Here is a 56,780-nt window from a genome sequence, read left to right on the forward strand (position 1 = left end):
GCACCTCGGTCTCGCGCTGGGACAGGCGCGGCCGGCCGGGGTCGTCGTCGGCGACGAGCGCCCCGGACAGCGACGGAGGGGTGTAGGGCTCGCCCCGCGCGGCCGCCCGGATGGCGGGTACCAGGTGCTCGGGTCCCTCACGCTTGGTCAGGTAGGCGAGCGCGCCAAGATCCACGCATTTGATCGCGGTCGCATCGTCGGTGTGCTGGGAATACACGATCACGCGCCTGCCGCTGTCGACCAGCCTGCGAAGCTCGCCGAAGTCCGGTCTGCGCGGCACCAGCTCCAAATCGAAGATCACCACGTCGGCGGCGGCGCCGGGTCCGGTCCAGACATCAGCGAGCCGGTCCCCCGCATCGATGAGATCGATCGGCGGCACGGCTTCGGAGCACCAGAAGCGCACGCCTGCGGTGATGGCCGCGTGATCGTCCACGATCACCGCGGTGATCAGCTCGTCCGCTGCCATCGGGCCTCCACCCAGACTGTGTGGTCGTTGTTCAACGCCTCGACCCGTACGCCGGGTGTGGCCGGGCTCGGCATGTTCATCTCACCGCAGTCCGCGACCACGCTGACCGACACCAGGTCCGCACTACCCATGACGGTGACCCGTGCTCGGGAGGCGGCGGTGGCGAGGACGATGAGCACCGCCTCGGTGAGATCGCGCCGAACGGCCACGGGAGGCGTGGGCCACTGGCCTCGTGCGTCCAGCTCCACCACGACGCCCTTGCGGTCCGCCACGTCGATGCAGTGGCGAAGCTCGTGCAACAGGGGGTTCGCAACAGTGTCGGCCTCGGCGAACAGCCTCCGCATACGGGCCGCCTCGATGGCGCACCGCCGCTGGACCATCGGGTCCTCGGGGCGCAGCGAGCCGTCCGCGAGCCCCTCCAGCAGCGGGATCGTGGTCGCCGACAGCTCGGCCAACCGCTGCTGCCTGCGACCGTGGGACTCCGCTGCGACGGTCTCAGCGACACGCACCTGCTCGATCTCCCTGCGGGAGTCCGCCGCCGCCGCGCTGAGACCGCGCAGGACGGTCGCCACCACGGCCAAGCACAGGGGGAAGCCGAACACGGTCACCGAGCCGGTGGCGAACCGAGCCATATCCGCCCGGCTGGGGTCATCGAGCAGGAGCAGGTGGAGCAGGGCGGTGAGCTCGTGGGCCAGCAGGAACGACGCGGAGGTCCGCAGTGGGCGATCGAGCAGTACGACGATGCCCACCCAGTTGGCGGCGCCGAAGATCCAGTCGACGCCGGTCGAGGTGCGCCCTTCCGGCAGGGTCACGTACGACAGTGCGGACGCGCAGAGCACGATGGCGATGGCGGGCCCGCGCAACCGGCTCCACGAACGCCCTCGGACGAGCAACGTGGCCTCACCGGCGAGCACGGCTCCCAGCGCCGCGAAGGCGGTCAGCTGAGTGAGCGGTGACGGGTAGGTGTCCATGTAGCGCAGTAGGTTGGGCAGTCCGACCCCGAGCACGATTGCCATGGCGACGAGCAGCGTCGCGATCCGCAGGCCGTGCCTCAACTGCGCGCGCGTCACCTCTTCGACGGGGTCACTCATGGCCGGCATGCCACTCCAGGCGTACGAGGGTGCCCTCGCCCTCGGCAGAGGTGATCGTGGCCGTGCCACCGACGCGGCTCATCCTGCCGCGCACGGACTCGCGTATGCCGCGCCGGGTGGCCGGCACGTCCGCCGGCGAGAATCCCTTCCCCCGATCAGCGATGTCGAGCCGCAGCGTCCTCTCGCTCCCGTGCAGCCGGATGGTCGCGCACGTCGTGCCCGCGTGGCGACGTACGTTGGTGAGGGTTTCCCGTGTCGCGTCGGCGATCGCCCTGGCGACGTCGAACGGAAGCCGCAGCTGCGCGGGGGCGTCGAACTCCACGGTCAGATGCGTGGCGTCGAGGTCGGCGCGCAGCAGGTCGACGAGGTCCGCGTACGGCGGTGCCTGCCTGCTGTCGGAGCGCAGCCAGTCCAGATCGCGGCGCGCCTGCGGTGCCAGCCAGTCCGCGTCCGAACGCACCTGCCCGATGCCGACCATCAGCAGGGTCGTCGCCGCCGTGTCGTGTAACGCGTTGGCGAGCTCGCGTTCCTCCGCACGGGCCGCCGCGGCCACCAGCGACTCGCCGCGCGCTCGCACGGCCTCGGCCGCCATTCGGTCGGCCCGTTCCGCGGCGCGCTTGACCAGCACCCAAGCCGCTCTGGACAGCGCGGCCGCCGGGATCGCCCACGCTGTCCCTCTGATCAGGGCCTCGTCGATGTCCGCCGCTCCCGCCGCGAAGAGGAGAACCACCGCCCCGCCCCCGGCCGCCAGCCCCGCCACCGCGCCCGGCAGTGGCGGAGTGTGCCACTGGCACGTCACACAGGCGAACGTGACCAGAAGCCGCAGCCACCCGGTGTTCCTGTCCTCGACGGCGCCGGTCCAGAAGACGCTCGCGAACAGTCCGAGCAGGACGACCACGTCGAAGGCGACCGGCACGCTCCCCCGGCCCGTGCGCAGCCACCACGCGTATCCGCAGGTCCAGGCGGCTGCGGCACCGACCACGTACGCCGTGGTCGTCAGGTGCTCGGGAGAGGCCCGGGACAGGGCGATCACGCAGATCGGAACGAGCGTCGCCAGGCGCACGGCGGCCGCGTATCGGCGGCCGAAGCGCACCAGCAGCCGCACTGCTTCCTCAGCCAACCATCACCTCTCGGCACACCCGCTCATGATCTCGCCGTGACGCAGCCTAGCGAGTCGCCCTGTCCATCCGAGGACGACGGTGATCGCCGCGATCGACGCTCGATGTCCGACTGCACGTGCCCGTCGAGGACGTCGTTCACCATCCGCACCGAGGAAGCCCGCGCGCCATCCGCGTCCTCTTACGACGGCGTCAGGGACCCGTACCGCGACCGACGTGTAGCGGTCAGCCCTCCGGCGAGGCTGCTCACCGCGCAGATCAGCACCAGCCCGACATACTGCGGCAGAGAGTAGGCGAACCACGGCTTACCGGTTACGGCCTCGCCGAGCGCGGTGAGCGAAGCGGCGGCGATGCCCGTCCCCAGCAGCGTTCCGACACACGTCACGATCATCGTCTCCCAGCACACTGCTCTGGCGAGCTGCCGCGGCGTGGTCCCGACGGTCCGCAGCAGCCGGATCTCCTCTGCCCGCTCGCCCATCGTCATGGCCGTCGCGTTGAGCACCGAGATCACGGTGTAGACCACCGTCGAGCCCACCAACAGCGGGGCCACCCACGCCGACGGCCCGGTACGGATGACGCCCGCCGCCACGTCGGTGGTCGCCACGGAGAACAAGAAGGTGCACGCCAGCGCCACGGTCAACATCACCGGAGAGGCCGCCGCCATCGCCCGCCGCGGCTGGGTGACCAAGGAAGACCTGGCCAGCATTCCGGCTCCCGGATCAAGCCACGCCACCACGGCCCCGAGCAGCCACCCCATCCCGCGCAACACGACAGGACCCAACGCGGACGCGCCCACGCAGAGCGCCATCGTCGCCCCCAGCGCCGTCGGCGCCGCAACCGACGCCTTCACCTGCTGCGGCACCAGGAACAACAGCACGCCCCCGCCCGCCAGCGCCGCCACTCCGACGACCGCCCTGGACCAAGGCAGCAGCCGCCGCTGTGCCGCGCTTTCCCGCAACACCTCCAGCGGTCCCACACCGACCGCCTTGCGCGTCGCGACCCGGGCCGCCAGCAGCGTCGCCGCCACCCCCACCACCGAAGCCAGGACGAACGGCCCTGTCGTGGCCTCCACCGGGACACCCTCAGGCGCCAATCCGGTCATCCGCATGGACGCCGCCATCAAAGCTGCGTACGGCACGGCCAGCAGGCAGCCCACCACGCTCGCCAGCACCGCCACCACCAGCGCCTCCGCCATGATGAGCCGGCTCACCTGCCGCGGTGTCATGCCGACGGACCGCAGCAGCCCCCATGTCCTGCGCTGCCGCAACACGTGCAGGCTGAGCGTGCCCGCGACCACGAAGACGGCCACGAACCCTGACACCACGGCCGACAGCACCAGCAGCCCCATGACGTCGTTCAACTCATCGCGCGCGCTCGCGGCCACGACCACGAGCCCGCTCCCGCCGACCAGCGTCACAGCGAAGATCACCGCCGCGAACGAAGCGGCGAAGCCCATCCGATTGAACCGGACGTTGTTCCAGGCCAGCACGAGTGTCACCGGAGGCCGCCCAGCCGCAGGCCGATCTGCTCCGCCGAGGGCCTGTCCAGGACATCGTCGATCCGCCCATCGGTCAGGACCAGCACGCTGTCCGCGCGGGCCGCCGCCTCCGGATCGTGCGTGACCATCACCACCGTCTGGCCGAACGCGTCGACCGCCTCCCGCAGCAACGCCAGCACCTCGTGCCCGGTGCGGCGGTCCAGCGCCCCCGTCGGCTCGTCGGCGAACAGTACCTCCGGCCTGCTCAGCAGGGCGCGGGCGATCGCCACCCGCTGCTGCTGGCCACCGGACAACTGCGCCGGGCGATGCCCTTCCCGCCCAGCCAGGCCGACCCGGTTCAGCAACTCGTGCACGCGTGCGGGTTCGGGCCGCCGCCTGGCCAGCCTGCTGGGCAGGATCACGTTCTGCCACGCGGTCAGCGACGGCACCAGGTTGAACGCCTGGAAGACGATGCCGATCCGATCGCGGCGCAGCACCGCCAACTCCTTCTCGCCCAGGCGGGTGATGTCCTGTCCGGCGACGAGAACCGCGCCCGAATCCGGCCGGTCCAGCCCCGACGCGCACTGCAGCAGTGTGCTCTTGCCCGACCCCGAGGGACCCATCACGGCGGTGAAACTGCCGCGGGTGAAGCCGACGCTGACCTGCCGGAGCGCCGCCACCTCGGTAGCACCATTCCCGTACGTCCTGGTCACTCCCTCAAGGAGAACCGCGTGATCAACCATGATCGGCAGCCTTCCGGAGAATGTGCGCCAACGCCCATCGGGCATCTCCCTGACCGACCCCTTGGACCCGCCGCTCGCCCCCTGACCCTCGACCCTGAGAACGCGATGCCGACAGCAGATTCGGTGATCGCCAGCTTCAGTCGGGCCGTCTCAAGAACAGCCCTCGGTCGTGCCGTCGGCGACGCCGCGCCTGCATTCGCGCAGGCGCGGTAGCCGTTGCGGGGGTTGGTCCGCTCGCTGCTGCGCCGGCCGTAGTCGGCCCCGCACAGGGTGTCGGCCTCGGCCGACATCAACGCCTCAGCCATGGTCTTCACCATGAACCGTTGCTTGCCTCGATCTGCCGCGCCAGCCCTCCACCGCGAGGCGCCAGGACGGGGCCAAGAAGGCAGCAGGCGAGCGATGGCAGGACAACGACCTGGCCTTCGCGTCCAAGGTCGGCACCGAACTCGACTTCCACAACGTCCGCGGCGCGTTCCGAGCCGTCCTCAAGAAAGCCGGCCTCAACCCTCAGCAATGGACACCACGTGAGATGCGCCACAGCTTCGTCTCACTGCTCACCGACTCCGGCATGCCCATCGAGGCATCTCACACCTGATCGGCCACCCCAACACCACCGTCTACCGCAAGCTGCTTCGTCCCGTCCTTCCGAACGGTCCGAAGCCATGGACCGGCTCTCCCCCAGATCAGTAATGTGTCGACGATCATCATGTACCTCGCCCGGTTGAAGGTGCCCTTTGAAGCGCAGCAGTGCATACGGCCTCGTAGTCCTGGGATGGATCATTCTTCTGTCCATCGGACTCGCAGCCTGGTTCGGGCCTGACAACGCCATCAACATACCCGCCGCGATCACAATCGTCGGCGTAGGACTGGGATGCTTTCTGACGGCCATCATCGTAGCGATCAACGAGCGCTGGCCCCGCTGATCGAAACACTTGGCCACTCAGTTGGTCACCCAGCAACGCAGGAGGCCGCCTCCCACAACCGGGCGGCGGCCACTGACCTGGGTGGGGTGTTCACAAGTCGTCCTGACCTGCGGCAAGGGTGACGCGGCGGAGATCGTTCCCGCGCACACAGCCCTCCGGCGTACCCGGTCAGGCTGCCGTCCGCGCCCACCACGCGATGGCATGGTGCCACCACGGAGACGGGTTGCTGCCGCACGCTACGCGACCGTCTGGGCGAGCGACACGTCGCCCAGGTGCCGCGCGAGGTCCCCGTACGTAGCTGGTCTGGAGTGTTCTCGAGTACGGCTGAGCTGTGTATCCAGAGGGGCAAAGAAGATCGCTTCCCGGCTGGTTCGAGATCGTTTCCCAATCTCTCGGACTTCAGGCGAGGTCGAGAATCGGGATCAGTCGCTTTCGGCGGCCTGAGGGCCGAGGCGGTGTGAGACGTAGCGGTGGATCTGGTCGATATAGCGGTCGAACACGCCGGCGAACTGCTCCGGGACGTCATGAGACCGGCGGATGAGCTCGGCATCGTCCGCCTCGACCATCTCCTCGGCCTGCGTACTTGTCATGCCTGCTGTTTCCCGATGGGCCGTATCGAGTTCACGCTCGACGAAAGACAGGCAACCATGCGATGCAAGGGAGCATATGGCGCTACCCGCGAGCCGGACCCAAGACCGCGCCGTGGCCGTCGGCGCTGGTCGAGGGGGCCCGGGGTTCTTGAGTGCTCCGGGCCGCGCAGTCTTCCGAACTGAATGCCCGTGGTGATCAGCCTCACCACGGGCATTCGCACCGAGGAAGCCCCCGAGCTGCGCTGGGATCACACCACCGCCTGGACACCGAACCTCAGAACATCGCCGTGAGCGGGACGATCAGGGTCGCATTCCTCGTGCCGGTGACCGGCGTCGGCATCACCCTCCATGGCCCGGGCGGCGCGGACGTCCCTCTCTCGGCCGCCCCTGTTGAAGAGGGCGAGGGATACGTGGCCGCCCCGCTGAAGCCGCTCACCCCGGCGACGACCTACCACCTCACGGTCAGGGGCGCGACGGACCGGAACGGCAATGTCATGAACGACCCCACCACCGAGCTCAGGACCGCCCCGTGAACTGGTCCTCGGTCGTCGATCACTACATGGGCATCGGGGACGACATCCTGCTGCTCGACTTCTTCTGCTACACCGTCACACTTCCCGAACGCGGCGTGCTGACCGTCGAGGACGCGGTCCGGCGTCTTGGTCGCGGCCCCGCCGGACTGCACGCCCCGCCCTACCCGTACCTGGTGGACCAGGACCACGACCTGACCCTCGTCCAGATGGGGGCTGGTGTAGCCACCATCGATCACGGCTGCCTCGGCGTGGGCCCGGCGGTCTCAGGCCGACTGGCCGGACCGGGGCTGCGGCACTGGTACGCGGCCTGGGACATCGACGGCAACACCTTTCTGGCCAGCCGACAACCGCAGGGCGGCGGCTATTGGTCTCATCCGGCCGGCGACGACGACGGCGATCACGGAACGCTCACGCCGTACAGTGCCAGTGTTCGCCTGACCTACCTTCACCACCCGGCCAAGTCTCCGGCACTTCGGAATGGCTGGCTTCGATCTCCTGGCGCTTCTCTGGGGCAGCGACGAAGCTTCCCGTCCCAGGCTCAGTACGAATGGGACCGTCCGTCCGCAGAGCCCGCATGACCTTCTGGCCGGTGGCGTCGGCGATGCGGCTGAATGCGCGGGCCTGCGCTGGGATGCCGTCGACCTGCTCACCGCGTGCCGGGAGGCCTTCCCGGCCAAAGAAGAGGCGGTCACCTACGTCGCCCAGCACGCAGGCGAAGGGCTACGGTTCCACGACTTGAGGCATCGCTAAGCCACCTGGCTCGTCTCCGAAGGCGTCCCGGTCAACGACGTCGCCGGTTTGATCGGCCACGAACACATCTCCACAACGCTCAACCGCTACCGCCCGCATCCCGAGACCACAGCAACAGAGCTCGTGCCGTGTCCGCTGACTCCAGCCCCAGACCCCTCAGTGGAGACGCCACCCTCTGGTCTCGATAACCGACAACTCCTGCCCATGCCGACCGGCCTTCTGATCTTGTGGAGTGTTCACGAGAGCCGATCACCTCGCGGAACAGGCGAGTCTGAAGATCGCTTCCCACGTGAACGTTGATCGTTTCCCAGCGCCGTGTGCGACATCACCGCCAACGCCGGCGCCACAGTGGGTGCGTCAGGTCCAGGTCGCCGAATCCGGGTCGATGCCTCGATCGCGGGCGTTGGCGTCGATGATGTCACGGAGCCAGATGGTCAGGCCTGGCTCGATTGCGTCGTAGTAGGCCGTGAAGCCAGGGTCGGCGGCGGACTTCCTTCCCAGGCAAACATGCATCGAAAGGGTGCAGTCGAAGTACGCGTCCATGGAGGCCCTATGTCGTTCCGCCAGGGCGTTGGCTTCGGCGCTGCCTGGCCTGACGCCGGCGCGCTTGGCTGCTGCCAGGTCGTGCTCGAGCGTTGTGATGTTGTCGGCGATCTGCTGCCAGTCCTCGGGGGCCATGCCCGCGGCGCGCTCGGCGTACTGCGCCCATTGAGCTGTGTCGCCCCACCGGTCACGTGCGCCCGCGGCCAGTGACGGCTTCCAGCGCTGCCCGAAGATCGCGACTTGTTCCTCCGCGGAGAGCAGGATGCCGGTGCGCGCTGCTTCGATCATGCGATCGACCGCGTCGACCATTGCCTGCAGGCGAGAGATGCGATCGAGGAGTTGGGCGCGCTGTTGTCTCAGCGGCACGGTCACATCGACCGTCGGAGCATCGAGAAGTTCACCGATGTCATCGAGCGACAGGCCGAGCTCGCGGTAGATGAGCACCCGGTGGATGCGTGCGACGTCGGCCGCGGAGTAGAGCCGGTAACCGCCGGTGGTTCGCCCGGACGGGCGGACGAGCCCGATCGCGTCCCAATGATGGAGGGTGCGGACGGTGACTTCCACGTGCGATGCCGCGGCCCCGACAGTCAGCCCGCCGGGTCCCGTGGCATCGTCAATCGCCGTGTCGGTCACCCTGTCGAGTCTGACACGCGCGTCTGACATGCGCGCTTTCACCCTTGGGGAAGCGTGAAGCCGTTTGCTTCGAGGTAGCGTGCCTCGGCGCTGTCGAGGTCGAGGGGACGGGCCGCAGTCATGATCACGCGAGCGTTCTCCGGCGTGATGACCTCCAGTTCTACGGTGTTCCACGGAGTCTGTCGCGGTCCCGTCGTGCATCCCGGCACCAGTGTGGTGCACGCCTGCGCGATCTCGTCGACCTGGCTCAGCACGCAACTGAAGCCGATGTTCACCGTCGAAGGGGCCGGCAGGGCGCCGGTCGGGACGAGCAGAGCGTCTTGGAACGCCCACCGTCGAAGGTGCGTGACCTGGCCCGGGACCGTGAACAGGTCGATGAAACCGAGCCCGCGGGTCCAGAAATCCACAGACGCGGCCAGGTCCGGCGTCGGCACGGTGACGAACGTCGGCATGCCGTAGATGCCCCGGTATATCTCAGGTGGCGTCGCGTCGGGCCCGGGCGGAGGGACGGGGCTGATATCAAATGCCTCGTAGTAGTCGGTCATGCGTTCATCGTGGTGCCTGACGCAACGTAAGGGTCAAATCCGGATCAGCACGTGTACCAAGGGTGTTCACCAGCTGGGATGACCTGGCAAGACAGGGCCCGCCTTAAGATCGCTCCCCGACTGCCGGATGATCGTTTCCCACATAAGAGGTGATCACTCACAGCCGGCCGTGTTCTCCCGCACGTCGACCCTCGCCCGACCCGCAGGTGGAGATCGTCTACGGCGACGCGGCGGCATTGGTCCGCGACCTGAAGAGCCGGGACGGCGCGGACATCTGACTCTGCGGCGGCGGGCAAGCTCGCCTCCCAGCTCATCGACGAGATCGACGAAGGTCATCAAGCGTTACCCGGTGGTCATCGGCTCCGGCCTGCCGGTTTCAACCGCCCCTGCCAACCGACCCACTTCACCCTCACCGCGACCAGGTCGTTCGACAGCCGCGCCATGATCACGATCCACGCCAAGCGGAACCGGTGAAAGGCAGATCCATGACACTCATCCCGGGTGCCGACGCCCGCCGTTCCGAAACCCCAACCGGCGTCATGACCACGCCGACCTCCCCACGCAGGGCGGCGCCACGCTGGAACTCCATCTCACCGCGAACGACACCCTGGTCCTGCGTGCCAACGTGACCCGCCAGGTGCCCGCATGCCCGGACGGGTTCACCGCCATCGTCACGGCCCAGCCGGAGCCCGGGCCTCCGCTCATTGGCAATACGAGCAAGGTGATCCCCTCTGGATCGCTTGACCACTCGCGTACGATGTACGGTACGGTGTACGGAGATTGTTGAGAGAGGGGGACGGTGGACGGGAATCAGCTCGCCATCGAGGCGATCGACGTGCGCAAGCGCTATGCGGGCGCGGCGGAGCCGGCCGGGTTGCACGGGTTCGACCTTCGGGTCGAGGCCGGTACGGTATGCGGCCTCCTGGGGCCCAACGGCGCGGGGAAGACCACGGCGGTCCGCATCCTCGCCACGCTGCTCAGATTCGACTCGGGTGAGGCGAGGGTGGCCGGATACGACGTGCGGCGGCAGGCCGGGCAGGTACGGAGCAGCATCGGCCTGGTCGGGCAGTACGCGGCCGTCGACGAGATCATGACGGGGCGGCAGAACCTGGAGATGGTCGGACGGCTGCACCACCTGGGCGCGACGCGAGCCCGGCAACGCGCCGACGAACTGCTCGAACGTTTCTCGCTCGCGGACACCGGAGGCAAGCCTGTGGGGAAGTACTCCGGCGGCATGCGCAGGCGGCTCGACCTGGCCGCGAGCCTGATCGTCTCACCGGCGGTGCTCTTCGTCGACGAGCCCACGACCGGCCTGGACCCGCGGGCGCGGCGGGAGGTCTGGGATGCGATCCGCGACCTCGTGGACGGCGGCACGACCGTTCTGCTCACCACCCAGTATCTCGAGGAGGCCGACCAACTAGCCGACCGTGTCTCGATGCTGGCGACAGGGCGGGTCGTCGCGGAGGGTACGCCGGAGGAACTCAAATCGGCGATCGGCGGTGACCGCATCGACATCGTCGTCTCCGACGAGGCGATGCTCTCCCGGACACTGGAGGCGATGCGACCGCTCAGCGAGGATGCGACGCGGGTCGAGGTGGACGCCGGGAGGCTCCGGCTGAGCCTGCCGGTGACCGAGCGGACGAAGGCGCTCATGCGGGTCGCGACGGCGTTGGGCGAGGCTGGTGTCGAACCGGTCGACGTGACGTTGCGCCGCCCCACCTTGGACGAGGTCTTCCTGCGCCTGACCGGCGCGGCGCCACACGCCGTACGAGACGAGGTGACGGCATGACGGCGCTCAGGTGGTGGGTGACCGACGCGTGGACGATCACACGACGGGACGTGACGCACTGGACGCGGCAGCCGGGAGCGGTGGTGCTCGGCTGGGCCTTCCCGATCATGATTCTGCTCATGTTCGCCGGTCTTTTCGGCGGCGCCATCACCGTGCCCGATGGCCGCTACGTCGACTTCCTGGTGCCCGGCCTCCTCGCCATGACGATGGCCTTCGGCCTGGAGACGACGGTGCTGGCCGTCGCCACCGACGCGGCCAGGGGCATCACCGACCGGTTCCGATCGATGCCGATGAGCGCATCGGCGGTGGTGCTGGGCCGATGCCTCGCCGACATGATGAACGCGGTGATCGGGCTCGCCTTCCTGATCGGGGCGGGTCTGGCCATGGGCTGGCGCTGGCAGCACGGAGCCGAGAACGCCCTGGCCGCCATCGGCCTGCTCCTGCTCCTGCGCTTCGCGCTGTTGTGGGTCGGCATCTTCCTCGGACTCACGGTGAAGGGGCCCGAGTCGGTGGTTGCGGTACAGATCCTGGTCTGGCCGGTTGGTTTCCTGTCCAGCGCCTTCATCGACCCGGCGACCATGCCGTCCTGGCTGGGGACCGTCGCGGAGTGGAACCCCCTGACCGCGACCGCCTCCGCGGCCCGCGATCTGTTCGGCGGCCCGGGCTGGGGCGGCGCCTCGTTCGCGGCCCAGCACGCGGCCGAGGCGGCGATCGTGTGGCCCCTGCTGTTGACCGCCGTCTTTCTACCCCTTTCGATCCGCGCCTATCGGGGGCTCGGCAGATGACCACTGCCACCCCACGACAACAAGGAGGAATACCCATGTATCAGCCGTCCGCCGAGGAACTGAAGAGCATCGAGGCGTGGTTCGCCGAGTACGACGCGCTGGCCGACCGCGGCGCGATCGAGGAACTGGCGGACCTGGCGGTCTTCCCGATGAACCTGGCCACCGACGTGCCCGGCGGCCACGCCGCGGTGCGGCAGTGGACGCGGGAGGAGTACATCGAGGCGATGAAGGAGGCCATGGGCGGAGGTACGGCAGGCCTCGATCTCGAGTCGACGCGCACCCCCCGCTTCATCAGCGAGAACCTCGTCGTCGTCGAGACCGAGGCCACGATGACCATCGAGGGTCAGCGGCAACGCATGCACTACGCCGACCTGCTGGTACGCACGGAGGACGGGTGGGCGTTCCAGACGATGGTGCAGGGCGGCTGGGGCCACGGCTGGCCGGCCGCCAAGCGCGGTTAGAGCCGGTGTTCCGCGCTCGTAGGCCGAACCTGGCGAGCGCGGAACCACCGTGATTCAGGCAAGGGAACGGCTGAGCGCGGGAGCGATGGCGGCGTACCGCTCAGGCTCCTCCGCCTCGCCCGTCGACACGTAACCCGAGAGAAGACGATCCCGAGGCCGTGCCCGACGCCTGGCAGCGAGCGGCCCACCCAGCGGCCAAACCCCGCGCCCTGCCCCCGCCCCCCCGGACCACAAGACCGTCGAACTGCCGAAGATCTGCCACCACACACCATCACCCTGCACAAAAGGCGACCTCGACCACCTCGACAAGTTCCGCCAGGACCTGGCCGGCCGGTTCAAGGTCCAGGCAGGGGTGATCAGACGGGATCTCGTGAACTGTCACCAGATCGCTAATCCCCGACCGCCTGGCGCTCCTCGAGGGTAGTGACGAAGCTGCCCATGCCTGGCTCAGTACGGATCAAGCCGTCAGCTCGCAGAGCGCGCATGACCTTCTGGCCGGTGGCGTTGGCGATGCCGAACTCCTCGATGAGGGCCACCAGGGAGGGGATGCGCTCGCCCGGCTTGTACTCACCGGTGCGGATGCGCTCCGCGATGATCGCGTGCACTTGCCGCCACCTGGGCTGATTCGCCTTCAACTCCACCACCTCAGCACCATAGGAAGCTGTTGCGTGCCATGGCGATGGACGGCGCGCTATAGCGCGCTATAGCCTTCCCTGCTTAACATGCGGACATGACTCCCCGCGAGACGTTCTCAACTGCCCTTGACCGGTGCCTCAGTCCGCATGTGGCCATGCCGCAGAGTAGCCATGTGCGCCTGGAGTGGTATCCCTCGGGCCTCCGCCTTCATCGGACGAGGGTGATCGCCTGGACGTGTCACTGCCGCGCCACGGTGTACGAGTTGTGCAGCGGCGGCGGCCAAGCCTTCGTCCGTCGCATCCTCCAGCTCGAAGATGGCCATGAGATCCAAGAGACCGCTCCCTCGCCCCTGAAGGAAGATTGGGCGCTCTGGATGGCCTTGCTGTCAGAGGCCGCCCGGTAGACGGCGTAGCGGCATGAGGTAGCGCCACCACGCGCACACATCTACGATCTTCCCAAATACGTATACAAGCGTCCCCAGCATGGCGGCATCTACCTCTCCATATATTTAGGCCACTTTCGCGCTATGGCTCCCACGGAGGCTTACTAATGAAGATATGCTTAACGTTGATTTTGGCCGCCACCGTAGCGATTATTCCCGGGTGTGGAAATTACGATGACACCGCCTTTCGTAAAGCACTGGATGAGTGCTACAAGAAAGACGCACTCGACAGCAAGCAGTTGGCAGGAGAAGTAGGGCCGCTTCTGGCACCCGATGTTCGGTTAACGCTTGGAGAGAGCAGCGCCTGCGACTCTGAACCAGAGGGAGGCGCGTCGATAGCGTACGATCTGGACTCTAACGTTCCCCCCAACAAGGTGCTGGAAAAATTCCATTCCGCCGGTTGGGCTGATTTGCCACTACCCAGCGATACCTGCGGCGCATGCGTCGCACGGGTAGGCAAGAAGGTTGGTAGCCGAAGCATTGAGGCAATGGTGCAAGAATTCAACGATGGCACCCTTATGCTTGAGGCCATGTTTTACAATTAACAGTTGCCGCGGCATGAGGCGAGACAGGTAGAGCCATCGGACAAGTGCCCCATAGCCGCCAGCACGCCTCCTCTGATCACCTCGTACGCCGTCGACCCACCGCGATGCGGCAGCGGACCGGGGACGGAGTGTCAAGCTCGACTTCGCGTGTACGCTCGCCGGTCGCCGTTCCTCGATCATTCGATGCCAACGGTCAGAGCCGAGCTTGATACGGAGGAGCCGGTCTGCTGGGCTTGCCTGGGTCGACGGTGTGCGAGGTGATCAGCCCTCAACCCCCCACCGACCTCAGCTCGCGCACGATGATCACCTCGGTGCCGGAGGCCCCCGCCGGAGGCGCTTTTGCAAGGTCCAGTGGGGATTATTCAGGACCCCGAACGTGGGCTACGGGCGTGCGATTGCCCCCAGGTCGCCTCTTCCTCCCACTAGTTCGGCTATGCCTCGGGCGCCCTTGTGCACCGCTTGAGGGGGCAAGCAACGGTAACACGTCGTGCGAGGTTGGCTCTGGCCCTGTTCAGCTTCGGGGCTGCAGTTGCGTCCGTTGTGGCGGCGGCTTGATGCCGTAGGGAAGGTTTGAACCACCCTTTGCCCAGGGCGTTGTCGGGTCTCGCTTGATGGTTGACACGCTTCCCGGGGGTGGCACACGTTGGGCGCGCGACAGCATGGACTGACCGGGGAACTCGGTGCTCGCGTTTAACACCACGCGATCAGCGAGCGGCTCGTCGTATGTGATGACGCCTTGTCCGGACTATCCCTTGTCGAAGCATTTGTGGGCGCTTCGGACTCCGCGCGCCTGGCGATCACGGAGCATCTCGTTCCCGTTACCGAAAACGATCTTTACTTTTAGTTATGCCTTATGTGACGATCAACCGGTTTGCCACATGCGTTCGAAAGGTTGTGAGTGAACACACGCCGATCAGCGTCCGGCTTATCCGGCCGGACGCGCCGCCGCGCTGCCCTCATCGCGGCTTTAACGCTGCCGCTCTCGCTCGTGAGCGCACCCGCGATGGCCCAGAACCCCACACCATCCCCCACCCCGACCTCCGCATCGACGCGACCATCAGGCGATCCCTCGGACCGAACCCTCAAGGCCGCATGGGGTAAGGCTGCCAAGTCCGGTAAGCCTGTCGAGGTCCCCGCCCGGTTCACCGAGACCATGAAGGTCTGGGCCGAGCCCGACGGCAAGAACCTCAGAGCCGAGTTGCACACCCGGCCCGTGCAGCTGAAGAACAAAGTCAGCGGCGCATGGGAGCCCATCGACACCCGCATCGTGACTCGCGACGGCAAGCTGCAGGCCACGCGGGTCAAAACTGCACTGACCTTCGGCGGGCGCGGAACGACGAGCCTGGTATCGGCGGCCGACGAAGAAGGCAAGATCGGCTTGAGCGTGAGCCGGGCGCTGCCGGAGCCGAAGATCTCCGGCAGCACGATCACCTACCCCGACGCCATCGCACCGGGGACCGACCTGGTCGTGCTGGCCCTGGCCGACGGGTTCGTCTCCCAGGTGGTCTTCCGGCGCAAGCCGGACGGCCCGGTGACGGTACGGCTGCCGCTCACGCTGCCCAAGGGCACCACCTTCGGCAAGAGCGCCGAGGGGCTGCCGCAGCTCAAGGACACCAAGGGCCAGCCGAAAGCGGCGCCGATCGTGCTGACCGCGACGGACGCCAAGGTGGAAGCCTCCCCCGAGGAAGGCAAGAGCTCCCCGGTCACCGCCCAGGTGGAGACCTCCGGCAAGTCCTCGGAGCTGGTGTTCACCCCGGATGAGAAGTTCCTGGCCGACCCGGCGGTGACCTATCCGGTGACGATCGCGGCCGCCTCGGAATGGTTCGGCGGCGGTATCCCCACCGACGCCTGGGTCAACAAGAACAACCCCAGCGCGAACAACGCCACGGCCGGCTACCTGCGCGCCGGCACCACCCAGACCAGCGCCAAGGCGGCCTGACTCCAAGTCCTCGCACGCAACACGGCCTGCTACGGGTCCGCGTCGGCGTCCTCGACACCGGAAGCCCGTGGGTGCTCGACTTCACCCCCGTGCCGCACTGGCTGAACACCGGGGCCACCCAGTCCGGCAAGTCCACGCTCGTCAACGCCCTGATCACCGGCCTCGCCTCCCAACCGGTCACGCTGGTCGGCTTCGACCTCAAGGGCGGCGTCGAACTGACCCCGTACAGCAAGCGACTGACCGCCCTCGCCACCGAACGCGCCGAGTGCGGCCACCTCCTCAACGACCTGATGACCGAGGTCAAACGCCGTATGGCGCTCTGCCGGGACCACAAGGTCCGCAACATCTGGAGGCTGCCCGAAACCCTGCGACCCGTCCCGGTCGTGGTCCTGGTCGACGAGGTCGCCGAACTGTTCCTGATGGCCCACAAGGGCGAGAAGGACGAGGTCGCGCAGACCGCGACGCAACTCCTCCGGCTCGCCCAACTCGGCCGGGCCTTCGGGGTCTACCTGTTCGTCTGCGGTCAGCGGGTCGGCTCGGACCTCGGCCCCGGCGTCACCGCGCTGCGCTCCCAGCTCTCCGGCCGCGTCTGCCACCGCGTGAACGACCCCGAGACCGCGAACATGACCCTCGGCGACGCCGACCCGGCCGCCCTGGTCGCTTCCCGGCAGATCCCAGCGAACATGCCCGGCACCGCCATCGTGATCGGCGAGGACGGCCGCTGGTACCGCGCCCCCTCGGTGTACGTCACCGAGGAACAGGCCGAACACGCCGCCGAGACGTACGCGGACCTGACGCCGACCTGGGCCGAAGTGACCACCACCGTCGAACCGGTCACCCACGACGAACTCAACGCCCTGCTCCCCGAGTCGGCACCCGCCTGACCCACACCACCAACGGCCTGGCCCGAGCCCCATCCGGCCACGTCCCTACCCGACCCATGCCTGGACCCGGAAGGAGGCCCGCGCCATGACCAGAGCCCGGGCCGGCCACATCCGCGCCACGCTGCTGAACTCCGCGCCCGTCGTGGTCCTGGCCGTCATCGCCGCCGTGGGCTCGTTCACGCACATCGCCGAACTGGCCGCCGAACACGTGCGAACAGGCACATCATCCCGGCCCTGGGCGCCCGCAAACTGGTCGATCTCACGGCGGACGACGTGGACCGCTGGCTCGCCGACAAGGCAAAGGAGCTAAGCACCCGCACTCTCCGTGAGCTGCGCTCGATCCTCGTCCGCTCGATCTCCCGCGCCCAAGCCCGAGACAAGGTGAAGCGCAGCGTGGTCCTGCTCTGCGAGATCCCGAAGGGCAAGGAAGGCCGGCCCTCCAAGTCACTCACCCTGGACCAGGCCGAAGCCATCCGCAAGGCATCCGAGGGCACCGCCCTGCACGCGTACATCGTCCTGTCGCTGCTCCTCGGCGCGCGGACGGAGGAACACATGATCACCCCATAACCTCCTCCCGATCCAAGGATGATCATTGAAGCGTGTACGAGGAGCCCGCCGCGGCGGAGTTCGTGGGTTCGTCCGGCTGGCTGTTCCTCATCCTGGGCGCCGCCTTGGGAATCCTCGGCGGAGCATGGGACGGCGCGGCATCAGCAGTGATCGCGCTGGTGGGTATAGGGCTGGGATGCCTCGTCACAGCCGTCGTGCTGGCGCTTGAGGACTTTCACCGGCACTGATCAGAGCCCGTAGTCACTCGGTTAGTCACCCAGCAACGCAGATGGCCGCTACCAACCTCTTGGTAACGGCCATCGACCTGGGTGGGGTGTTCACGAGTGGCCCTGACCTACGGACGAGTCAGGGAATCGTTGATCGCTTCCCAGGATGAAGATGATCGTTTCCCAACCAGCCCTGCATTCAAGGCATGGGTGGGTGCCAGGAGGGGTCGCTGATGCGCGAGTGCCGCGCCTGGAGCCAATCGGTGGCGATGTCGGTTTCGGTGATCCGCCCGATCAGCGCCAAGGTGGAGCTGACGCCCTCGTCCGCCCCCACGGGGTCGACGTCGTCATCGGCGATCTGGAAGCGCAGCCCCTCCATCAGGTGGTCGAGCGCATGTGGATCATCGCCGAACCACCGATCAGGCCAGTTGGGCTCGAAGGAGACGATCATGCGCCCGTCGCGGGCGTACTTGAAGTATTCCCTGCCGTGGATGTTCATGCTGAAGCTGAGAGCCTGACGGCCACCCTGGGTGACGGACAGCAGAGACGCGTCATCGTCGAAGAGCGCCGGCACGATGCCAATCCAGCCGTTGACCTCGGCCACCCAGCGGGAGCCGTCGTCGAGGTGGTGGTCGAGGATCTCGCTCAGGTAGCAGGGGGTGCGGGTGGCGAGGTCCAGGTGGAAGGCCGGGGCGAGGGTGTCGAGGTCCGCGCCCTTGATCCACAGGGCGTTGAATCCCAGCATCCACAGGTCGTCCTCATCGAGTCCCTCGGTGAAGATCGTCGAGACCAGAAGGTCGTACAGGTAGGTCCGTGACTGCATGGCCGCCTCTCGGAGAGAGGGGGCATCCCGCAAGATGCCCCCTTCGGGGTCTTCGCAAATAGGGCTTGCCTGGGGTGCAAGAGGGATTGAGGAGATCACTTCCCGAGGAGAGGATGATCACTTCCCGCCTGCACAACCCGGGCGCTGGCCGTTCAGGGATCAGCGGATCGCGTCGGGCATGCGGACCGTCACGTAGGGATGCGGCTGCTTCAGCCACTCGCCGGTCAGCCGCGCCCCGGTGGTGCGGTCGATGGCCGCGAGGAAGGCAGCCCTCCAGTCGTAGTCGGCGCGGCCGTCCAGGTCGTCCTCATCCTCGTCCTCATCGAGATCCTCGGGCGCGGGCTCGGCGAAGAAGTCCGTCATCGCCTGCAGCTCCGCGATTGCTCCGGGACCCCGCAGAGCCGCACCTGCGGCTGGTGCGGCCGACCCGTCCCCCACACCGGGCGCGGCCGGCCCCCGACCTACTGCAGCAAGGCTCACCGCAACCGCGCGTGGGAAGTGCGCACCGCCGAGCGCCGCCTGCAGCGCGACATCGCCACCGCGGCCGCCACGCGCAGGCGGGGCCCGCGCCGGCCTGCGTGACCCGCTACAGGCGGCGACAGTTTCCGGGGCGCTTCGGGCGGTCGTCGGTCCAGCCTGTCACGGACGTCCAGACCTCGGACGCCGCGATCTCACCTTTGGACAGGCCCACGGTGCTCTCTCCCGCCTTCGTGACCTTGGCCAGGATCTCGCCGGTCGACGGGTTCAGGATGGTCGTGTGGTCCTCGGTCACCTCGTCGTCCTCGCCGAACTCCCTGAAGGACTTTATGTCCTTGTTGAAGTCCACGGCGAGGCCGCCGCGGCCCAGCGGGTCTTTGGCCGGCCCCCGGACGCTGGTCGTCGGCAGGTCGGCGAGCAGGCGAAGGACGGCGGCCCGGGCCGCCGGCCTGATGGGCATCGCCAGCAGGAAATGAGAATCGGCGATGGCTTCCTCCAGTTCCTGCCCTGTCTTGGCCTCGCGGGACTCCCAGCGGGCACGCAGCCACTCCCGCAGCCCCTTGTCATCGGCAGGCAGCGCCGAAATCTCGGCCAGCGTGTACCCGCCAAGCGGGTGTGCGCCGGGCCCGTGATCCGGCGTGACCTCGTGGGTGTACTGGCAGTCCCTGGTCTCGGCACGTATCGGCAGCTTCACGCAGTCGGCCTCCTTCGTGCCGGGTGCGCACACACGCTGAACCGTGACGGGTGATCCGGCGGCCTGCCAGGCGCGCTCGTCGGCCGGAGTTGCAGGGCGCAGGACCGTTTCCCCGTTCTGTGTCTGTACAGGGTCCTTGGAATCGCGTGGCAGCCAAAGCTCTGTCCTCGACGACACCCACGCGTTGAAGGTTCGTCCACCGGCTTGTACCCGTATCAGATGGTCGTTCACCAGCGACCTGCGCCAGTACGCGCCGCGGTCGTCCGGCAACCGTGCGACCTGGGCGGCCAGCCGGCGCAGTGCCTCGTTCCCGTCAGAGGGCGCAAGCACGGAAGGAGACGGGGGGGTGGGGACGGCGATCTCCTTGGAGACGAGCGCGACCACGGCGAGGATGACGGCGACCGCCGCGGCTGCCAACACCGGCAGCCCTCGAAGGCCCCGACGCGGGCGGACCGCGACAGGCCCCAGGCTCTCCGGCGACACCAGTTCCGCACCTGCGGTGAAAGCGTCGCGGAGTCGATCTTCAACGTTTCGGGTCATCGCTCCTCCTGCAGTTGGGTGGCGAGCACTTTCAGCGCCCGGGATGTCGTCGATTTGACCGTTCCGCGGCTGACCCCCATCACCTGGGCGATTTCCGCTTCTGACAGGTCCAGGTAGAAACGCAGCACCAGCGCCTCGCGCTGGCGTCGTGGCAGAGCCCGGACGGCTAGGAACACCTGTCGGCGGGTCTCCCCCAGCAACGCCGCCGCCTCCGCCGACCAGAAAGGAATCTCGCGGTGACCGCGAAACCGCCCGATGATCGCCCTGCGCCGCAGGACCATCCGGCACCCATTGACCACGGCCTTGCGCAGGTACGGCAGCACCTCCCCTCGGTCGGACAGCTTGCTCCACCTGCGAAACACCGCGGCGAACGTGTCTTGGACCACGTCCTCGGCGCTCTCCTGGTCACCCACCAACAGGAACGCCAACCGCACAAGAGCAAGCCGGTGGGCGCGGAATAACTCGGTCACGACTATGTCGGCCGACCCCTCGGCGCCCGGAGAACCGGGCGGGGCGTGGATGATCTCGGAGTTCATGTCTTCTACATGCACAAGCCCCCGAGGAGGTTGCGTCACGCCGACGCCTTCCTTTTGCGCCTGACCCTCGGCACCGCCCTGCTGGGGTTCCTGTAGTACTCGAGGAATTTCGCTGGGCTGTTCACGAGCGCGGCTGAACTGGAGTGGAGGAGCCGCTTGGAAGGTCGCTTCCCGGATCAGGAGTGATCGTTTCCCGTGAGCACGCTCAGATGATGTTCGATCGCCTCGCGCATGGCATCGTGTTGTGGGCCAAGAGCGAATTGCTGGTCGCTCCACCGGTCGTGCGGGTACAGCCATACCGGGTAACCGACGAGGTGGGCGGGCTCCCATTCGTAGCGCGGCCAGACATGTGCGTGGAGAAAGGCGTCGGTGTTTCCAAGGATTTCGAGGTTCACGCGCCGAAACGCCGGGTCCAGGCTGCGGCAGGCCTGTTCAACCGCCTCGCCGAGGTGATCCATGCTGGACAGGAAGGCCAATCGCTTGGTGCGAGGCAGGTCCGATAGCCGCTGCACGTTGGGGTCGTCTGCCAGCAGGACGGAGTAACCCGGCAGGAACTGGGTGTCGCCGATCACCGCGAAGCTCGCGTCGAGTCGTTTCATCACCGTGGGGTTACGGCCCTGCAGGGCACTGCCGATCCTGTCGGCTCGCCAATCGTTCAGCATGGTTGCTGACCTTATTGTTTCCGGGTCGCCGATCTACAGGTCCCGTCCGGGATCGCCGCTGTCCAGCACATGGCCACATTGAGCCAGGGGCTGGCTGAGGCCCTGAAGGGATCTTGCAGTCTTTGGGGTCAGCGATGCCATGTCGCCTACAGTGTGGAGTTGCAGCTATGCGTTGAGTGATGGCGGCGGTTCAGGACTGTCACGAGGGAGGCGATGGTGACGTCGCTGCTGATGAAGCTGGACAGGGCCGAGGAGTCCGCACGGCAGGAATACGTCGAGCTGTCCGGGCAGATGGAGGAGCTGCAGGAGCGGTTGGCCGTGGCGGAGCGTCGCCTGGAGCGACTGTCCATCGCGCGTGAGGAGCTGACCGCGCTGGAGGCGGCCGACGAGCTGGCGGAGGCGGGGCGCGGCGAAGCTTCCGATGACGATCATGCTGGCGCGGGCCATAGCGATCCGGGGGTTGCCGGGCATGGGGAGGTTCCCCAGGAGCGTCCGATTCTGCGGGGGTTGCGCAAGGACGCGGTGGTGTTGCTGGCTAGCTCTGATGAGCCGTTGCGGGCGCGGGAGGTGGTGCGGGCGCTGGGTCAGCAGGATGTCCGCGGTCAGGTGGAGGGGATGCGCGCGCGGCGCAAGCGGCTGGTGGTCGATGGCTGGCTGGTCGAGCGTGAGCAGGGCTTGTTCGCGATCGCCTCCGGGGTGAACGGGTTCGCCGGCGAAGGAGGCGCCGCCACGAGCTGAGCAGGGCTTGCCGATCTGGTGACCGGATCAAAAGAGTGATGCCGCCGAGTAGCAGCTCGACGGCACCGGGTTGCGTGAGCGCCCAACAGACCTAACTCCTTGAAGGCTCGCGCTTTCCGAGCGTAGCGCGATAGGTGATCGCTTGGAGGCTCTCGAGCCAAATGGCGGCTGCTTCTGCCCGGATGTCCGGGTTTTCGGGGTGGCGGAGAGGAGGCTCGACCATGCCGTCGATATCATCACGGCGTCCAGCTCGAGGTTCGGCGTCGTCATCGGGAGGCCGGGGTGCCCTCCGGCCACAGCCTGGCAGCGAGAGCGGTCTCCAGCAGGGCGATGGTGGCCACGTCCGGCCACGAACGCCCGGCAAGCAGGTCGGAGATGGACTGGCGGTTGACGCCGGAGGCGGCCGCCAGGCCGCGCAGGCTCAGGCGGCGTTCGGTCAGGATGCCGGCCAGGGTGGCGGCGATCGACTGGACGCCCGCCACCCAGGTGGCGGCCCCGCTCAGCGCCGAAGAGAAGACTCGGCCGGGTGGGAGTCGGGCCCCACCCGGCCGAACTCCGTCAGCCGACGGCGTACGTCCGACGACGTACGCACGAGTGATCGACTGGGTCACTGCCGCGCCCGACGAATCGGACACCGTCGCCCGCAGTGACACGAACCCGGCCTGGTCCGGGTTCGGCAGCACGGCCGTCCACCGCGTACCGACGCGCACGACCGGCACCTGCCGCCAGCCGGCGCCGGTGGACATCTCCAGCCGCATCGACGTGACCGACGCCTTCGCGGCGCCGGGATTGCGCTCCACCCACAGCGGCACGCGGGTCTTGCTGCCGGGCTTGGCGCGGTTGTGGTCGTCCAGCCCTTCGGGCGCGTACCGGACCGCCATGAGCGGCAGCGGCTGCTCCTTCGCCGTGGTCTTCGACCGGAACCGCCACACCGACTCCGTGCCGGTGGTGAGCGTCGAGTACGGGACCTCACGCTGCACGGACGCCGTCAGCGTGTAGTCGGCGCCTCCGGCGGGCAATTCGGCCTGGAGCCCGCACCCTTTCTGATCGTTGAGCCGGCAGTTCGCGATGTTACCCGTGGCGAGAGGGCTGCCGTTCCTGGCGAGCGTGACGGTGCCGGTGGCAGCGCTGTCCATACCCGTACGATCCGGGCCTCCGGTGGCGAGCATCCCCACCCCGGAGAAGGTCAGCCGATCCCCGGTACGGCTGCCGCCGGGCAGCAGGAACGACGGTCCGGTCACCGCCGCGTTCCACACCTCACTGCTCTCGCCCGGCCGCGCGACCTTACCGCCGTCGAAGGAGCGCGAGGTGCCGACCTCGATCCCGCTCTCGTAGGTCAGGCCGGGGGTCCGGTAGTAGACCACCGTGCCGGGCAGCGCGATCTCACCGACCGGCGACATCAGCGACCGACCCGGACGATCGGAGAACTGAAGCCCGGTGAGCGGCCTGCCCGTGGCCGCCACCCCCGAGGCCCGGTAGGTCACGGTGACCTTCGCGAGGTCGCGCCGCCTGACCTCGTGGGTGAGGTCCTCGGGGATGCCGTCGGTATGCCGGTCGTGGACGTCATAGACGAAGGGGCTGGGCGAGACGTCCTTGCTCACCCACGTCGTGCCCAGCGTGTACGTCAGGCCGGGGTTGCGGCTCGGGATGGCGTGAACAGCGCTGACGTCGTCGCCCGCGAACACCCAGGAACTCCAGGCGCCATGCTCCAGGCCCAGGGAGTAGCCGGGCTTGAGCCGGGCGTTCGGGTCGTCGAGCGTGACCTTGGCCGCTCGGCCCTTGCGGGCGTCCACCGTGAGCCGGCGGTCACTGTCCACCTTGACGGGCAGGTCGGCCAGCGTTTGGACGAAGGCGCCGTCGACGACCTCCTCGAGGAAGGCGTACAGATTCCAGTCGCCCTTCGGCAGCCGGATCGTGGCCACGCCCTGACGGAAGGCCAGCGTGTGGATCTCGCTCGTCTCGGCGTCGTAGAATTCCGCGATTATGGGGGTGGTCCGCTGCCCCTGCTTGTCGAGCAGTTCGATGGTGACGTCGTACGACTCCGGTTCGACGTACGCGCCGGCCGGCGTGCGGACGACCGTGTCACCCGACGTGGCGCTGATCACACCCGGGTGGTCGCCGGGGGCCTTGCCGGTGGCATCGATGGTGAGCGTGACCGTGGCCTCGCCCTTGGCCGGCACCGTGACCTGGGCGGCCGACGGATTGAGCACCTCGCTCTGCGTGGTCAGGTCCAGGGTGATCGGCGCGTCGGACGCGTTGGCATAGGTGATGGTTCTGGTCGCCGTCCGGGCGTCGTCGTCCCACGGGAAGGTCGCCCACAGCTCGCCCGTGGCGGTGACCTGCTGCTTCAGCCCGCGTTCGAGGTCGATAAGGCCGGTGCCCTGCTGGTAGGGGGTCGCGCCGTCGGCGGGCTTGGCGCTGCCGACCAGGGCGGCTTTGAGCCGCGCGCCCGTCCAGTCCGGGTGGCGCTGGGCCACGATGGCCGCCGCGCCCACGACGTGCGGCGCGGCCATCGAGGTGCCGCTCATGATCTGGTGGCCGCCGCTCGGTGCGGCGGCCATGATGGCGACGCCCGGAGCGGTCACGTCCGGCTTGATCGCGTGATCGCCGACGCGCGGCCCAATGCTGGAGAAGGGGGCCAGGACGCCCTGCTTGTCCACCGCGCCCACGGTGAGCGCCGCCTCGGCGCTGCCGGGGGTGCTCACCCTTCCGCTGGGGCCGTCGTTGCCCGCCGCCACGACGAACAGCGTCCCGGTACGCTCCGACAGCGTGTTCACCGCCTGCTCCAGCGGGTCGAGCTCCGGTCCGTCGACGTAGCCGAAGCTCATGTTGACGGCCCTGGCCTTGACCTCCATGGCGGCCCACTCCATGCCGGCGAGGATGGCCGAGTCCGTCGGGCCATTGGCGCCGCCCACCTTGCCGATCGCGAGGTTCGCCTCCGGCGCCACGCCGCGGTAGGTCTTGCCCCTGCCCGCGACGGTCGAGGCGACATGGGTACCGTGGCCGATGGGGTCGCTGATGTCGGGGTCGTCGCTGAAGTTCCGCGCGTGGACCACCGCGTCCTTCAGGTCCGGGTGGTCGGCGTCGTAGCCGGAGTCGAGCACCGCGACGGTGACGCCCTTGCCGGTGAGGCCCTGCTGCCAGGCTTGGGGCGCGCCGATCTGTCGCACGCTCTCGGCCAGCGAGTACGACTTGCGGCCGTCCAGCCAGAGCTTGGTCCCGCCCGCGAGGGTGCGTACGGAGGTCAGGTTCCGCCAGGTCGCGGCCGCCTCCGCCTTCGGCAGGCGGGTGGCGCTCATGCCGAGGGCAGACAGGTTCCGGGTCGCCCGTAGGCCGGTAGAGCCCTGGGAGATGACGGGGATGTCGGACCTGTCGGCGTCGCCGTAGCCCCATTCGAGGAGCTGGGTGACGTCGAACAGGCGCCGGTCGAGTGCGCCCTCGGCGATCAGGGGCGCGGCGTCGGACGGGATCACGTACAGGTGGCCGTCGCGTACCTGGCTCGCGAAGTTCACCTGCCTGCCGGGTCCCGGCTCAATGCGGTGACGCGCACCGGTGACCAGCACGCGATCACCGGTGATCAGGGTGACGCCGTTCTCCTCGGCGGACCGTTCGGCTGCCGCCGAGGCCGGCGTGGCGATGACCGCTCCCGCCAGGAGAGTGGCGACGAGCACCGTTCTTAACATCATATAAGTACTTGTCCGCCAAAGGCGGATGCCTTACAGATCTTCGGCGGGCCGGCCCGTTCGACCTGTCATCAATGAAGCTGCCACGAAGTGCATCGGATGGTCGCTAGGAGCTGTTTAGAGTTCGGATCATGTGGTTGAGGTGAGGAGTCTTAACCACAGGATCGAGCCCCGGAGGTAGAGCCCGGCCTCGTAGCTTTCCGGGGCCTTGTCGTAGCGGGTCGCCAGGCCACGCCAGGCCTTGATCTTCTGGAAGCAGCGTTCGATGGTGTTGCGCTGCCGGTAGCGCTCGGGATTGAAGGCGGCAGGCCGCCCACCGGCTGAGCCCTTCTTCTTCCGGTTGGCCTGCTGGTCGCTCTTCTCCGGGATGACCGCGCCGATCCTGCGGCGGCGCAGATAGGCACGGTTAGCCTTGGAGGAATAGGCCTTGTCCGCGGCCACCGCCGTCGGGCGGGTCCGTGGCCGGCCCACCGGTCCGGCCACGCGGATCTTGTCCAGGACAGTGGTGAATCGCGGGCAGTCGCCGGCTTGGCCGGGCGTGAGCACGAAGACCAGCGGCAGCCCGGCGGCATCGACCGCGGCATGGATCTTGCTGCTCAGCCCGCCCCGGGATCGGCCGAGCTCGGCAGCCTTCGCCCGCGCCTTGCGGCGTCGCCGAACGGCGGCGCGCTCGTGCGGCGGCGACGCGCCGGCCTCGGGTGTGGCCTCGGGCGCATCACCCGCAGCACCGGCGGCTGCTCCGGCAGCGGAGCCCCCTTTTCCTCGGTCAGCGCCTGCTCCAACGCATCCAGGGTCTCCCCGGCGACCGCCAGCCCGGCCGACTCCTGATGCGCCCGCACGATCGTAGAGTCCACGCTGACCAGCTCCAGCCCGACCTGTCCACGCGATGCGGCCTCGGCGATCAATGCGTCCATCAGCCCTTGGAACACCCCGGCCTTGGCCCAGCCGTTGAACCGGGAGTAGACCGTGGACCACGGCCCGTACCGTTCCGGCACGTCACGCCAGCCGGATCCGGTGCGAAACCGCCACAAGATCCCATTGAACTGATCACGCACCCGCCGCGGCAGCGGCCCGGTAGCCGCCACCGGCAGATGCGGCTCGATCAAAGCCCACTCGGCATCGGTCACATCGAAGCGCGCCACATCCGAGTTCTACCAGTCACGACCAGCCCAGCACCGACCCCACCAAGATCCGAATCCCAAACAGCTCCTAGTGCTGTGACCGGAAACGATCATCGGGTTGGGTAACAGGCTTCAGGCTGCGGGAGCCAGAGGCCGACCTCCCCAGCGGATGCCCTTCTCGCTTCGGATGCGGGCGCGTTCGCGGCGTTGAGCGGCCAGCACGTCGGGGTGACGGGCGTGGGCGTTGCGCCAGCGCAGGTAGGCGTGCAGGGCCCGGGTCTGGACAGTGTGATTCGGGTGGTTGGAGTTGGCCAAGGTGAACTGGCGCAACGGTCCAAAATGAGCCTCGATCGGGTTGGCCCAGGACGCATACGTCGGGGTGAACAGCAGCCTGACCTTGTGCTTGTCCGCCCAGGCGCGGATGCGCCGGTTCTTGTGCGCCGACAGGTTGTCCATGATCACGTAGATCGGGGCGCCGTCCGGGCGGGCGGCGCGGATGGACTTCAAGGCTGACCAGGTGGGTTCGCTGCCCTTGCGCCGGTGGTTGATGCCCCACAGCAGGTCATCGCCGACGGAGTAGCAGCCGTGGAAGTACCTCACGCCGTGAGTGCGGTGATAGGTGGCCGGCAATCGGTCCGGCGCGCCGGCAGGTGCCCAGCCCGGGGAGTGCAGGGCAGCGCCCACGGCGCCCTGCTCATCGACGGCTCCCTGGCCTGCCCCCTGATGCCCGCCCGGCTCGCGCAGGCCACCACCGGCCTGGACGACGCCGCCATCCGCACACCAACGAAAGAACTCACCGCGCTGATCGCCGCGCGAGAGCCGTACTTGCTGCGTCTCAAACAGAACGCAAACGCAGACGGCGCGATCCGCTTGCAGTGCCCGGCAGCAGGAACCTCTCCGTCGGTCACCTGCCCCCGCTTCGTGCGCCTCCACCAGCGCGGGCCCCGCCGGTCCACCGCGGTCGACCTGACCGACGCCCGGCAGCGAGCCGCCCACGTCTCGGCCAAACCTCGTGTCCTGTCCCCGACTCCCGACCACAAGACCAGCGAGCTGCCGAAGATCTGCCACCAGCAGACCATCACCCTGCACCCCGGCGACCTCGGCTACCTCGACAAGTTCCGCCAGGACCTGCCTTATCTCAGCCCCTCGTGGCGAGGGACGTACTCCTCTGCCCGTGCCATGACGGAGGGGTTGAACGGCCGTCTCAAGGGCCACGACCTCGACCTGGGTGATCCGAAGAACCGGCTCGCCCACGGCCGCGTCGCCCAGATCCTGCTCGCCGCACTCATGGTCACCGTCACCAACGAACTCATCCTGCTCGCCTGGCGGCAAGCCCACGACCACCGCGAGCCTCCAACCGAGGACACCTACGCATCCACTGCACAAGATCCAGATCTGGACCCGCCGGCAGCATTCGGAAGACCGCCACCGGGCGCCTGATCCGCTGGGTTGACAACCGGACAGCACTACTCCGACCGACCGGTCCCGCACGCCCGGCCGCCAGCCCTCCACGCGCTCCCAGCGGCTCAACGCCACCAGCGCCCCTCGCTTTGAAGGCCACACGAGCCAGAACCGGCCCGCCCAACGATCCGAACACCTCGGAAAACGCGAAATCCCGTCCGATTCAGATGATCGAACGGGATCCCGTCAACCTCAGTCCAGCCGTTTCAAGAACAGCCCCAGGGCGCGTATTGGGCGTGATCAATCTGCTGATTCGTCCTCGTGGTGGGGCCTGGACCGGTAGATCTTGTTGCGTGACGCGAGTGCAACTGACGGACGCGGAGTGGGAGCTCATCGGGCCGTATCTGCCGATCGGCGAGTACGGCCCGTATCCCGAGCGGTTACAGCAGCAGTTCGAGGATGTGATCTGGCGGTTCAGGACCGGCGGGCAGTGGCGGGAGATGCCGCGGGAGTTCGGTGCCTGGTCGACCGTCCACAACCGCTTCCGGCAATGGCGTGACGCCGGCGTCTTCGAGGCCTTGCTGGAGGGCCTGATCGCGGAAGCGGCGAAGCGGGGTGATGTGGACCTGTCCCTGGTCAGCGTCGACTCCACCACCGCGCGTGCTCACCACGACGCGGCCGGGATGCACCTGGCCGCGGACGTCCTCGGCGCGCTGGAGAAGGCCGCTGCCGAGGCGGACAAGGCAAGGTCAAAAGGGGCGGTCTCGAAGAACAAAGCGGACAGGACGCCGAGATCGATCCCGAGCGGGAGGAACGACGACGCGTCCGGCGCCGGCGAAAACTCCGGCTGACGGCCGCCCTGCTGGGGCGCTCCAGGGACGGGCAGACCAGCAAAGTTCACCTGGCCGCCGATCGCAAGTGCCGCCCGCTGGCGTTCGTGCTGTCCGCAGGCCAAGCCGCCGACAGCCCGCAGTTCATCCCCGTGCTGGGCAAGATACGGGTTCGCGTGCCCGTCGGCCGCCCCCTTCCTCGATCACCTGATGCCAACAGAGCCAGCCGGGCTTGCGCCGGAGGAGCCGGTCTGCTGGGCTCGCCTGGGGCGGCGGTGGGCGAGGTGATCAAGGCCCCAGCCACCACTGAGGCGATCACCTCGGGGCCGGAATCCCCGCCGGAGGTGGCTCTGCATCATGCGGTTGCTGTACGCACCCGCTGTGCGGCAGCGCTTCCGTGTCATCGGGTCCGCTGACGTTTTACTGACTCCGCTTGGCCTCTCAGCGGCCAGTATGACCATCGGAGAACGCCGCCCTCTTACGGTACCGACTGCGGCCAGCCGGAAGTTGTCGGCCCCGTACGCCATGATCGGCTTCAAAGGTTCCATACGTCTCCTCAAGGAGTTTCATGGTCGTCAACAATGGAACCGACTGGTCCGGTATCGACTGGGATGGCTGGAAGAACCTCAATCTGATCCGCGCCCGGCTCGACGCGGGCGCCGACCCCAACACGGGCGTGTACATCTATGAACGACCGCTGCACGCCGCCGCCGAATGGGGTTCACCTGAGGTGGTCGCTGAACTGTCCCGGCGAGTCGACGACGTCGATGCTGAACACGAAGGCCGTACCGCCCTCTGGGAAGCCATCTTCAACAACCGCCCCGACAACGCCCGCGCTCTGGCCGCCGCCGGAGCGGACCCGTGGCGGCCGATGATGAACGGCTGGTCCCCCGGACGCCTCAGCCTGGCCACTCCAACCCCTGACCTGTTCACTCTTCCTCCCGGCGAGGCCGGCCTGTCTGCCGCCGAGACCGCCGCCGCCTCCACGGCCAGGCATCTGATCACCACTTTGGGCCGCTTGGAGGATGACGGCTTCAGCGTCGCCTGTGTGGCCGACATCACCGCCGCCGAGGCGGCGCAGCGGCTGGAGGCTACACCGGCCGATGACGACGACATCGAAGAGATCATGGATGACCCATTCTCGGACTTCGACGACAGCTTGTCCCTCATCGGCATCACGGACGTGCCGGGCGGATGCGTCGTCTTCCAGCCGTGGGGATACAACGCGTCCACCCCCGGCGTCATAAAGCGATTGTCGGTCGGCTCTGTCTGCTACGCCATGTTCGCCAACCCCAAGAGCGGCAACCAAGGAGCCGTCGCCCGTGACGGCGTCATCGAGAAATGGGACACCCATCCCGGCGGAGGCGCCGTATCCGACAACGACCCCACGGAGGACATCCTCACCACCTACCTCTACCACTACCAAGCAGTGGCCTACTGCTTCGCTGGTGCGGGCCTGCAGCCAACCGACGCCCGCTCGATCACAGATCAACCCGACGTCTGGCTCAGACTGCCCGAGCAGGACTGGTGGAGCTAACCAGCAGCGCGACGAGGGCCCGGCTCCGTGTTCTGGAATCGGGCCTTTCGCACCTACTGGTCGGGTGTTCTCGAGTGCCTCTGACCTTGAGCGAACCGACCAGTTGAAGATCGCTTCCCGACCGCGCGCTGATCGTTTCCCACCACCCACCCGACGACATCGCCGCCAGCTATGTCGACGAGACATGATCACGAAGCCCGGGCATCTGGGCACGACGAAGGTGTCGCAGAAACAGCGACGCTAACTGTGGCGCGTCACCGCCAGGGTGCGTAGGACGCAGAACTCGTTGCCCTCGGGGTCGGCCATGACCACCCAGCTTCGGTCTGGGCCTTGGCCCACATCCGTCTTGGTGGCGCCGAGGCCGAGCAGCCTGGTCACCTCGTCGTCGGTGCTGCCGTCGATCGGGCTGACGTCGAGGTGGAGCCGGTTCTTCACCGTCTTGCCTTCGGGCACCTGGATGAACAGCAAGGTGGGCGGCATCTGGCGGGTCAGGACCTGCTCGACGGTCGGCTCCCAGGAGCCGATCTCGACCTTGCCCTCGTTCCGGTCGATCACTTTGAAGTCCAGGACCTCGCACCAGAAGGCCGCGAGTCTCTGCGGATCGTGGCAGTCGACGGCCAGCTCGGTGAGTCTACTTGTCATGTCTCTCCCTATGTCTCAAGGCGTTCCGAACCATGCGGCAAGTGCCTCACGCAGCGAGGGCGAGGCGCTGTCCGCGGATTCGTCGAGGCCGGCGGCCCAGGCGACGTGGCCGTCCGGGCGGATCAGCAGTGCGTCCGCCGGTCGGTCGTCGGTCTTGGCGGTGTGGACGTCGAGGAGATGCCGCCAGTCCCGGGCGGTCTGGCGGAGCTCTGGGCGGTCGGCCAGGTCGAGCAGGACGGGCCGGGCGGTGTGCATGAGCTCGGCGACGCTGGTGATGCCTTGGCCGGTGTGCAGGGTGAGGTCGGGGGCGAAGGTGCCGGCCAGCGGATGATGGCCGGCGCCGGGCATCGGGTAGCGGATGTCGGTGCCGGCGACGAGGGCTCCCATGCGGCGCAGCGGTTGCTCGTCGGCGAGCAGTTCGGTGAAAACCTCCCGGAGCGCTTCGGCGGCCGCGTCGTGCCCACGTCGCAGGGCCACCTGGGCGCGGGTGTGCAGCATGGTGCGGGCGCCGGCGTGGTGGCGTTCGGTGTGGTAGGTGTCCAGCAGGCCGGCCGGAGCCGTGCCGTGGAGGTCGGCGGCCAGTTTCCAGGCCAGGTTGACCGCGTCCAGCATGCCGGCGTTGAGCGCCACTCCGGTGGCGGGGAACAGGTGCGCCGCGTCACCGGCCAGCAAAATCCGCCCCTCGCGGTAGCGATCGGCCTGGCGGGCCTTGAAGGTGAAGCGCGACAGCCGGGTCGATCCGGCCAGGGGCAGGTGGGCGCCGAGCACGCGGTGGATGCTGTCCTGCAGTTCGGTCAGGGTCATCGGGACGTCGTCGTCGTATTCGGTGGTCTCGTCCTCGATGGTGTAGAGGGAGACGGACTGGGTGCCGGGTGAGGAGCCGACGCCGAGCAGGCCCTGGTCGGTGCGGGTGAATCCGGCGCGGATGGTGCCGAAGCCGGGGACGTCGAGATCGCCGTTGCCGAGAACGGTGACCGTGTCGGGCAGGGTGACCTGGGCCAGCCGGTTGACCTCGGGATAGGTGGTGCCGGGGAACGGGATGCCGGCCCAGTCGCGGATGCGGCTGCGCGCGCCGTCGCACCCCACGAGATAGGGGGCGCTCACCTGGTCAGGGCCGTTCGGGCCGCGCACGTCAACGGTGACCGCGGCGTCGTCCTGGTTCACCGCGGTCACTTCGTGTCCGCGGCGGAGGTCGACGCCGAGTTCGCCGGTGCGTTCGTCGAGCAGCCGCTCCAGCAGTTGCTGCGGCAGCGGCAGGGCGTGCATCGGGGGATCCGGCAGGCGGGTGAAGTCCAGGTGCACCCCGCCGAACGGGAACCGGGGAGCGGGCATCGGGCCGGTGCAGGCCGCTTCGAAACGTTGCAGCAAGCCTCGGTAGCGCAGCAGCTCCAGGATCTGCCCACCCAGGCCGCCGGCCTTGGGGGTGTCGCGGGGCCGCGGCTGCCGTTCCAGCACCAGCGGCCGCACTCCGGCCAGGCGCAGTTCGGCGGCCAGCATGAGACCGGTCGGGCCGGCCCCCACGATGATCACGTCGGCATTCCCCGCCGGCCGCTCTTCTCGCAGGTCTTCCTCCGCGGGCCGGGTGGCATCGTGGTGCTTCATCATCAATGACCTTTCGATCGTGTCGTTCGCCGCGTCGTGTCGCGCGCGAACCGGGACGGAGCTGTCAGCCGGGAGCCAGGCGGCTCGAGCCTGCCGGACGCGTCCACCGCCAGGTCCACGCCCTCGTGCACCGCGGCGAGGTCGGAGACGTCGAGCGGGACGCACGCCAGGGTGTCGGGGTGGCGGGCCTGCAGGCCCGCCGGCGGCGCCACGTCGCGGGCCGCGTCCGATCTCCTCTGCTCAGCGCAGCCTCCGCGAACGCTCTGCCGCCTCCCTGGGCGCGCCCGTGATGGACCAGACACGCATGACACCCACTCCTTCCATCAGTCGTCGATGGCCTGGTAGACGGTGGTCCAGAAGTCGTTCATCAGGTGGGCCGGGTTGGGCACCGTGTAGCCGAGCTGGCAGAGCAGGATGCCGGTGAGCTGGTTGGCAGGGTCGGAGTAGGCGGAGGTGCCGCTGCCGCCGTCCCAGCCGAACTGGCCGATGGGGGCGTAGTCGCCGCGGTAGGTGCGCACCGCCATGCCCAGGCCCCAGCCGCCCTGCTGGCCCTGGCCGAAGGAGATGTGCACGGCGCTGGTGGCCAGGGCGGTGCGGGCGGCATTCTGCTCCGGGGTGAGCCGGTTGGTGGTCATCAGCTCCACGGCCGGCCGGGACAGGATGCGCCGGCCGTTGTGGGTGCCGCCGTTGAGCAGCATCCGGAAGTAGGCGTGGTAGTCGTCGGCGGTCGAGACCAGGCCGCCACCGCCGCCCTGGAACGCCGGCGGCTTGCTCCAGCGACCGCCCTCGGGCTGGTCCCAGGCGAGGAACTCGCCCGTGGCCGGGTCGGGGGCGTAGAGGGTGGGCAGCCGGTCGAGCTGGTCGGCGGGCACGTGGAAGCCGGTGTCGGTCATGCCGAGCGGCTCGAAGATGCGCTCGCGCAGGAAGTCCTCGAACGACTGGCCGGTAACCCGGGAGACGAGCACGCCGACCAGGTCGCTGCTGATCTGGTACTGCCACTGCTCGCCGGGCTGGTGCATCAGCGGCAGCTCGCCGAGGCGGCGCATCCACTCGTCCTGCTCGGGGACCTCGGTCGGCAGGTTCGGGGTCAGCCCCCGCTCGAAGATGGCGTTCAGGATCGGGGTGCCCAGCGCGGTCATGTCCATGCCGAGGCCGAAGGTGGAGGTCAGCACGTCCCGGACGGTGATCGGGCGGCGGGCCGGCACGGTGTCGTCCAGCTCGGCGTCGATGCGGGTGAGCACCTGGCGGCCGGCCAGCTCGGGCAGCCACGGGTCGACCACGTCGTCCAGCCGCAGCCGGCACTCGTCCAGCAGCACCATCGCGGCGGCGATGGAGACCGGCTTGGAGGTGGAGGCCATGCGGAAGATCGTGTCCCGCTGCATCGGCGCGCCACCGTCGTGCTGCATCGTGCCGAGCGTTTCGACGTGGGTCTGGCCGCCGCGGCTGACCAGGGCCACCAGGCCGGGGATCTTCCCGGAGTCGACGTGCCGTGCCAGCACCTCACGCAGCCTGCGCAGACCCGGCTCGGAAAAGCCGTTCCTCCCGATTGCCATGATCCTTGTCTCCTTGTCGTCATGATGGGTCCGCCGGTTCCGATCCGGCGTTCGTGCGTTCACCCTCGCGAAGGGGCCTGACACCAGGCCGTCGCCGCCCTGACGCCGCCGTTGACACGGCAGCGCCAGGTCAGCGGGCAGCCCGGCCGGGTGAAGGCCGCTCCGCGGCGAAGCCGGGAACGTAGTCCTTGAGCCGCACGAGGTGCGGGCGGGCCGCCGTCTTCCGGTCGAGCCCCTCCTGCGAAGGCGTGCCCAGGAAGAACTGGTCGGCGCCTTCGCGCCCCATGTGCTGGTGCTCGGCGACGAAGCCGCGCATCTCCCGCTCGTAGGCGGCGAATGCCTGCGCGTGGCCGCCGCCGGCGGCCAGCTCGCCGGCCAGGATGTAGGCACCGATCAACGCCTGGGAGGCGCCGCGACCCGAAGCCGGCGCCGCGCAGTAACCGGCGTCCCCGAGCAGCACCACCCGGCCCGAGAACCAGCGGTCCATCTCGACCTGGGCGTTCGCCTCGAAGAAGAGATCCTCCGCCCCCCACATCTCCTCCAGCAGGTGCCGTACCAGCCGGCCTTCGCCGGCGAACCGCTCGGCCACGATGCGCTTGTGCTGCCCGGCGTCATCGCGGCCGTAGGCCAGCGGCCCGGAGGCGAAGCACAGCGCCGCACGCGCTCGGGCGCCGTCGCGGGTGTTGAGCACCCCGGCCGCCTTGCCCGGTACGCGGTGGACCCGGCCGCCGTCTTCGGCGCCGAGATGGCCGGGTAAGCCGAAGACCGCCGTGTAGAGGCCCAGGTGCCGGACGAAGCGCTCGTGCGGCCCGAAGGCCAGCGAGCGGGTGCGCGAGTGCAGCCCGTCGGCGCCGGCCACCAGGTCGAAGCGGCGCGGCCGGCCGCGGTCGAAGGTGACCCGCACGTCGTCGGCGGTCTGCTCCAGGGTGGCGATCGAGTCGCCGAAAACATACTCGACCTCCCGGCAGGTGGTTTGGTACAGCAGGCCGGCCAGGTCGTCCCTGAGGATCTCCAGATCGCCCGCGCGGATCGCCACGGGCAGCGCGGCGTACTCGTCGGCCAGCGTCGTATCACCCAGACGCAGGTCCAGCGCTTCGGCCTGCTCCAGCAGGGCCATCCGGTCCAGCACGTCCAGCGCCTCGCCGCGCAGGCCCGCCGCGTACCCGCCCGGGCGCACCCGCGGGGCGCGCTCCACCACGGTCGGGGTGAACCCGTGGTGGCGCAGCCAGTACGCCAGGGCGGCCCCGGCGACGCCGGCACCGCAAACAAGGACGTCCATCCACGTGCTCCCTCGATCAGCGGCTAATCGTACGTTTCGAGGATCAAGTACGGTGAACACCCGGAACAACGACGAATCCCGAAAGATCACCTTCAGCGGGAGTGAACGGAGCAGGTCAGGCGTGGAACTGCGGGACATCGAGATCTTCCTGACCCTGGCCGAGGAGCTGCACTTCGGCCGGACCGCCACCCGGCTGTGCCTGTCGCCCGCTCGCGTCACCCAGGCGATCCAGAAGCAGGAACGGCAGGTCGGCGCTCCGCTGTTCGAGCGCAACAACCGCACGGTCCGGCTGACACCGGTCGGGCGCCAGCTCCGGGACGACCTCCGGCCGCTCTACGCCGGGCTGAAGGACAGTATGGAACGCGCCCAGCTCGCCGGCCAGGGCATCACCGGCACGCTGCGCGTCGGCATGCTGCCGCTCAACGCCTACGACCTGCGCCCCTACTGGGACATCTTCCGCCTCCGCCACCCGCAGTGGAAGCTGCGCATCCACAGCGCACAGCTGGGCCAAGCCTTTCCCGCGCTGCGCCGCGGAGACATCGACGTCCTGGTGAGCTGGCTCCCCGTCGACGAACCTGACCTCACCGTGGGGCCGGTCGTGTTCGCCGAGCAGCGCGTGCTCGCCGTCGCCGCCGACCACCAGCTCGCCCCGCGCGCGTCGGTCTCGCTGGAGATGGTCTCCGACTTCCAGCACCCGCACGCCGACACCGGGCCCGGCTACTGGTACGACGCCTACGCCCCGCGCCTCACCCGGCGGGGCCGTCAGATCGAGCGCGGCCCCGTGGTGGGAGACGCGGAAGAGGCCATGACCCTCGCCAGCATGGACGGGCTCGTCGTGCTCTTCCCTGCCCACGTCACCCGCTACTGGGCACGGCCAGACATCGCCTACCTGCCGGTCACCGATCTGGAGCCGCTGCCGTACGCGCTGGTGTGGCGGAGCGAGGCGGAGAGCGAGCCCATCCGGGCCCTGGCCGGGATCATCCGCGACCTGGGCCCTCTCCCGTCGGCCCCTGCCCCTTGAGGCGGCGTCTTCGGAGCGGTGCGAACAGCTCGACGAGGTAGGTGCCGTGAGTGGATCACGGGCGGCCTCGATAGCGGACGCCAAGGCCGGGTCTCGGCGGGGCGCAGCTGAGTGGCGGGTGGAGGCCAGTGATCACCAAGGGTGCCCAGACCATGAACACCATCTTCGGCGACAGCCGACACGGGTAGAGAGTCCGAGTGAGATGGCTCCCCGATTGGCTCCCATAGACTCCCAGACAAGCGAAAAGGGGCTCCGGATCAACTCCGAAACCCCTTGTCACCTGCAAATATTCTGGTGGAGATGAGGGGATTCGAACCCCTGACCCCTTCGATGCGAACGAAGTGCGCTACCGGACTGCGCTACATCCCCAAGACCTCGACCAGATTAGCAAACTCCAAGGGGTCCTCGCGCCACCCTCAGTCCCCCACCGCACGTGCCGGCGGATCCGCGTACTGGTCGAAGAGGACGTCGCCCTGCCGGGCCGCCAGCTCGATGATCTCGGCCTCCGCCTGTTCGGCGGCGAGGCGGGCGGCGCGGCGCTGTTCGCGGAGGCGGCGGGCGCGGTCGGCGCGGGCCTGGACGGCGCGCTGGCGGCGTTCGCGGTCCACGTGTACGGCGATGCGCAGGAACGCCAGGTACCCCAGCATGATGACCACGGACGGGGCGACCCCCCACCACGGCATCATCTGGACCGCGGCCGTCACGGCCGAGGCGATGACGAGCAGCGCGGTGAAGAACAGCAGCCGGCGGCGGCGGGCGACGATGATGGCGCGGCGGCGGGCGCGGAACTGGCGCGGGTCGACCCGTTCGCCTTCCGGCAACGGCAGGTCGGTGGCGGGCGGGGCCTCGAGGCGTTCGAGGTCGGGGAGCTGGTGCTCGCCGGTGTAGTACTCCTCGAGCTCGGCCAGCTCGGCGAGGTTGGTCTTGTCGCGGCGCAGCCACATGGGCACGAGGACGCCGAGCCACATGACGACGATGGCGAGATAGAGGAGGACGCTGCTCACGGCCACCTCCGGGCACGACGAATACGCCTGTGTGTCGACGGCGTCTTCGATGTGCTCACGTCACGCACCGTAAGACCGCGTGTCACTGATTGACGAGCATTCGGTGCGGTGTGTCGCGAGATCGTCAAACCTCTTCTACAGGAGACCCCCCGCGAGCGGCTGACTCACGTGCGCGACGCCACTGTACGAGCAGCCCGCCGGGAACGTCCTCCACGGTCAGCGCGTAGCAGATGTGGTCGCGCCAGGCTCCATCGATGTGAAGTTGACGACGCCGTATGCCTTCTTCCCTGAATCCGAGCTTCTCAACCACCCTGCGGCTGGCTTGGTTCTCGGGCCGGATGTTGGCCTCCAGCCGGTGCAGCCCGGTGGTGAAGAAGCAGTGGTCGACGGCCATGGCGAGGGCGGTGGGGGTGATGCCCTGCCCGGCCAGCGCGCCGTCGATCCAGTAGCCCACCTGGGCGGAGCGGGCCGAGCCCCAGACGATGGCGCCGATGGTGAGCTGCCCGGCGAACCGGCCACTGTGCGTGATCACCCACGGCAGCGCCATGCCCTGCCTCGCCTCGCGGCGCAGGGTGCCGACCATGGAGATGTACGGGCCGAGCCCGGTGCGGAACAGCGGAGTTTCCGGGTTGCTCGGCTCCCAGGGGCGCAGCCAGTCGGCGTTGCGCAACCGCGTCTCCCGCCACACACGCACATCGGCCAGCCGGAGTGGGCGCAGGCCCACTGGCCCCTCGTTCAGGGTCGCCGGCCAGCCACGAAGTCGATCCACACCACCCATCATCCCCCCTTCGGTGCACCATCGCCACGGTCAGCGCGGGTGGTCGCCCCCGCGGATCTGGTCGACCGCGTGCTTGAGCACGGACACCAGGACGGCGGCGCCGTCGCGTACGCCTCCGGTGGAGCCGGGCAGGTTGACGATGAGGGTGGAGCCCGCCTGACCGGCGAGGCCGCGGGACAGGATGGAGGTGGGCACCTTGTCGCGGTTCGTCTGCCGGATGGCCTCTGCGATGCCGGGAATCTCCCGGGTTATCACTCGGGCGGTCATCTCCGGCGTCAGGTCCAGCGGCGTCAGCCCCGTACCCCCGGTCGTCACGATCGCGTCGTACCCGGCGGCGACACCGTCACGCAGCGCCACCTCTACGGCCTCGCCGTCGGGCACCACCACGGGCCCCTCCACGGCGCAGCCCACGTCCTCCAGCAGCGAGACCAGCAACGGCCCGGACCTGTCCTCGTACACCCCTGCGGAGGCCCGGTTGGACACCGTCACCACGAGAGCACGGATCATGGCCGCGTCCACACCCCCGTCTTGCCGCCCGTCTTCTCCTCGACCCGCACGTCGGTGACCACGGCCGCCGGATCCACCGCCTTCACCATGTCGATCAGCGCGAGCGCCGCGACCGACACCGCGGTCAGGGCCTCCATCTCGACCCCGGTGCGGTCGGCCGTCTTCACCCTGGCGGTGATCGCGACCCCCCACCCGGTCACCTCCAGCGTGACCTTGACGCCGTGCAGCGCGATCGGGTGGCAGAGTGGGATCAGGTCGGGTGTCCGTTTCGCGCCCATGATCCCGGCGATCCGGGCCACGCCGAGCGCGTCGCCCTTGGGCACCTCCCCCGACCTCAGCAGCGCCACTGCCTCACCGGACAGCAGCACCCGCCCGGTCGCCGTGGCCGTACGTGCCCCGACCTCCTTGGCCGAGACGTCGACCATGCGCGCCGCGCCCGTCTCGTCCAGGTGCGTGAACTCGCTCACAGTCTGATCACCTCGACCGCCGTGCCCGACGGCACCTCTGTCACGTCCTCGGGCACCACGATGAGGGCGTTCGCCGTGGCCAGCGCGGCGAGCTGGTGCGAGCCCTGCCCGTGCACCGGCGTCACCGTGCCGTCGTCGGCCAGCACCCCGCGAAGGAACGACCGCCGCCCCGCCGGTGAGCGCAGCGCGCCGATGACGTACGCCTCCTCGGTCCGCGGGAAGCCGGCCGGCAGGCCGCGCATCTTCCGCAGCGCGGGCCGGACGAAGAGCATGAACGACACGAACGACGAGACGGGGTTGCCGGGCAGCGCGAAGATCGGCACCTGGTCCTCCCCCACCACGCCGAACCCCTGCGGCATGCCGGGCTGCATGGCGACCTTCTCGAACTGGACCGTGCCGAGCGGCCCGAGCGCCTCCTTGACCGGCTCGTACGCGCCCATCGAGACGCCCCCGCTGGTGACGACGGCGTCGGCCCGGACGAGCTGGGCGTCGAGCTGGTCGAGGAACGCGGCCGGGTCGTCGTTGACGGTGGTCGCCCGGAACGCCTCCGCGCCCGTCTCCCTGACGGCGGCGGCCAGCGTGTAACTGTTGGAGTCCCAGATCTGGCCCGGCTGCAGCGGCGTGCCCGGCTCGGCCAGCTCGGCTCCGGTCGACAGCACCACGACGCGCGGCAGCGGCCGCGCCTTGACCCGCCGGCGGCCCACCCCGGCGATGATGCCGAGCTGGGCGGCGCCGATCACGGTGCCGGGCTTGAGGACGATCTCGCCGGCCTGCACGTCCTCGCCGGCCCGGCGGATGGCGTTGCCCTCCGGGGCGCTGCGGTCGATGGTGACGGCGACGGTGCCGCCGTCGGTCCATTCGACCGGGACGACCGTGTCGGCACCGGCCGGCACGGGCGCGCCCGTCATGATCCGTACGGCGTGCCCCTGCCCCACGGCCCGCAGCTCGCGCGACCCGGCCGCCACGTCGTCGATCACCGGCAGCCTGACCGGCACCCGCTCGATGTCGGCGGCCCGTACGGCATAACCGTCCATCGCCGAGTTGTCGAACGGCGGCAGCGGCACCGGGGAGGTCACCTCCTCGGCCAGCGTCGTGCCGAGCGCCCGCTCCAGCTCCAGCTCCAGGGGCGCCAGCGGCCGTACGGTGGCCAGGATGTCGGCCAGGTGGGCGTCAACCGATTTCATCAAGGAACTCCCGCAACCACGGCACGAACTCCGGCGCCAGGTCCGGCCGGTCGGCCGCGAACTTCACCACTGTGCGCAGGTAGTCGAGCTTGTCACCGGTGTCGTACCGCCGGCCGCGGAACAGCACGCCGTGGACGGGCCCGCCCTGGTCCGAGCCGCGCCCGGCGAGGGTGCGCAGCGCGTCGGTGAGCTGGATCTCGCCGCCGCGGCCGGGCGGGGTGTTCTCCAGCACCTCGAACACCGCCGGGTCGATCACGTAGCGCCCGATGATCGCCCAGTTGGACGGCGCGTCCTTGGCCGGCGGCTTCTCCACCAGATCGGTGACGCGGACGACGTCGTCCTCCGAGGTCGCCTCGATCGTCGCCACCCCGTACAGCGACACCTGCTCCTTCGGCACCTCCATCAGCGCGATGACACTGCCCCCGTAGGTGTCGCGCACCTCGATCATGCGCTTGAGCAGTTCGTCACGACGGTCGATGAGGTCGTCGCCGAGCAGGCAGGCGAACGGGTGGTCGCCGACGTGCTGCTTGGCGCAGAGCACCGCATGGCCGAGGCCCTTCGGCTCGCCCTGCCGTACGTAGTGGAGAGTGGCGAGCGAGGCAGGCTCGCGGACCTGGGACAACCGGTGCTCGTCGCCCTTGGCCTCGAGCACCTCCTCCAGCTCGAACGCCCGGTCGAAGTGGTCCTCGATCGACCGTTTGTTCTTGCCCGTGACCATGAGAACGTCGAGCAGCCCGGCGGAGGCGGCCTCCTCGACGACATACTGGATAGCGGGCTTGTCGACGATGGGCAGCATCTCCTTGGGTGTCGCCTTGGTCGCCGGAAGGAACCGGGTGCCCAGACCCGCGGCGGGCACGACGGCTTTCGTCACAGGGTCGAAGTCAGCCATACATAGACCCTAGTGGAGGACCCTGTGGACAAGCTGAACCTGCGTCGCGAGCTGCTGTCCGCGCGCGCCTCCCTCACCCCCGAGCAGCGGCGCGCCAACGCGGTGAAGGTACGCGAAACGCTGCTCGACCAGCCGTGGGTGCAGATGGCGGGGCTCGTCGCGTGCTACTGGTCCATCGGCACCGAGCCGGAGACGCACGGGCTGGTGTTCGCGCTGTGGAAGCACGGCGCGACCGTGATCCTGCCCGTCCTGCGCGAGGACAACGACCTCGACTGGGCGGTCTACGACGGACCCGACACGCTGGCGCCGGGCAGGTTCGGGGTGATGGAGCCGGTCGACACGCGCCGCGGGGTCGACGCGATCCGCACCGCCGCGCTGGTGATCGTGCCGGCGCTCGCCGTGGACAGGCTGTCAGGGGTACGGCTCGGCCGTGGCGGCGGCTCGTACGACCGCGCCCTGGCCCGGGTCGGCCCCAACGTCCCCACGGTCGCACTGCTCCACGACGGCGAGCTGATCCACGGTGTGCCCGCCGAACGCCACGACCAGCGGGTCCGCTGGGCGATCAGCCCCGAGGGACTCACTAGTCTTATGTGACCGAACATGCGAGAGGGGGCCATATGACGCTGGATGTCTGGCTCCTTCTCGGAGCGGCGATCGTCATCGCCGCGATCGCGTCCGTACGGATCGCGCACCGCAGTGGCCTGCCGAGCCTCCTGTTGTTCCTGGGATTCGGGCTGGCGCTGGGCGACGCGGGGCTGGGCATCCCGTTCAACGACCCCGACCTGGCCAAGCAGATCGGCATGATCGCGCTGGCCGTGATCCTGGCCGAAGGTGGTCTGACCACCAACTGGTCCCACGTGCGCCGGTCGGTGCCGCTGGCGCTGATCCTGGCCACGATCGGCGTCGCGGTCAGCATCCTGGTGATGGCGATGATCGTCCGGGCGCTGCTGGGCGTGGACCTGACCACCGCGCTGATCCTCGGCGCGGTGCTGGCGCCCACCGACGCCGCCGCCGTGTTCTCCGTGCTGCGCCGCCTGCCGCTGCCGCCGCGCCTGTCCGGCGCGCTGGAGGCCGAGTCGGGCTTCAACGACGCCCCCACGGTCATCGCCGTGGTGCTGCTGAGCAGCATGGCGGACGCGCCGTCCCTCGGGACGTTCGTCCTGGACACCACGATCGAGCTGGTGATCGGCGCGGCCGTCGGCCTCGCCGTCGGGCCCGCCGGCGCGTACGCGCTGCGCCGCGTCGCCCTGCCGGCCTCCGGCCTGTACCCGATCGCGGTGCTGGCACTGACCTTCGTCTCGTACGGCGGCGCCGTGCTGCTGCACGGCTCGGGCTTCCTGGCGATCTATCTGACGGCACTCATCCTGGGCAACTCGCGGCTGCCGCACCGGGCCGCCACCCGGGGCTTCGCCGAGGGCGCCGCGTGGTTGTCGCAGATCGGGCTGTTCGTCATGCTGGGGCTGCTCGCCACCCCCAAGGAGATGGGCTCGGCCATCCTGCCCGGCCTCATCGCGGGAACGGTCCTCGTGCTGATCGCCCGGCCGATTTCGGTGGCGGTCAGCGCGGTGCTGGCCCGGCTGCTGCGGCTGGCCAGGGTGAGCTGGCGGGAGCAGGCGTTCCTGTCATGGGCGGGGCTGCGCGGCGCGATCCCCATCGTGCTGGCGACGATCCCGTGGGCGGCGGACGTCGAGGGCTCCAAGCACGTCTTCAACCAGGTCTTCATCATCGTGATCGTCTTCACTCTGCTGCAGGGACCGACGCTGCCGTGGGTGGCCAGGAAGCTGGGGGTGACGGCGACCGGCGAGGCACACGACCTGGAGGTCGAGGCGGCGCCGCTGGAGGAGCTGCAGGCTGACCTGCTGCAGGTCAAGGTGTCATCCGGGTCCCAGTTGCACGGAGTGGAGGTCTTCGAGCTGCGGCTGCCGGCGGGTGCGGCGGTGACCCTCGTGGTGCGGGACGGCAAATCGTTCGTGCCGTCCGGCGACACCCGCATCCGCGCCGACGACCAGCTCCTCGTCGTCACCACCGCCGCCTGTCGCGACCAGGTCGAACGCCGCCTGCGCGCGGTGAGCCGCCGCGGCAAGCTGGCCGGTTGGTTCGGGGAGCGGGGACTGGAATAGCCGATTGACCGGATCGGTTACCATTGGCAGTCGCATAGCTCGAGTGCCAGAGCCTGAAGGAGGAGCGCGTGCCGACCTACCAGTACGCCTGCAACGACTGCGGTGAGCAGCTCGAGGTCGTCCAGAAGTTCACCGACGACGCGCTGACCGTCTGCCCCGCCTGCCAGGGCAACCTGCGGAAGATCTTCTCCGCCGTCGGCATCGTGTTCAAGGGTTCGGGCTTCTACCGCACCGACAGCCGCTCGTCGTCCAGCTCGACGACGCCGGCGTCCTCCTCGTCCTCGTCCTCCTCCACCGGGACGTCTTCCTCCAAGTCCGGCGACTCGTCCTCGTCGTCCTCCTCGTCCTCGTCCTCGTCTTCGGCACCCGCTCCGGCCGCGGCCTCCAGCTGACCGTTTGAGCTGCGCCCCCGAAAGGCACGGCATTCGGCCGGGTATTGCCCCCTGGATGAGAATCCACGATCAGCCACGACCGGGCGGCGGCTCCTGGGCCGGTGCGACGCACGGAGCGCCCAGCCCGACCGCTGCTCCTACCGCCGTCTGTCCGGCCGGTCCGCGTTCGCGCCGAGGAGCTGCGGCGTGAGGCGGTGGCAGAGCTCCTCGAGCTGTGGATGAGGCCCCCAGTCGGCCACCAGCCGGCTCAGGCTCTCGTGCGACGACCGCAGCAGCCGGAGCGCCGCCTGCTGCCCCTCTTGGGTGAGCCGCAGGTGGTCGCCGTCCGCTGAGCGCGCCACCAGCCCTCTGCCGATGAGCTGGTCGGCGTACGGCCGTCCGGCGGCCCTGCTGACGTTGGCCCGCCGGGCCAGGTCCTCGGCCTTCACCCACCCCTTGCCGTCGAGTCTGGCGATGAGCCACACGCCCTCCGGTGCGATCCCCGTCAACCCGGCCAGCGAACCGAGCCTGGCGTAGAAGCCCCTGCGCAGGTCGGCGTCCGCCAGCCGTACCAGCCCACGCTCGACCTCCTCCAGCGACGAACGCTCGGCCGACGTCGCCCCGAGCCCCTCACCCATATCCGTGGCCTTGGTCGTCTCCCTGAGCCGCTGTTGCGGGATGAACCAGGTGAACACGAACGCGACGAACATGATCGGCGCCGCCACCCTGAAGACCATGGCGATCGAGTCGGCGTACACGTGCAGGAACTCCGCCGTCAGCTGCGGCGGCAGCCGCTGGATGATCGTCGGATCCTCCCGCACCCGCGCCGGGTCGAACCCCGGCGGCAGCGCCGTCGTCCTGACCACCTCGGCCAGGTCGTCGGCGAGCCGGGCGGTGAAGACGGCGCCCAGTGCCGCGACCCCGAACGCCCCGCCGATCAGCCTGAAGAACGTGGCCCCCGAGGTTGCCACACCGAGATCCTTGAACGCGACGGCGTTCTGCACGATGATCACCAGGACCTGCATGGTCATGCCCAGCCCCGCCCCGAACACCAGCAGCTCCACCCCCATCACCAGGGTGGCGCTCCGTTCGGTGAGCGTGGACAGCAGAAGGAGCCCGACCGTGGCCAGCCCGGTGCCGGCGATGGGCAGGTAGCGATATCTGCCGGTCTTGCTGATGATCTGGCCCGAGACGACGGACATCCCCAGCATGCCCACCATCATCGGCAGCAGGTGGACGCCCGACAGGGTGGGGCTGACCCCGTGGACGACCTGGAGGTAGAGCGGCAGGTATGTCAGCGCGCCGAACATCGCGAAGCCCACCACGAAGCCGACGACCGACGACATCGTGAACGCCCTCACGCCGAACAGCTCCAGCGGCAGCACCGGCTCCCGCGCCCGCCGCTCCGCGACCACCCAGCCCGCCGCCATGACGGCCGCCGCCAGAGCCAGGCCCACGATCACGGGGTCGCCCCACGGATAGGTCGTGCCGCCCCAGGTGGTGATCAGCACGAGGCACGAGGTCGCGCCGCCGAGCAGCACCACGCCCGCGTAGTCGATCCGGTGCCTGCCCCGCTTCCGGTCCGACGGCAGGACCAGGGCGATCACGAACAGCCCGACGGCTCCGATCGGCAGGTTGATGTAGAAGACCCAGTGCCAGGACAGGTGGTCGACGAACAGGCCGCCCAGCAGCGGGCCGATGACGCTCGCGACGGCGAACACCCCGCCGAACCACCCCTGGTACTTGCCCCGGTCACGGGCCGACACGATGTCGCCGACGATGGCCTGCGCCAGCACCATCAGGCCGCCGCCGCCGAGCCCCTGGACCGAGCGGTAGAGGATCAGGTCGCGCATGCTCTGGCTGAGCCCGCAGAGCGCCGACCCGGCCAGGAAGACGATGATCGCGGTGATGAACAGCCTCTTGCGCCCGAACTGGTCGCCGAGCTTGCCCCACAACGGGGTGGAGACGGTCGAGGCCAGGATGTAGCCCGTCACGACCCACGACAGCTCCTCCAGGCCGCCGAGGTCGCTCACGATCGTGGGCAGGGCGGTCGAGACGATCGTCTGGTCGAGCGCCGCGAGCAGCATGCCCAGCATGAGCGCGATGATGATGAGCGCGAGGCCCCGTTGCCGCATGGGCCGATCCTACGTAACGCGACGAAGCCGCTACGCCGCGCACCCGAGTTATCCACAGCCCTCGACGGGCGTTATCCACAGAACACCGTTCTGCCTCAACCCGCCCGCGAACGATGCCGATACCCTCGGCGCCATGGTCACTAGCGCAGACATCGGCGTCATCGGCGGCTCCGGCCTTTACTCCCTGCTGGACGACGCGGAGGAGATCGAGCTCACCACCCCCTACGGGCCACCGAGCGACGTCGTCACCGTGGGGCAGGTCGGTTCGCGTTCCGTCGCCTTCATCCCCCGCCACGGGCGGGACCATCGTTTCCCGCCGCACCGCATCCCCTACCAAGCCAATCTCTGGGCGCTGCGTTCCCTCGGGGTGCGCCAGGTGCTGGCGCCCAGCGCTGTCGGCTCGCTGCGCCCCGAGCACGGCCCCGGCGCGATCGTGGTGCCCGACCAGCTCATCGACCGCACGTCGGGGCGCGTCCAGACCTACTACGACATGGGCGGCGCCGTTCACGTGTCGTTCGCCGACCCCTACTGTCCCTCCGGCCGCGCGGTGGCGGTGGCCTCCGCTCGTGACGGAGGGTGGCAGACGGTCGACGGCGGCACCCTGGTGGTCATCGAGGGGCCGAGGTTCTCCACCCGGGCCGAGTCCCGCTGGTTCGCCGCCAACGGCTGGACGATCGTCGGCATGACCGGCTTCCCCGAGGCCATGCTGGCCCGCGAGCTTGCCCTCTGCTACACCTCGCTGTCGCTGGTGACCGACCATGACGCGGGCGTCGAGGCGGGTGAGGGGGTGACGCACGAGGAGGTGCTGGAGTTCTTCGCCCAGAACGTCACCCGCATGCGCACGTTGGTGGCCGATGCCGTGCAGGCTCTGCCCACCGACCGGACGTGCCCGTGCGGCTCCGCCCTGGACGGTCTCAAGCTCCCGTTCGAGCTGCCGTGACCGGCTCCCGGGCACTCGTCTCCCCGCTCACGCACCGGCCGGCCGGCCCGGCCCAAGCCCCTCCTTCGGGGGGATCACCAGACCACCTCGACAGTCTGCGGCGACACCTCGCCGACCGGTCCCCCGGCGACTGGCGCCTTGCGGGTCGGCGACGCGGCAACCGGCGCTTCGCCGACGGGCGTCCCGGCAACCCGCGTCTTGCCGGTCGGCGCCCCGGTGACCGTCGCCGCCGCCGTGCGATCGCCGCCCTGCTGGCCAGCACCGGCGTCCTGCTCGGCTACTCGGCCTTGCGCCCCGCCCCCGGTACGCCGGTCCTCGTGGCCGCACGCGACCTCTCGCCGGGTGTGCTCCGAGCGGGAGACCTGCGGCCGGTCCCTCTACACCACCCTCCCGACGGGGCGATCCGCTCCGACGCGGTGGGGCGGGTCCTGACCGGCCCGATGCGCCGTGGCGAGCCGCTCACCGACGCGCGCCTGCTCCACTCGCTCCGCCTGCCCCCGGGCACCGTGGCCACCCCGGTGCGCATCTCCGACGCCGACGTGGCCCGCCTGATCTCCCCTGGTTCGACCATCGGCGTGCTCGCCGCCTGGGAAGGTCAGGCGGCCCAGCTCGTAGCCGACGACGTCAGGGTGGTCACCGTCCCGGAGACCGACGACGGCAAAGGGGCCCTGGTCGTGCTGGCCACCACCCCGGCCCAGGCAGGCACCCTGGCCGCGGCGCAGGCCGGCGGCCACCTCTCGATCACCATCAAACCCGGCTAGCGCCGGCCGCGTCGGCCATGGCCCGTTCGTGCGCACGATGAAGCTCCGCTCGGCCGTGGCCGCGAGTCCCTTGTACCCGACGGCGAGGCGGGGCTGTTGCTCAAGGTCGGTAGTACCGCCCCGTTGCCGAAGGTCGGTAGTACCGCGCCGTTGCTCAAGATCGCCGATGCGATCGTTCGGCGGTGTGTCGCGACGCCGGCGAGGGAGCGGGGCGCAGCCGGGTGGCCGGCCCGGTCACCCGACCCGGCCCCTCGACATCGGCGACCGCCAGATGGCAAGCGTCCCGCCCGCCGATCACCGAACGCGAGAGGCCGTGTCCGACGATCGCCGCAGCCGCTACTTATGGCGATCCTCCAGGACCCGACGGGCTGGCACTCCCCCAGCCCCGGGCCGCGTATGCCTCTCGAAGGGTGACGCGGTCGCCCTTCGGCGCGTGGACCGGCGAGTGGTCGGCGAGGTACGACCCCACTGCTCCCGCGTCGTCCGGCCCGCCGCGGAACACAGTGGTGTTTCCTCCCAGGACGGGAAACCCTCCTGCCCGGCCATGAGGCTATACCGGCTTCGGGGCGGCCTGTGCCCCCGAGGCGAAGGCACCGGACACCAGGGCGTCAACCGCCACCAGTCCCCCGATTCGGCGCCCAGCCAAGGCGAATGGACCCACGGGACCACGTTCTCGTGATCTTCGTTCCGGATCTTGGTAGACCTTGATCAACAAGAAGCAACGGGCGCTTAGACCCGCGAGAACGTCAATGTCAACGGGAATCGTGGCCGCTCCGGCTAAGGCAAAGTGTCGATCTTCGGGTCGTACTCCCAGTGCCACGGCTCGAAGGGACTGCTGTACGCCCAATCCGGATGGAACCACCCGAACTTCTTGGAGTTCCTCTCCATCCACACGAACTCCGCCGACCGGAACCGTTCCACCCCACCGCACAGGTCCACCGCCAGCCCGAGCCCGTGGTTGCTGCGCCCCGGCACCGCGGCGAAACCCGGCCGCCGGTAGTAGACCGACTGCTGCTCGGCCAGGTTGCGGTAGGCGTCCGTCACGCAGATCGGCCTGCCGAACTGGCGCCGGTACGCCTCGCTGAGGCTGATGAACGCGATAGCCGCGTCGGCGCGCAGGCTGTGGCCTTTCTGCTGCAACGGGCAGAGCATGGCGGTGGGAATGAGGCCGTTCGGGTAGTTGCCGGCCGTGGCGGCGCGGAGCGGGTTGCAGCTGAACGCCGCCTTGCCCACCTTGTCCACCTTGATCCCCAGTTTCACCAGGGCCTGGGTCAGCGACTTGACGACCTTGTCGGAACGCTTGCGCAGCATGTCGACCTCCGCCGACAGCTGGGCCTCCGCCAGCAGGTTGCTCGCCCGGATCTCCTGCGCCTCGGCCGCCACCCGCTGTGACTCCTTGGCCAGGGCCGCGACCTGCTCCACCGACGCCTGCCGCTCGGTCACCATCTGGCTCACATTGGCCATGGAGCGCAGCGTGCCGGCGTCGGAGTCACCCGACAGGAACGGGGCCACGCCGCTGGTCATCCCCGGCTGCTGGTACACCAGCTCGACCATCTGCGCCACCGGCTGCCGGCTCTCCGCCAGCCTCCGCTCGGCCTGCTGCAACGTCAGCAGCTTGGCCTTCAGCTCCTTCTCGGCGGCAGCGATGCCGGCCCGGCGCTTCTCCAGGGCCTTGGTGGCCTCTTCGAGTTCCTGCGCCGACTTCTCCGCCTGCTTGCGGAGTTGGGTGAGCTTGGCGGGGTCCCTGTCCGCGGCCTCTGCTGCCTCCGCGGTCGCGGCGCGCTGCCGTACGTCGGCTTCCACCCGTCCAGGCATCGCAACCAGCGAAGTCATCGCCATGACGACCGCGATCAGGCCAGCTGATCGAGGGGATGGCACGTCCGACTCCTCCGTTTGCAGACTCGTTACCTGGGTCAGGCACGCACGTTACTACAGCCCCCGGAGTGTCCGGACCCAACTCAGGAGACCCGTTATGACACGAACGCGCCCTTTGTACGATCAGCCCCGGCGTTCCGGACACCGACCACCCGAACGCGCCGCCCAACACCCACACCCATGGGTACGCCCCCAACCACGCCCCGGTTCGGCTCATCCCCGCAGCGGGAACCTCACCCCGCCCCGGACACGCTCCCCCCACCCCGCGCCAGGCAGCCGAAACCCACCGAATCACCACACCGAGACCTTCACCCACACACCCGCGCAGCAGGCGAACAGTGTCGAACCTCCCGCCCCGAGGCCACGCCACCACCCTCCACGTCCTCCACCGGCAAAGCGGACGGCCGAGGCGCCTGCCGGGTCCGCCTCGCAAGCCCCGCGGGCAGCCCCTCGCCCGCCTCCCGCTCGTACTCTCTGCACACGTCCCACATCCACGTGTCCGCCCACTCCCCCGGACACTCCCTCCAGGCCATCTCCGCGGGCGCCGCACTGCGCCGGCGCGCGGACGCGACGGGTACAGCCGCCCGCTTGGCCCCGGAGGGCGTCCCCCCACCCCACACCGGCCCAGCCGCCTCCACAGACGCGACCTCACCACCGGCAGCACCCTCCGGCTCGGGCACCCCGGGCACGAACCCGGCGTACACCACATCAGGCCGAGCAGGCGCCGGCACCAGCACCGGCCTCCACCCGAGCCGCCCCTCGGCCCGAACCTTCACCCCCCGCTCCACCCCCGCCCGCTCGTACCCGCTGAGCTCCCCCGCCAGCAGTCCCCCAGCGAAGATCACCGGCGCCAGCAACGCCGCACACAACACCACGGGCCGCCGATGCACGTCCTGCCGCCGCCTCCTGATCACCGCACCGACGTTAGCCACCCCCACCACCCCGTCAGCCCGGACCAGGCATCCCTTTACCGCGGCTCACAGCACCCATGACCCACCCACCCAAACTCACCCCGCCCCCACGGCCCACACAGTGCCGGACTTTCGCTAGGCTTACGGGAGTCCGCCTCCGTAGCTCAGGGGATAGAGCACCGCTCTCCTAAAGCGGGTGCCGCAGGTTCGAATCCTGCCGGGGGCACTTATCTCCACCAGGCATTTCAGCCTCCGACCTGCGGCTTCTCAGGCGCAGGTCTTTCGCTTCCCCGGGCCCTCATAGGCCGCCGACGGCATCGGTATGCAGCCGTAGGATCACGATCAGGGGACATGTGGGGGATGATCTTGGCGACGTTTCCCATGCCCAACCCAGGTATGGGCCGTCCAGTCCTGGCCGGAGCCCCGGAGCCGACGAGGCTGGCCGCGGTCGCCGGCGACCTCCTCCGCTTCCAGTGAGCGACATCCGTTCAACGCTTGTGGCCCCGGCTCGGTTGCGCCTGCCGTCATGCCGCGCCGTATGGGCGAGCAACCTCACTTGATCGCAGCAACGGGGGGATTAGCAGTGATGCCCGTCCTCTTCGGTACAGGGCTGCGGGCCGGCCAACCTCGGGAATGCGGCGCTCGCCGGTGGGTTCAAGGAAGCCCTCTGAACGCGTCACCTTCCTGCGGAAGTTACTGGGGTCGAGCTGGAATCCCCACACGGCTTCGTAGATGTGGCGCAACTCCCCGATGGTGAAAGGTTCAGGGCAGAAGGCGGCGGCTACGGTGGTGTGCTCGAGCTGCGATCGGGCTCGCTCCAACCCGTCACGCAAGATCACAGCGTGGTCGAAAGCCAGTGGCATACCTCCGTCAAGGGCTTCCGAAGCTGGCGTCCAGCGTGCTCCGGCGGCGTCGGTGCCCGCGACAGGTAGCGGCAGGTCAGGACCGAGTGCCAGGTATGCCACGGTGATGATCCTGCCGCGAGGATCACGTGCTGGGTCGCTGTAGGCGTGCAGTTGCTCCAGGTGCAGCTTGTGACCGTCGAGGGCGGTTTCCTCTTGCAGTTCCCGTAGCGCGGCCTCAGTCAGAGTCTCGCCGTCGCGGACGAAGCCGCCTGGGAGCGCAGCGCAACCGAGGAAGGGGTCGTTGCCTCGTTCGATTAGCAAGACCTGTAGCTGCCCCCGACGGACAGTAAAGATCACGAGGTCCACCGTCACAGCGACCGCTGCCGGAGGGCGTCGGCCGGCTCTTTCCATCACTCCACAAACTCCCATAAAAGGTCATGTTGACTTTAACCTGCAAGCTGCTTATGGTCAAAGCGACCTTAACGGGGTAGGAGGGCAGCATGGCCCGGTCCGGGGCGGCACTACGCGAACGCAGGCACGGCGGCGCCTTCAGGGAAGACGCGGCCACCAGGCATCTCTGTGCGGGCGTGTACCTCGATCCCGCCTTTCGCAGGACGGTTATCCGCCAGGTGTACAACGACACCGCTCGCATGGTCGCTCCGTCGTACGGCTTCGACCTGATCCCCGTCGTACGGCACGCCTGGCGAGCCTGGCTCCTAGATACGACACAGCATCTGTGCGTCCTGGCGATCCTCGTACTCAACCCGCCAGTCGCCATCGTCGTCGTCAGTACGCTCTGCTTCTTGTGCCTCCTCCGCGTGATGATCAGGAGCGCCCTGGTAGTCCTCCCCCTCCGGGCCAAGGCGATCATTGACCGGTTGCTACATCGGCCAAGATGGTTGAGCGAGTCAGACGAACTCCGTCAGAATGTACGCCTTCTGCGCCTCAGCGGCCTGGGATGCGCCGTGCTCATCCTGACGCTGCCCATGGTGGCGGGATTCGCTCACGTATCGCTGGAGCAGATGACGCGATCGGCGGCATTTCTCGGGCTACTGCTCGTCGTCGTAGTGAGTGGAAAAGCGGCAATCCAGCAACTATCCCTCAACTCCATGCACTGGGCGGAGGCGCTGCGGCCGCCCAAGCTCACGCTGCGACAACTCGCCATCGATGATCAGCAATTCCATCCCTATGTCGTCTACCAGAGACCATCGCCGCCGGAGCCCGAAGAGAAACCGGAGCACTTCACGTTCAAGCGGATCGACGAGCAGCAGAGCCCTTTTGTTGGCAGTGGCCAACTCGTGCACAGGTGGCTTCCCCCGCTCACTGTCCAACTCTTGAAGTCGCAGCCGCTCGGAAACGGAGACGGAGACGATCACGGCAAGCACACGCCGATGGAGGTGCTGGAGTACCCGAAACCTCCGTTCAAAGCCCACGAACTCGTCGCTCACCTGAAGAAGGCGATGGCCCCCATGGGGGACGTCGAAGATCCGACCGGCCTACGTGGGTTCACGGTGCACGATCGGCTGTACATCGCCGAGCCCGACGTGGAGCCCAGCCCTGAATGGCTCAGGAAGCGACCAAACCAGAACCAGATCGACGAGATGATCGATGATCCCTATGACGCCGTCCACCACTTCCTGGAGATCGGTGCCACCGCCACCGGAGAGTTGGTCACCACGGTTTTCCTGCGGGTGACAGTCAAAGGCCGGGCACTCAGTCTCGACTTCGCCGCCTGTGCCCTTACGCGCACTCCGGCCGAGTACCAGGTGCTCAATGCTTTCGCGGAGACCGGGGTGAGCGCGGTGCTGCGCTCCGTGTTACGCGGGCTGCTCAACCTTCCCGCCGAAGTGGCGAGAGTGTGGCGTTTGGCCGAAGCGCTTCAACTCCTGATCGGTGCCATGCGAGCCCGGAAGAACCGCATGCTCAAGCCCCGGCGCGGGATGGCCATCGCCGCACAGTTGAGTGTCCGGGAGGAGAAGTCGACCCCCTGGGAGCACGCACAGCTGGACGAGGTCACGATCCACGATCACATGAAACTCATCGAGGAGCGCTTGCTCAAGGCCACCGAGGATTTTCTCGAGTCGCATGAAATCGATACCTCTGCCTTCAAGAAGAGAGCCACCAGCATCATCAACATGGGCGTGCTCAACATGGGTGGCAAGACCGAGATCAAGCAGTCAGCCGTGGGCGCCAACGCCCAGGTTCGTACCGACTCGCGCGAACCCGACAGGGGCGCCGAACAATCTCCAACCAACGAAGGAGGCCAGCGATGAGCGACAACAGCGGCGTCGCGAACTACCGGGGAAGCATGGAAATCAGCCAGTCCGCGATCGGTCACGGAGCATCGGTCACAGTATCGGCCGATCGAGAGGATCCCCCTCAGCACGCCAGTCGCGCCGATGTCGGAGTGATCACGATCACTCCTGAGGAAGCGAACGCCGTCCGCAAGGTCCTCGGCTTGCAGCCGACCCGAAGCGGCGATCTTCCGTTCTACGAGGGGACCGTGCACATCCGGGACACGGCCACCCGGATCGCCGCGTTCCGTGCCCTCTCTCAAGGGCAGCGATCGACAGTCATGGCCTTCAACCACCTTCGGCGACACTACAACCCCGCTGTGATCGTACTGACCGGCATCGGCGGCGGCATCCATGCGAACGCCGCGATCGGTGACGTCGTCGTGGCCACTCGAGTCGTCTACTACGACCTACGCAAGGAAACCCCCGACGGGACCCGACGCAGAGGCGAGGAACGGGAAGCACCTTCCGCCATGGGTCATGCCGTGAACATGTTCTTCACCGATCATGGCGAGCCAGCCACATTCCAAGCCACCCACGATGACGGGAACACTCACAACTTCCTGGTCCACACCGGGCCAATCGGGTCAGGGGAAACGGTGATCGCAGATGCGGAGTCGGAGATCGTCCATTATCTCAAGGCCTACAACGACAAGGTTCTGGCCGTCGAGATGGAGGCTGGTGGCCTCACCCAGGCCTTCCACGAGCAGGACGGGCCCCAAGCCGTACGTGGCTGGGCCGTCGTACGCGGAATCTCCGATGACGCCAGCGAGGGCAAGAACGACGCCTGCCACGACATCGCCGCGCGGCACGCGGCGACAGTCCTGCGCAGCCTGATCCCTTATCTCCCGGTCGGCAGCCCGTAGATTCCGTTAAAGGAGGCCGACATGGACGCCTTCGTGCTTGGAGTGGTGAGCTCTCTCCTGGCTACTGCACTAACCGTCGCGGGAGGCTGGGCCTTCTCCATGCGTTCCCGCCAGTGGCCGGTTACGCTTCTATCCCGTCTGACTGGATTGGGAGTTCACCGCGTCTTTCCACGCCAGCAGCTCGCCAATCAAGAGCTGACAGCCGAACTCAAGCGCGCGCGGTGGGTGCGTGTTCTGGCTGGACGCGGCAACGAGCTGACACGCGACGGGTTCGCCGCCGTCTGGGAGGCCGCGGGCAGGAGTCTGGAATCCGTCCAGATTCTCCTGCCTGACGCCGACCTCGGCTCGGACTCCTGGCTCGCCAGACGGGAGGCCGAGATGCGTCGCGTGGACCTGGGCTTCTCCCCCGGTCTGCTCACCGAGCAGGTGCGCATCAACGCCGCCTACGTGAGCGAAGTAGCACGGCACCGCGAAAACGTATCGCTGCGCTTCTACGATCTGCCCAACCTGCATCGTGTCGTCGTCACCGACAACGTCGCCTACCTGACCATGTACCGGCAGGCAGAGCATGGGCGCAATTCCCCGTGCCTTCTCGCTCGCCGGCCAGGGCTAATGTACGACTACGCGTTACTGCTCTTCACCACCGCATGGGACCATAGCCGCCCGGCGGCATGACTCTCGATGCAGCCTGGCAGCTATCACAACGCATCCCGGGTTGAGCCGTCGCCAGGCCCACCGACCGCCTTGCGGTGCCGGCGGATCAGCCCGGCCCCGCACGCAGCTTCGTGTGGCGCAAGCGCGGTCATCGTTGAGCACGCGCGATGAAGGGGTGGGTACGGCTGAGCTTTAGATGCGCCGCCAGCGATACTTGCGGATGAGAAGCGCATCTGCCCGGCACAGCTCAGGTTGGCACCGCGGCACACTCGGCAACACGGGCAGCGAGCTCGCCGAACGTGACGGAGGAAGGAGTGATCGCCCGCAACCGCGCCAGCGAGATCCGTGTCTGGGCGCCCAGTGCCGCGTCCAGAGCGATGGTGGGCGTGACGTAGAACTCCCACTGGTCCAGGTTGAGCGGGTCGATCGTCGCCTTATCGGTGTGATGGAGAAGGCAGAAGACGTAGACGCGGCTGGGCCGGTGCGGTACAGCGGCCACGACGTCTGTCCGCGCATTCCAACCTTTGGCGGGGACGATGTCGAACCCGATCCGTGACAACTGCTGCTGACTCCACGACTGTACGTACGCCGCCGACTTGACCTCGACGTCCAGCCCGTCGGGCAGCCGCAGGTCGACGGCGTCCCACTCTGTGCGGACACCATCGGCGACGCCCAGCGCGAATGCGACAATATACTCGGCGAGGATACCGCGCAGCCTGTTGCTGATCACGTCGGAGCACGCCCACGCCCAGAAGTCGGCGAGGGTGGCGCCTGCCGCCGTCCCATGCGCAGTGAGCGGCTCGCTGCCCGTCCTGCGGGAAATAGGGAGAGCGTCAAGCGATATCCCCTCAGCGGTCGCGTCGGAGCCGAGCATCGCGAACGTCCTTTCGATGGATGCTGACGGGAACAGCTCGTCGCAGTACCGGAGGTAGTCAAGCACTCACCACATCTGAATCGGGGTTATCCGGTAGGCCAGGGCGTTTCAATCGTCCTATGCATCCAAGGCCAGCATCCATACGCGCTTCAAGGGCAGGTCCGCCTGGATTTCCTCGGGTAGCCGGTCGTAAACAGCGCTGAGTTCTCGCAGGACATCGTCCGATGTCCACAAGCGGACGTTGAAAAACTTCTGACGCAACTCGCGCTCAGCATCGCGAGTGACACCGTTCCAACTGACAACCAGGACTTGGTCAGCACCCATATGGCCAGCGACCCCCTGAATCTCCCGAACCACACGGACGTCCGCGGGCGCTTGGGTGAATTTCACCTGAACGCAGATTCGTGGAGGGTCCATACCCAGTGGTCCAGAACCAGCCAGTACATCGATTCCGCCGTCCTTGCCGTCCGGCGCGATAAAGGTCGTCATCCCTTTTGCTT

General features: G+C 68.5%; 55 protein-coding genes, 2 tRNA genes and 3 pseudogenes (2 of these 60 running past the window's edge). 25 read left to right on the plus strand and 35 right to left on the minus strand.

The features are described 5' to 3' along the window. The 5 genes from FHU36_RS08220 to FHU36_RS08240 all read right to left on the minus strand — a co-directional run. Positions 1-466, minus strand: partial view of a response regulator gene (locus FHU36_RS08220; protein ID WP_185083153.1) — the 5' portion only. 206 nt of this gene lie to the left of the window's left edge; the window shows 466 of its 672 coding nt (coding positions 1-466); it begins with the start codon at positions 464-466; its stop codon lies off the left edge, out of view. Beyond that, the gene (locus FHU36_RS08225) at positions 448-1,557 is read right to left on the minus strand and encodes a hypothetical protein (protein ID WP_185083154.1); all 1,110 of its coding nucleotides are present in this window, start codon (positions 1,555-1,557) and stop codon (positions 448-450) included. The genes FHU36_RS08220 and FHU36_RS08225 overlap by 19 nt, the downstream gene beginning before the upstream one ends. Beyond that, complete coding sequence (locus FHU36_RS08230; protein ID WP_185083155.1) at positions 1,550-2,677, minus strand: sensor histidine kinase; 1,128 nt, start codon at positions 2,675-2,677, stop codon at positions 1,550-1,552. Before FHU36_RS08230 ends, FHU36_RS08225 begins: the two co-directional genes overlap by 8 nt. Positions 2,678-2,856: 179 nt before the next feature. Next, on the minus strand, positions 2,857-4,173 hold the full coding sequence (locus FHU36_RS08235; protein ID WP_185083156.1) for an FtsX-like permease family protein: 1,317 nt from the start codon (positions 4,171-4,173) through the stop codon (positions 2,857-2,859). Next, a complete protein-coding gene (locus FHU36_RS08240) occupies positions 4,170-4,895 on the minus strand; it encodes an ABC transporter ATP-binding protein (RefSeq protein WP_185083157.1) in 726 nt (241 codons plus the stop codon). The genes FHU36_RS08235 and FHU36_RS08240 overlap by 4 nt, the downstream gene beginning before the upstream one ends. Before the next feature lie 415 nt (positions 4,896-5,310). On the opposite strand from FHU36_RS08240, the gene FHU36_RS44205 reads away from it, so the two are divergent. Then, on the plus strand, positions 5,311-5,490 hold the full coding sequence (locus FHU36_RS44205; protein WP_246502272.1) for a tyrosine-type recombinase/integrase: 180 nt from the start codon (positions 5,311-5,313) through the stop codon (positions 5,488-5,490). Positions 5,491-5,843: 353 nt separating this feature from the next. Here the strand turns inward: FHU36_RS44205 and FHU36_RS46775 are convergent, their stop codons facing one another. Further along, on the minus strand, positions 5,844-6,053 hold the full coding sequence (locus tag FHU36_RS46775) for an MGMT family protein (protein ID WP_376774123.1): 210 nt from the start codon (positions 6,051-6,053) through the stop codon (positions 5,844-5,846). Between the two features lie 187 nt (positions 6,054-6,240). Then, on the minus strand, positions 6,241-6,408 hold the full coding sequence (locus FHU36_RS43425) for a hypothetical protein (RefSeq protein WP_221495806.1): 168 nt from the start codon (positions 6,406-6,408) through the stop codon (positions 6,241-6,243). Positions 6,409-6,695: 287 nt separating this feature from the next. Here FHU36_RS43425 and FHU36_RS08260 point away from each other — a divergent pair, with 287 nt between their 5' ends. Next, the gene (locus FHU36_RS08260; RefSeq protein WP_185083159.1) at positions 6,696-6,941 is read left to right on the plus strand and encodes a hypothetical protein; all 246 of its coding nucleotides are present in this window, start codon (positions 6,696-6,698) and stop codon (positions 6,939-6,941) included. Then, the gene (locus FHU36_RS08265; RefSeq protein WP_185083160.1) at positions 6,938-7,519 is read left to right on the plus strand and encodes a hypothetical protein; all 582 of its coding nucleotides are present in this window, start codon (positions 6,938-6,940) and stop codon (positions 7,517-7,519) included. The genes FHU36_RS08260 and FHU36_RS08265 overlap by 4 nt, the downstream gene beginning before the upstream one ends. A 529-nt stretch (positions 7,520-8,048) precedes the next feature. Here the strand turns inward: FHU36_RS08265 and FHU36_RS08270 are convergent. Together FHU36_RS08270 and FHU36_RS08275 are read right to left on the minus strand one after the other, a co-directional pair. After that, positions 8,049-8,867, minus strand: coding sequence for a MerR family transcriptional regulator (locus tag FHU36_RS08270; protein WP_312891490.1), 819 nt, complete (start codon positions 8,865-8,867; stop codon positions 8,049-8,051). 38 nt (positions 8,868-8,905) lie between these two features. Beyond that, positions 8,906-9,412, minus strand: coding sequence for a VOC family protein (locus tag FHU36_RS08275; protein WP_185083162.1), 507 nt, complete (start codon positions 9,410-9,412; stop codon positions 8,906-8,908). 799 nt (positions 9,413-10,211) lie between these two features. Here FHU36_RS08275 and FHU36_RS08280 point away from each other — a divergent pair. From FHU36_RS08280 to FHU36_RS08290, 3 genes are read left to right on the plus strand one after another with little or no spacing between them, the layout of a single operon-like run. Next, entirely contained in the window at positions 10,212-11,201 is a 990-nt protein-coding gene (locus tag FHU36_RS08280; protein ID WP_312891491.1) for an ATP-binding cassette domain-containing protein, read from the plus strand. Beyond that, entirely contained in the window at positions 11,198-11,986 is a 789-nt protein-coding gene (locus FHU36_RS08285) for an ABC transporter permease (protein ID WP_185083163.1), read from the plus strand. The genes FHU36_RS08280 and FHU36_RS08285 overlap by 4 nt, the downstream gene beginning before the upstream one ends. Positions 11,987-12,021: 35 nt before the next feature. Continuing rightward, a complete protein-coding gene (locus tag FHU36_RS08290) occupies positions 12,022-12,447 on the plus strand; it encodes a nuclear transport factor 2 family protein (RefSeq protein WP_185083164.1) in 426 nt (141 codons plus the stop codon). Between the two features lie 389 nt (positions 12,448-12,836). Here the strand turns inward: FHU36_RS08290 and FHU36_RS08295 are convergent, their stop codons facing one another. Continuing rightward, complete coding sequence (locus FHU36_RS08295) at positions 12,837-13,091, minus strand: GntR family transcriptional regulator (protein ID WP_312891492.1); 255 nt, start codon at positions 13,089-13,091, stop codon at positions 12,837-12,839. A 541-nt stretch (positions 13,092-13,632) separates the two neighbouring features. Here FHU36_RS08295 and FHU36_RS08300 point away from each other — a divergent pair. From FHU36_RS08300 to FHU36_RS08305, 3 genes are all read left to right on the plus strand, one after another. Then, on the plus strand, positions 13,633-14,070 hold the full coding sequence (locus tag FHU36_RS08300) for a hypothetical protein (protein WP_185083165.1): 438 nt from the start codon (positions 13,633-13,635) through the stop codon (positions 14,068-14,070). Positions 14,071-14,968: 898 nt separating this feature from the next. Beyond that, positions 14,969-16,009: a hypothetical protein gene (locus FHU36_RS44215; RefSeq protein WP_246501998.1), complete on the plus strand. Its 1,041-nt coding sequence runs from the start codon at positions 14,969-14,971 to the stop codon at positions 16,007-16,009. Then, complete coding sequence (locus FHU36_RS08305) at positions 16,006-16,893, plus strand: FtsK/SpoIIIE domain-containing protein (protein ID WP_376774142.1); 888 nt, start codon at positions 16,006-16,008, stop codon at positions 16,891-16,893. The genes FHU36_RS44215 and FHU36_RS08305 overlap by 4 nt, the downstream gene beginning before the upstream one ends. 45 nt (positions 16,894-16,938) lie before the next feature. Here the strand turns inward: FHU36_RS08305 and FHU36_RS45505 are convergent, their stop codons facing one another. Continuing rightward, positions 16,939-17,073 carry a hypothetical protein gene (locus tag FHU36_RS45505; RefSeq protein WP_281394162.1) on the minus strand — a complete coding sequence of 45 codons (135 nt, stop codon included), beginning with the start codon at positions 17,071-17,073 and terminating at the stop codon, positions 16,939-16,941. Positions 17,074-17,166: 93 nt separating this feature from the next. On the opposite strand from FHU36_RS45505, the gene FHU36_RS08310 reads away from it, so the two are divergent. Both FHU36_RS08310 and FHU36_RS08315 read left to right on the plus strand, forming a co-directional pair. Further along, positions 17,167-17,460, plus strand: coding sequence for a hypothetical protein (locus tag FHU36_RS08310; protein WP_221495807.1), 294 nt, complete (start codon positions 17,167-17,169; stop codon positions 17,458-17,460). Positions 17,461-17,492: 32 nt separating this feature from the next. After that, a complete protein-coding gene (locus tag FHU36_RS08315; protein WP_185083167.1) occupies positions 17,493-17,687 on the plus strand; it encodes a hypothetical protein in 195 nt (64 codons plus the stop codon). Between the two features lie 178 nt (positions 17,688-17,865). On the opposite strand, the gene FHU36_RS08320 is transcribed toward FHU36_RS08315, so the two are convergent. From FHU36_RS08320 to FHU36_RS08340, 5 genes are all read right to left on the minus strand, one after another. After that, complete coding sequence (locus tag FHU36_RS08320) at positions 17,866-18,489, minus strand: DUF6461 domain-containing protein (RefSeq protein ID WP_185083168.1); 624 nt, start codon at positions 18,487-18,489, stop codon at positions 17,866-17,868. Positions 18,490-18,648: 159 nt separating this feature from the next. Further along, positions 18,649-18,852, minus strand: coding sequence for a hypothetical protein (locus FHU36_RS08325; protein ID WP_185083169.1), 204 nt, complete (start codon positions 18,850-18,852; stop codon positions 18,649-18,651). 223 nt (positions 18,853-19,075) lie between these two features. After that, on the minus strand, positions 19,076-20,200 hold the full coding sequence (locus tag FHU36_RS08330; RefSeq protein WP_185083170.1) for a hypothetical protein: 1,125 nt from the start codon (positions 20,198-20,200) through the stop codon (positions 19,076-19,078). Further along, positions 20,197-20,736 carry a SigE family RNA polymerase sigma factor gene (locus FHU36_RS08335; protein ID WP_185083171.1) on the minus strand — a complete coding sequence of 180 codons (540 nt, stop codon included), beginning with the start codon at positions 20,734-20,736 and terminating at the stop codon, positions 20,197-20,199. The genes FHU36_RS08330 and FHU36_RS08335 overlap by 4 nt, the downstream gene beginning before the upstream one ends. 176 nt (positions 20,737-20,912) lie before the next feature. Beyond that, on the minus strand, positions 20,913-21,398 hold the full coding sequence (locus tag FHU36_RS08340) for an HIT family protein (protein ID WP_185083172.1): 486 nt from the start codon (positions 21,396-21,398) through the stop codon (positions 20,913-20,915). 213 nt (positions 21,399-21,611) lie between these two features. Between FHU36_RS08340 and FHU36_RS08345 the strand changes: the two genes are divergently transcribed. Next, positions 21,612-22,136: a hypothetical protein gene (locus FHU36_RS08345; RefSeq protein WP_185083173.1), complete on the plus strand. Its 525-nt coding sequence runs from the start codon at positions 21,612-21,614 to the stop codon at positions 22,134-22,136. Positions 22,137-22,402: 266 nt separating this feature from the next. Here the strand turns inward: FHU36_RS08345 and FHU36_RS08350 are convergent, their stop codons facing one another. From FHU36_RS08350 to FHU36_RS46255, 3 genes and pseudogenes are all read right to left on the minus strand, one after another. After that, positions 22,403-25,807 (minus strand): S8 family serine peptidase, encoded by a 3,405-nt coding sequence (locus FHU36_RS08350; protein ID WP_185083174.1) that lies wholly within the window; start codon positions 25,805-25,807, stop codon positions 22,403-22,405. Between the two features lie 141 nt (positions 25,808-25,948). After that, a pseudogene (locus tag FHU36_RS08355) lies at positions 25,949-26,961 on the minus strand (IS5 family transposase). Positions 26,962-27,072: 111 nt separating this feature from the next. Then, a pseudogene (locus FHU36_RS46255) lies at positions 27,073-27,645 on the minus strand (transposase); the annotation flags it as partial. Between FHU36_RS46255 and FHU36_RS46260 the strand changes: the two are divergent. The 3 genes and pseudogenes from FHU36_RS46260 (at position 27,607) to FHU36_RS08375 (ending at position 30,708) form a co-directional block, all read left to right on the plus strand. Then, positions 27,607-28,380: a hypothetical protein gene (locus FHU36_RS46260; protein ID WP_185083175.1), complete on the plus strand. Its 774-nt coding sequence runs from the start codon at positions 27,607-27,609 to the stop codon at positions 28,378-28,380. The pseudogene FHU36_RS46255 and the gene FHU36_RS46260 overlap by 39 nt on opposite strands. 314 nt (positions 28,381-28,694) lie before the next feature. Continuing rightward, a pseudogene (locus FHU36_RS08370) lies at positions 28,695-29,404 on the plus strand (IS5 family transposase); the annotation flags it as partial. Positions 29,405-29,739: 335 nt separating this feature from the next. Continuing rightward, on the plus strand, positions 29,740-30,708 hold the full coding sequence (locus tag FHU36_RS08375; RefSeq protein WP_185083176.1) for an ankyrin repeat domain-containing protein: 969 nt from the start codon (positions 29,740-29,742) through the stop codon (positions 30,706-30,708). A gap of 240 nt (positions 30,709-30,948) precedes the next feature. Here the strand turns inward: FHU36_RS08375 and FHU36_RS08380 are convergent, their stop codons facing one another. From FHU36_RS08380 to FHU36_RS08400, 4 genes are all read right to left on the minus strand, one after another. Next, positions 30,949-31,350: a VOC family protein gene (locus FHU36_RS08380; protein ID WP_185083177.1), complete on the minus strand. Its 402-nt coding sequence runs from the start codon at positions 31,348-31,350 to the stop codon at positions 30,949-30,951. Positions 31,351-31,365: 15 nt separating this feature from the next. After that, positions 31,366-32,952: an FAD-dependent monooxygenase gene (locus FHU36_RS08385; RefSeq protein ID WP_246501999.1), complete on the minus strand. Its 1,587-nt coding sequence runs from the start codon at positions 32,950-32,952 to the stop codon at positions 31,366-31,368. 323 nt (positions 32,953-33,275) lie between these two features. Next, the gene (locus tag FHU36_RS08395) at positions 33,276-34,505 is read right to left on the minus strand and encodes a serine hydrolase domain-containing protein (RefSeq protein WP_185083179.1); all 1,230 of its coding nucleotides are present in this window, start codon (positions 34,503-34,505) and stop codon (positions 33,276-33,278) included. A 130-nt stretch (positions 34,506-34,635) separates the two neighbouring features. After that, positions 34,636-35,784, minus strand: coding sequence for an FAD-dependent monooxygenase (locus FHU36_RS08400; protein ID WP_185083180.1), 1,149 nt, complete (start codon positions 35,782-35,784; stop codon positions 34,636-34,638). A 121-nt stretch (positions 35,785-35,905) separates the two neighbouring features. Here FHU36_RS08400 and FHU36_RS08405 point away from each other — a divergent pair, with 121 nt between their 5' ends. After that, on the plus strand, positions 35,906-36,805 hold the full coding sequence (locus tag FHU36_RS08405) for a LysR family transcriptional regulator (RefSeq protein ID WP_185083181.1): 900 nt from the start codon (positions 35,906-35,908) through the stop codon (positions 36,803-36,805). A 292-nt stretch (positions 36,806-37,097) separates the two neighbouring features. On the opposite strand, the gene FHU36_RS08410 is transcribed toward FHU36_RS08405, so the two are convergent. From FHU36_RS08410 to galU, 7 genes are all read right to left on the minus strand, one after another. After that, a tRNA-Ala gene (locus FHU36_RS08410) sits at positions 37,098-37,174 on the minus strand. Positions 37,175-37,221: 47 nt separating this feature from the next. Then, entirely contained in the window at positions 37,222-37,809 is a 588-nt protein-coding gene (gene sepX / locus FHU36_RS08415) for a divisome protein SepX/GlpR (RefSeq protein WP_185083182.1), read from the minus strand. Positions 37,810-37,933: 124 nt separating this feature from the next. Beyond that, on the minus strand, positions 37,934-38,587 hold the full coding sequence (locus tag FHU36_RS08420) for a GNAT family N-acetyltransferase (protein WP_185084693.1): 654 nt from the start codon (positions 38,585-38,587) through the stop codon (positions 37,934-37,936). A gap of 30 nt (positions 38,588-38,617) precedes the next feature. Further along, entirely contained in the window at positions 38,618-39,094 is a 477-nt protein-coding gene (locus tag FHU36_RS08425) for a MogA/MoaB family molybdenum cofactor biosynthesis protein (RefSeq protein ID WP_185083183.1), read from the minus strand. Further along, positions 39,091-39,519 (minus strand): cyclic pyranopterin monophosphate synthase MoaC, encoded by a 429-nt coding sequence (gene moaC, locus FHU36_RS08430; protein ID WP_246502276.1) that lies wholly within the window; start codon positions 39,517-39,519, stop codon positions 39,091-39,093. Before moaC ends, FHU36_RS08425 begins: the two co-directional genes overlap by 4 nt. 38 nt (positions 39,520-39,557) lie before the next feature. Then, positions 39,558-40,745 (minus strand): molybdotransferase-like divisome protein Glp, encoded by a 1,188-nt coding sequence (gene glp, locus FHU36_RS08435; protein WP_185083185.1) that lies wholly within the window; start codon positions 40,743-40,745, stop codon positions 39,558-39,560. Next, complete coding sequence (gene galU / locus FHU36_RS08440) at positions 40,732-41,634, minus strand: UTP--glucose-1-phosphate uridylyltransferase GalU (RefSeq protein WP_185083186.1); 903 nt, start codon at positions 41,632-41,634, stop codon at positions 40,732-40,734. The genes glp and galU overlap by 14 nt, the downstream gene beginning before the upstream one ends. Positions 41,635-41,658: 24 nt before the next feature. Between galU and FHU36_RS08445 the strand changes: the two genes are divergently transcribed. The 3 genes from FHU36_RS08445 to FHU36_RS08455 all read left to right on the plus strand — a co-directional run bounded on the left by FHU36_RS08445 (position 41,659) and on the right by FHU36_RS08455 (position 44,146). Further along, a complete protein-coding gene (locus tag FHU36_RS08445; RefSeq protein WP_185083187.1) occupies positions 41,659-42,228 on the plus strand; it encodes a 5-formyltetrahydrofolate cyclo-ligase in 570 nt (189 codons plus the stop codon). Positions 42,229-42,251: 23 nt separating this feature from the next. Beyond that, positions 42,252-43,754, plus strand: coding sequence for a potassium/proton antiporter (locus tag FHU36_RS08450; protein WP_185083188.1), 1,503 nt, complete (start codon positions 42,252-42,254; stop codon positions 43,752-43,754). A gap of 68 nt (positions 43,755-43,822) precedes the next feature. Then, positions 43,823-44,146, plus strand: a complete 324-nt coding sequence (locus FHU36_RS08455; RefSeq protein ID WP_185083189.1) for an FmdB family zinc ribbon protein — start codon at positions 43,823-43,825, stop codon at positions 44,144-44,146. A gap of 137 nt (positions 44,147-44,283) precedes the next feature. Here the strand turns inward: FHU36_RS08455 and FHU36_RS08460 are convergent, their stop codons facing one another. After that, positions 44,284-46,260: an MDR family MFS transporter gene (locus FHU36_RS08460; RefSeq protein WP_185083190.1), complete on the minus strand. Its 1,977-nt coding sequence runs from the start codon at positions 46,258-46,260 to the stop codon at positions 44,284-44,286. A 133-nt stretch (positions 46,261-46,393) separates the two neighbouring features. Between FHU36_RS08460 and FHU36_RS08465 the strand changes: the two genes are divergently transcribed. Continuing rightward, complete coding sequence (locus FHU36_RS08465; RefSeq protein WP_185083191.1) at positions 46,394-47,200, plus strand: S-methyl-5'-thioadenosine phosphorylase; 807 nt, start codon at positions 46,394-46,396, stop codon at positions 47,198-47,200. After that, on the plus strand, positions 47,197-47,961 hold the full coding sequence (cpaB, locus tag FHU36_RS08470) for a Flp pilus assembly protein CpaB (RefSeq protein WP_185083192.1): 765 nt from the start codon (positions 47,197-47,199) through the stop codon (positions 47,959-47,961). The genes FHU36_RS08465 and cpaB overlap by 4 nt, the downstream gene beginning before the upstream one ends. A 777-nt stretch (positions 47,962-48,738) precedes the next feature. Here cpaB and FHU36_RS08475 read toward each other — a convergent pair. Next, on the minus strand, positions 48,739-49,776 hold the full coding sequence (locus FHU36_RS08475) for a D-alanyl-D-alanine carboxypeptidase family protein (RefSeq protein ID WP_185083193.1): 1,038 nt from the start codon (positions 49,774-49,776) through the stop codon (positions 48,739-48,741). 1,124 nt (positions 49,777-50,900) lie between these two features. Between FHU36_RS08475 and FHU36_RS08480 the strand changes: the two genes are divergently transcribed. Next, positions 50,901-50,973 (plus strand) — tRNA-Arg (locus FHU36_RS08480). A 298-nt stretch (positions 50,974-51,271) separates the two neighbouring features. Here the strand turns inward: FHU36_RS08480 and FHU36_RS08485 are convergent. After that, positions 51,272-52,003 (minus strand): NUDIX hydrolase, encoded by a 732-nt coding sequence (locus tag FHU36_RS08485; RefSeq protein ID WP_185083194.1) that lies wholly within the window; start codon positions 52,001-52,003, stop codon positions 51,272-51,274. Between the two features lie 89 nt (positions 52,004-52,092). Here FHU36_RS08485 and FHU36_RS08490 point away from each other — a divergent pair, with 89 nt between their 5' ends. From FHU36_RS08490 to FHU36_RS08500, 3 genes are read left to right on the plus strand one after another with little or no spacing between them, the layout of a single operon-like run. Continuing rightward, positions 52,093-53,865: an AbeC-like domain-containing protein gene (locus tag FHU36_RS08490; RefSeq protein ID WP_185083195.1), complete on the plus strand. Its 1,773-nt coding sequence runs from the start codon at positions 52,093-52,095 to the stop codon at positions 53,863-53,865. Beyond that, the gene (locus FHU36_RS08495; protein WP_185083196.1) at positions 53,862-54,752 is read left to right on the plus strand and encodes a 5'-methylthioadenosine/S-adenosylhomocysteine nucleosidase family protein; all 891 of its coding nucleotides are present in this window, start codon (positions 53,862-53,864) and stop codon (positions 54,750-54,752) included. Before FHU36_RS08490 ends, FHU36_RS08495 begins: the two co-directional genes overlap by 4 nt. Before the next feature lie 21 nt (positions 54,753-54,773). Beyond that, entirely contained in the window at positions 54,774-55,427 is a 654-nt protein-coding gene (locus FHU36_RS08500; protein WP_185083197.1) for a hypothetical protein, read from the plus strand. A 226-nt stretch (positions 55,428-55,653) separates the two neighbouring features. Here the strand turns inward: FHU36_RS08500 and FHU36_RS08505 are convergent, their stop codons facing one another. Further along, positions 55,654-56,346 carry a hypothetical protein gene (locus FHU36_RS08505; protein ID WP_221495808.1) on the minus strand — a complete coding sequence of 231 codons (693 nt, stop codon included), beginning with the start codon at positions 56,344-56,346 and terminating at the stop codon, positions 55,654-55,656. Between the two features lie 51 nt (positions 56,347-56,397). Further along, positions 56,398-56,780, minus strand: partial view of a restriction endonuclease gene (locus tag FHU36_RS46265; RefSeq protein WP_185083198.1) — the final stretch only. Its footprint extends 622 nt past the window's final position; the window shows 383 of its 1,005 coding nt (coding positions 623-1,005); its start codon lies beyond the right edge, outside the window; the stop codon is at positions 56,398-56,400.

It is taken from the genome of Nonomuraea muscovyensis (assembly GCF_014207745.1).
In the GTDB taxonomy this organism is placed as follows: domain Bacteria; phylum Actinomycetota; class Actinomycetes; order Streptosporangiales; family Streptosporangiaceae; genus Nonomuraea; species Nonomuraea muscovyensis.

Bases quoted from the DNA above. Each gene is read 5' to 3' on its own strand.
- FHU36_RS08225 (WP_185083154.1), bottom strand. From the start codon at position 1,557: ATGAGTGACCCCGTCGAAGAGGTGACGCGCGCGCAGTTGAGGCACGGC.
- FHU36_RS08240 (WP_185083157.1), bottom strand. From the start codon at position 4,895: ATGGTTGATCACGCGGTTCTCCTTGAGGGAGTGACCAGGACGTACGGG.
- FHU36_RS43425 (WP_221495806.1), bottom strand. From the start codon at position 6,408: ATGACAAGTACGCAGGCCGAGGAGATGGTCGAGGCGGACGATGCCGAG.
- FHU36_RS08275 (WP_185083162.1), bottom strand. From the start codon at position 9,412: ATGACCGACTACTACGAGGCATTTGATATCAGCCCCGTCCCTCCGCCC.
- FHU36_RS08285 (WP_185083163.1), top strand. From the start codon at position 11,198: ATGACGGCGCTCAGGTGGTGGGTGACCGACGCGTGGACGATCACACGA.
- FHU36_RS08290 (WP_185083164.1), top strand. From the start codon at position 12,022: ATGTATCAGCCGTCCGCCGAGGAACTGAAGAGCATCGAGGCGTGGTTC.
- FHU36_RS08300 (WP_185083165.1), top strand. From the start codon at position 13,633: ATGAAGATATGCTTAACGTTGATTTTGGCCGCCACCGTAGCGATTATT.
- FHU36_RS08320 (WP_185083168.1), bottom strand. From the start codon at position 18,489: ATGCAGTCACGGACCTACCTGTACGACCTTCTGGTCTCGACGATCTTC.
- FHU36_RS08325 (WP_185083169.1), bottom strand. From the start codon at position 18,852: ATGACGGACTTCTTCGCCGAGCCCGCGCCCGAGGATCTCGATGAGGAC.
- FHU36_RS08330 (WP_185083170.1), bottom strand. From the start codon at position 20,200: ATGACCCGAAACGTTGAAGATCGACTCCGCGACGCTTTCACCGCAGGT.
- FHU36_RS08335 (WP_185083171.1), bottom strand. From the start codon at position 20,736: ATGAACTCCGAGATCATCCACGCCCCGCCCGGTTCTCCGGGCGCCGAG.
- FHU36_RS08340 (WP_185083172.1), bottom strand. From the start codon at position 21,398: ATGCTGAACGATTGGCGAGCCGACAGGATCGGCAGTGCCCTGCAGGGC.
- FHU36_RS08345 (WP_185083173.1), top strand. From the start codon at position 21,612: ATGGTGACGTCGCTGCTGATGAAGCTGGACAGGGCCGAGGAGTCCGCA.
- FHU36_RS08375 (WP_185083176.1), top strand. From the start codon at position 29,740: ATGGTCGTCAACAATGGAACCGACTGGTCCGGTATCGACTGGGATGGC.
- FHU36_RS08380 (WP_185083177.1), bottom strand. From the start codon at position 31,350: ATGACAAGTAGACTCACCGAGCTGGCCGTCGACTGCCACGATCCGCAG.
- FHU36_RS08385 (WP_246501999.1), bottom strand. From the start codon at position 32,952: ATGAAGCACCACGATGCCACCCGGCCCGCGGAGGAAGACCTGCGAGAA.
- FHU36_RS08395 (WP_185083179.1), bottom strand. From the start codon at position 34,505: ATGGCAATCGGGAGGAACGGCTTTTCCGAGCCGGGTCTGCGCAGGCTG.
- FHU36_RS08400 (WP_185083180.1), bottom strand. From the start codon at position 35,784: ATGGACGTCCTTGTTTGCGGTGCCGGCGTCGCCGGGGCCGCCCTGGCG.
- FHU36_RS08420 (WP_185084693.1), bottom strand. From the start codon at position 38,587: ATGGGTGGTGTGGATCGACTTCGTGGCTGGCCGGCGACCCTGAACGAG.
- FHU36_RS08425 (WP_185083183.1), bottom strand. From the start codon at position 39,094: ATGATCCGTGCTCTCGTGGTGACGGTGTCCAACCGGGCCTCCGCAGGG.
- moaC (WP_246502276.1), bottom strand. From the start codon at position 39,519: ATGGTCGACGTCTCGGCCAAGGAGGTCGGGGCACGTACGGCCACGGCG.
- glp (WP_185083185.1), bottom strand. From the start codon at position 40,745: ATGAAATCGGTTGACGCCCACCTGGCCGACATCCTGGCCACCGTACGG.
- galU (WP_185083186.1), bottom strand. From the start codon at position 41,634: ATGGCTGACTTCGACCCTGTGACGAAAGCCGTCGTGCCCGCCGCGGGT.
- FHU36_RS08450 (WP_185083188.1), top strand. From the start codon at position 42,252: ATGACGCTGGATGTCTGGCTCCTTCTCGGAGCGGCGATCGTCATCGCC.
- FHU36_RS08460 (WP_185083190.1), bottom strand. From the start codon at position 46,260: ATGCGGCAACGGGGCCTCGCGCTCATCATCATCGCGCTCATGCTGGGC.
- FHU36_RS08465 (WP_185083191.1), top strand. From the start codon at position 46,394: ATGGTCACTAGCGCAGACATCGGCGTCATCGGCGGCTCCGGCCTTTAC.
- FHU36_RS08475 (WP_185083193.1), bottom strand. From the start codon at position 49,776: ATGCCTGGACGGGTGGAAGCCGACGTACGGCAGCGCGCCGCGACCGCG.
- FHU36_RS08485 (WP_185083194.1), bottom strand. From the start codon at position 52,003: ATGGAAAGAGCCGGCCGACGCCCTCCGGCAGCGGTCGCTGTGACGGTG.
- FHU36_RS08490 (WP_185083195.1), top strand. From the start codon at position 52,093: ATGGCCCGGTCCGGGGCGGCACTACGCGAACGCAGGCACGGCGGCGCC.
- FHU36_RS08495 (WP_185083196.1), top strand. From the start codon at position 53,862: ATGAGCGACAACAGCGGCGTCGCGAACTACCGGGGAAGCATGGAAATC.
- FHU36_RS08500 (WP_185083197.1), top strand. From the start codon at position 54,774: ATGGACGCCTTCGTGCTTGGAGTGGTGAGCTCTCTCCTGGCTACTGCA.